Raw genomic sequence first — 57,671 nt, forward strand, 5'->3', positions numbered from 1 at the left:
TCGAGCCGGTGCAGTCTTCATTGTTTCCTGAAAGCAAATATTACGCGTTTTTCTATCCACCGCATTATTTGATCTATTTACTGCCGCTTGGCCTCTTGCCTTACTACGCCGCGTTGGCGCTGTGGATGGTTGCCACTTTCGCGCTGGCTTACTTGGTGCTGATACAAATTATCAGTTGCAAAAAAGTGGTTTTCTTTCTCGCCCTTGCGTTTCCGGCAACATTTCTCACTGTGTCGCATGGTCAAAACGCTTTTTTATCCGCTGCTCTTTTTGGCGGCGGTTTATTAATGCTGGACCGCCGTCCGCTGATCGCGGGTGTATGTTTTGGATTGCTGACTTTCAAACCGCAACTGGGTTTGCTTATTCCGCTTGTTTTGCTGGCGGGTGGCTATTGGCGCGTCATTTTTACGGCTGGATTTACAATGTTCTTTCTCATTGTTCTTTCTGCGGCAATGTTTGGCATTGATGTCTGGGCCGTGTTTTTTGCCCAAAGTGATTATGCGGTCGAAACAATGCGTGAAGGGCTGGTTAGCTGGCAGAAAATGATTTCATTGTATGCCGGATTGCGTGTTTTAGGACTGACTTACGAGCTCGCCGCAATAATACACTGGACTATTGCGGCAGGTGTTGGAGCCATTACAGTTTGGGCATGGCTACCACACAACAGATTTGATGGCGAATTGAAGAACGCATTGGTGCTCACTGCTGCGTTAGTTGTGACGCCCTTCGGGCTGAATTACGACATGTTTTTGCTTGCGCCGACAATCGCATTTATTGCCGCACATGGCATGAAAAAAGGCCTTCTGCCCTATGAGAAGTCCGTGCTTGCGCTTGCCTATTTCTCGCCCGTGTTCGTGTTGCTGTCTATGGCGCAAGGTTTTTCTTTAGCGCCTGCATTCACCGTAATGATGTTTTATTTGATTATAAGACGCCTGCGCCACGGCATATACAGTAAAGCCGCATAGGCAATTTATTTGGCGCAAACAAAAAAGGCGCCGCAATCGCGACGCCTGATCTGTATTCTAAACTGTAGATTATTGTGGAAGTTTATCGTCCACGCCTTCAACATAGAAGTTCATGCCGAGCATTGTGCCGTTATCTGCTTTTTCGCCTTCGGCAAGCCAGTCAGAACCATCTTGTTTCTTGATCGGACCTGTGAACGGCTCAAGTTCGCCGGACTTGATCTTCTCTTCTGTTTCTTTGGCCATAGCGGCAACATCATCAGGCATGTTTGAATATTCTGCCATTGCAACATTGCCTTCCGCCAGGCCGTGCCAGACATCATGTGATTCCCATGTACCATCGAGTACAGCGCCTACACGCTCTACGTAGTATGGTGCCCAGTCATCAATGATCGCTGTAAGCTGCGTTTTTTTACCGAATTCAATCATGTCAGACGCCTGACCGAAAGCCTTGATGCCACGCTCTTCTGCGACCTGCATTGGTGCTGTGGAATCAGTGTGCTGTGTTAGAATATCAACGCCTTGGTCGATCAATGATTTTGCAGCATCGGCTTCTTTACCCGGGTCAAACCAAGTGTTGGCCCAGACCACTTTGACTTTGAAATCTGGGTTTATAGATTGTGCGCCGAGCATGAATGAGTTGATGCCGCGAACAACTTCCGGAATCGGGAATGAAGCGATGTAACCGGCAACGCCTTTTTCAGACATTTTTGCAGCAATCTGACCCTGAATATAACGGCCCTGATAGAATTTTGACGAATATGTAGCAACATTTTCGCTTTCACGCTTATAGCCTGTAGCGTGCTCGAATTTCACATCCGGAAATTTCGCGGCGACTTTGTTGGTCGGGTCCATATAACCGAATGATGTTGTGAAAATGATGTTACAGCCTGAGCGGGCGAAACGTTCGATGGCGCGTTCAGCATCCGCGCCTTCCGGCACGCTTTCAAGATACGCTGTCTCAACCTTATCGCCATATGCTTCCTCTACAGCCAGAAGTCCCTGATGGTGCTGGTAGCTCCAGCCGAAATCGCCGATTGGTCCAACATAGATAAAGCAGGCTTTGGCATCAGCGGCCATCGCGCTTCCTGCAAGCAGCGAAAACGCTGCTGCGCCGAGAATTGTTTTTGTGAATTTTTTCATTTCAAACCCCTGTGGTATTATTTCGTTTGTTTATCAATGCCTTCTGGTGGCGGCTTTTGCCTTGCCCCGCTTATATCCTACCTGTCAGGCACAAATGGTTTGCCCAGCGATGCTGGAGTGTTTTTCATCGTCATGCGCTTGTTCGTTGAAATCAAGACCAGAACGATAATTGTTGCGATATATGGCAAGGATGAGAGCAATTGTGAAGGAATTGCAACACCTTGCGCCTGCGCGTGGAACTGCGCAATCGTGACCGCGCCAAACAAATAAGCCCCGGCAACAATGCGGAGCGGGCGCCATGAGGCGAACACGACGAGGGCCAGCGCAATCCAGCCGCGCCCCGCGGTCATGTTCTCTGTCCATTGCGGTGTGTAAACGAGTGACAAATGCGCACCGGCAAGTCCGGCACATGCGCCGCCAAACATGACCGCCAAATAGCGTACTTTTAAAACGTTGATACCCAGCGCGTGCGCAGAGGTATGGTTGTCGCCAACCGACCTTAATGTCAGCCCTGCCCGCGTTCTGAACACGAAATACCAAATGGCAATGGTGAGCAGGATAGAAATATAGAAAATCAGATCCTGCGAAAACAGCACTTTACCGATTACTGGAATATCGGACAGAAGCGGAATCTCTATGGCTTTTAGTTTAACGCCCGGCAGCCCGATAAAATTTTCACCGATCATGCCTGATGCGCCAAGCCCCAGCAATGTAAGTGACAGGCCTGTTGCAACCTGATTGGTTGCCAGCGACAAGGTTAGGATGCCAAACAGCAGAGAAAAAAGCGCGCCGCATATGATTGCAGCGACGATGCCGAGATAGGCGGAGCCGGTAATCTGCGCTGCGCCAAAGCCGGTCACCGCGCCCATGACCATCATACCCTCAACCCCAAGATTGAGGACGCCGGAGCGTTCGACAACGAGTTCACCAAGCGCGGCGATCAAAAGCGGGGTTGCCGCTGTTGCGATTGTTAGAAAAATGGCTGTCGCGATTTCAGGGGTCATAATGCCGCCTTTCCGCGAGCGCTTTTAACAACTTTGATGCTGTAATGGATGAGTGTGTCACAAGCCAGAACTGAAAAGAGTAATAGCCCTTGGAATACCGCAGATACTTTGTTCGATACGCCAATCGAGATTTGCGCGGCTTCTCCGCCAAGATAGGACAGAGCAAGAATAAGCCCTGCTGCGATAATGCCGAGCGGATTGAGCCTACCTAAAAAGGCAACAATGATTGCTGTAAAACCGTAGCCGGGAGAGATAACAGGCCGCAATTGGCCAATAGCGCCGGATACCTCGCTGATGCCGGCCAAACCGGCAAGGCCACCTGCAATGATAAAGGCCGTGAAAATCATTTTATTGCTTGAAAATCCGGCAAATCGCCCTGCCCGCGGGCTTAAACCAAGGACGCGAACTTCAAAACCTTTGAGTGTTTTGTTCAAGACAAACCACATTAAAACTGCGATCAAAATGGCAAAGACAAATCCCCAATGGGCACGGCCGGACGCAAACCATATTTCCGGTAAAACCGCATCGGCATGAAATGTTCTTGATTCCGGGAAATTATAGCCTTCCGGATTGCGCCACGGACCGCGCACCAGCCAGTCAAGAAACAATTGGGCAACATATACGAGCATAAGGCTCGACAGGATTTCATTGGTGCTGAAACGTGCCTTTAGAAATGCCGGTATTGTTGCGTAAGCAGCGCCGCCGACTATGCCCATCAAGAGCATCAATGGAAGCACCATCGGGCCGGTGAACTCCGGATACATTATTGGCAAGGCAGAGCCGAAAATGCCGCCCAATATGAACTGCCCTTCAGCGCCAATATTCCAATTATTGGATAAAAAACAAACAGATAGGCCTGTGGCGATTAAAATCAGCGGTGCTGCTTTAATCATCAGCTCATGGATTGACCACATTTCGGTCAATGGTTCTATGAAATAGGAGTAAAGCGCTGCCGTCGGCGATTTGCCAAGCATCAGGAACATGATCGCGCCAAGCACAGCTGTGATAACAAGCGCTATCAAGGGTGATGTGAGGCTGAAGATAGCCGAGTGCTGAGCCCGCTTTTCAAGTTCAATACGGATCATGCTGCCTGCCCCGCATTTGCGCCGCCCATCAAAAGCCCCAATGTTTCGCGCGTCACAGTGGACGCTTGCTGCGGCTCAGACATTTCGCCTTCCGACATCACCGCAATACGGTCACACATCTCCAGTAATTCGTCCAGATCCTGGCTGATAACCACCACTGCAGAACCTGACTTTGACAAATCAATCAACGACTGCCGGATGCGAGCTGCAGCGCCTGCATCAACGCCCCATGTTGGCTGGTCAACAATCAACAATGATGGTTGCCGGTCAAACTCCCGTCCGAGAATAAGCTTTTGCAAATTGCCGCCTGACAATGTGCCTGCATCCGGATTATCGCCGGATTTGCGGACATCCATCGTCTTAACAATGCGCGCGAGAGTTGATTTTAGAGCACTTGGTTTGGCAATTCTTAAAAGACCGCCTGACAAATAGGCTTTGGCGTCGCTGGCATGACGCGACAACAAAACATTATCGGCCAGCGACAAGGTGGCTACAGCGGCATGGCCGAAACGTTCTTCAGGCGAAAAAGCAGCACCGGCCATTCTTCGCTCATTGATTGTTTTGTTGCCGATTGCTTCACCGCGCAGCAAAATCATGGATGCATCTTTTTGCAGACGTTCGCCGGACAGAGCTTCAAAAAGCTCAAACTGTCCATTGCCTGCAACACCGGCAATGCCAAAAACCTCACCTGCCGGAACATCAAATGTGATGTCTTTCAATGCTGTTGAAAACGGACCGGTCGGCGGCTGGGAGAGCTTATTGACCGAAAAGACTGTTTCACGCGCACCAGCCGCTTCATCGGCAACTTTCCGTATTGTGTGAATGTTTTCGCCCACCATCATTGCCGCAAGGCTTGAGGGTGTTTCTTCCGAAGGAATGCAATGCCCCACCACTTTTCCGTGCCGTAAAACTGTCGCGCGGTCACAAAGGCGTTTCACCTCATCAAGCTTGTGCGAAATATAAAGGATGGATTTTCCCTCACGGCGCAATAATTCCAAAGTTTCGAAAAGCCGTTCTGATTCCTGCGGTGTTAGTACCGATGTCGGCTCATCCAGAATAATCAGATCAGGCTGCTGCAAAAGGCATCGGATAATTTCGACGCGCTGGCGCTCACCCACCGAAAGATCGCCAACCATTGCTTCCGCATTGATCGAAAGGCCATATTTGTCCGCGACACGTTCCGCTTCAGCTGAAACTTTTGAAAGCGGTGTTGCTGCATCAAGCGATAAAGCAATATTTTCGGCAACACTAAGTGAGTCAAACAACGAAAAGTGTTGGAAAACCATGCCGATACCAAGTTGTCTGGCAAAAGAGGGCTTGGTAATAATTTGAGGGTTGCCGCGCCATAGGATTTGACCGCCATCGGGTTGCAGCGTGCCGAAAAGCATTTTGACGAGTGTCGATTTACCGGCGCCGTTTTCACCTAAGAGTGCGTGAATTTCACCTTCGTCAATATCAAAATCAACGCCGTCATTCGCCTTTAGTGTGCCAAAAACCTTTGTCAGGCTTTCAACTGCCAAGAGTTGTTTTCTTTGCGCAATTTCTGATGCGGCCACACTTTTACTCCCTAAACCCCGCTTCACTTTACCCAAGTCTTTCGCGGGTGCAATATGCTTATGTACTCAATTGGTTTTATCCAAAGCTCGATTTTATCTATTAAGAGTTCTCATGTGCGGCATCATGCCGGTGGACATAGCGCCGGGTGTGCACCATCTTGAGTTATAGCCAAATAATGATGGAAGTTGAATTTATGTCCGGTTCAGATGCAGATATCGTTGTTGTCGGCGGTGGTCCTACAGGGCTTGCTGCCGCGCTTGAATGTGCCAGCTATGGACGCAGCGTCATACTTCTTGCACCGAGCGGATCACATGTAGACACCGATGCCCGTACAACAGCGCTCATGGTGCCAAGCATCAATCTGATCAAAACTATGGGCGTGTGGGATGACTGTGCTGCGCATGCTGCGCCGCTGCGCACCTTGCGTATTGTCGATGATACCGGCCGCCTGCTTCATGCGCCGACGACCGATTTTCAGGCGGAGGAAATAAGCGAGAGTGAATTTGGCTATAATATTCCGAACCGGATTTTAAATGCCGCCTTGCAAAAGGCGATTGATGGCACGCCGACTATACGCCAAATAGATGTGCAGCTTAGCGCTGTAAAATATGGTGCTGATCATGCCGAATTGACATTGTCAAATGGCGAACAGATTACAGCGCAGCTTGTTGTCGGTGCAGACGGCGCGCAATCCATTGTGCGCCAGTCAGCCAATATTGATGTGCGGCGCTGGGATTACCCGCAAACCGCATGTGTGATGGCTTTTGATCATGCCCGAAACCATAATTTCGTTTCGGCTGAATTTCATACGGTTGAAGGTCCATTCACGCAGGTTCCCCTGCCCGGCAAACGTTCAAGTCTGGTCTGGGTCCGCAAACCTGAAGCAATTCAAGCACTCCTTGCTGTGGATGAAGATGCGTTATGTCTTGCGGTTGAAAAGCAGATGCACTCGATGCTTGGAAAGATCAGCAACCCGACGAAAATTCAGACATGGCCACTATCGGGTTCGCTGGCGCACCAGTTTGCAAAGCACCGCTGCGTTCTCGTTGGTCAGGCCGCTCATGCTTTCCCGCCGATTGGCGCTCAAGGGTTAAATCTTGGCTTCCGCGATGTTGAAGATTTAGGTGCGGCTTTGGCAAAAGCATCTGAAGATGCGGGCGCAAGTACTGTTTCAAACACTTATGACCGCAAACGCCGCGCAGACATCTATTTGCGCACGGGTGCTGTCGATCTGCTCAACCGATCATTGCTCAGCGGCTTTGTTCCGCTTCATATGGCTCGCGCATTAGGGATGGGCGCGTTGAAATATGGCGGGCCGCTTCGCAGCATCTTTATGCGGGAGGGAATTAAGCCGGGCAGTAGTTTCTCAAACTTGTTCAGCCGTTTGACCGATAAGCGAAAAGCGGCCACCAGTTCCAGCTAGTTACAAAGGTATCAGGTCGTTTTTCGCCAGATAAAGCAGCGCTGTGACGGTGAAAACGGACAAGACAGTGGTGATAAGAACCATTGCGGAAGCGCGTTCCACCCAGACATTATATTGCTGCGCGATCACGAAAACATTGGTTGCGCTTGGCAATGCTGCCAGTAGCATTGCGCAATAGACCCAAATTGGCGGAAAATCACCAATTGCCGTTACAAGCAGATATGCAATTGCCGGTTGTATGATCAGTTTCATCGGAGCTATGAATACCGCTTCTTGCGGCACACGCTTTAACGGTCTCAGCGCCAATGAAACGCCCATGGCGAATAATGCGCAAGGTGCGGCAGCATTGGCCAGATAGTCGATTAATGTGCCTATCGCCTTGGGCGGTTGCACTTCAAATATCGCTGCCAACACGCCAACAATTGTTGCCAGAATAAACGGGTGCAATAGAATTCGTTTTGCCACCTGCCCCGCGAGCTGCAGTTTGGAGACGTTCTGATCTCCATTGCCGGACAGTGCCATTAGCAATGGGGCCATAACAAAATGCAGGGTGTTATCGAAACAAAAGATCAATGCGACCGGCACAACGGCCGCTTCGCCAAATGCAAGCAACGCCAGTCCCGGTGCCATGTAACCGATATTGCCATAGGCTCCGGCAAAACCCATGATGGCGCTTTCGGCCACATTGCCTTTGCTGCGCCATATGCCGAGCGCAAAAATCACCGAAAAAGCAATATAGGTGGAAAATGTTGTCGCCAGAATATAACGCCACTGCGTCAATTCTTCGATCGGCGTTTGGGACAACAGTTTGAAAAAGAGTGCCGGCAGCGCAATATATATGATAAAGGTGTTCATCCACCCAAGCGCTTCAAGCGGCTGCTTGGTAATGCGTGCTGCCCCAAAACCCAGCGCTATCAGGCCAAAAAACGGCAGTACAAGCGCGATAATGCCTGCCATTTTCTCTCCTCACACAAGGGCAAATTAGCATGATAAAGGCTTAAAACGCCCACACTTTGATGGTCAAGCCCTTGAAATGCCCTATTGAACGCGTCATTTAATCTATATGCAGAAAAGAAGTACAAAAATTGTTGAAACACGTTTCGGTATCGGACAAGTCGTCAAGCACAGACTGTTTCCGTTCCGCGGCGTTGTGTTCGATATTGATCCGGAATTCGATAATACTGACGAATGGTACGAAGCCATTCCCGAAGATGTACGTCCTGCAAAAGAGCAGCCTTACTATCATTTGCTCGCCGAGAACGATGATACGGAATATGTTGCCTATGTATCAGAGCAAAATCTTTTGCTGGATGATTCAGGCAAACCGGTTCGGCACCCGCAGGTTGAAGAGATATTTGACTGGAATTCGGAAAACCGCAGTTACACAACGCGTGACAATTTCGGGCATTAATCTAGGTAGAGGGCTTTTATAGCCCCTCACCGTTTGCAATCTTGCCAATGGCCATTGCCAAGGTTTCAGGAGCCTGCGCGCCTGATACGCCATATTTTCCATCAAAAATGAAGCACGGTACGCCATTCACACCGATCTGGTGCGCGTGGTCAACAGCTTGCCGCGTTTCAATCAGACCGTCGTCAGATTTCAACCTGCCTGAAACCTGTTGTGCATCCATTCCGCCCTCCGCAGCGATTTTGGCCAGCACAGCATGATCGCCGATGTTTTTGCCGTCCTGAAAATAGGCTTTAAACAGCAACTCGACGATACGATCCTGCTGTTCGTCTCCCTGTTGCCCTGCCCACGCAATCAGCCGGTGGGCGTCCATCGTATTGGGTGAGACCTCAATCGCGTCAAAATCGAAATCGATACCTTCATCGTCGCCAGCCTGCTTGATCGTCTGGTAGAATTTTTCAGCATTTTCTTTCCCGCCGAACTTTTCAGACAGATAAAGCTGACGGTCCTTGCCTTCGGGCGGCAAAGTGGCGTCAAGCTGGAATGGTAACCATTTTATCTCAACATCAATTTCCTGATCGATGTTTTTGAGCGCTTTTTCCAAGCGCCTTTTCCCGACAAAGCACCACGGGCACATGACGTCGGAGACGATGTCCAGTTTTACTTTCTTTTCGGCTGTACTCATTCTTCGATCCACCATGTTGGTAGCTGATAACCATATAGAGGGCTGTAATCGGGCTGTTTTATTCGTGCTCTATGGGCCACGCGTTTTTCACTTAAGTGATAAAGCGGTACGATATAATGACCTGAGATGAGAAGACGGTCATAAGCGCGAACTGCTGCGGCAAAATCCTCGCGGTCGCGCGCATTCACCAAGGCATCAATCATAGCATCAATGGCTTCAGATGAACCGCCGGAATAATTAAATGTTCCTTCCGGCTCGACCGATTCTGAACCCCAGCGCCAGATTTGTTCTGCGCCCGGAGATAAAGATGCCGATAAACTACCGGCAACCATGTCGTAGTCCCATGTTTGCCGGCGTTTTTGAAATTGTGCGTCATCGACAGCGCGGATTCCGATGTCAACGCCGATTGCCTCAGCAGTGCGCTTATAGGCAAGTACCATGCGCTCTATTTCGCTTTGTGATGCGCCGATAACGCCGCCGATGAGCACTTCAAATGACAATTGCTTGCCATCTTTCATCATTTTGCCGCCGTCAATTTTATATCCGGCTTCGCCCAGTTTTTTAACGGCATCACGCAGTACTTTGCGGTCCCGTCCCGACCCGTCCGTTTTGGCAGGTGCATAAGTTCCATCCATAACTTCGGGAAGAACGTCGTCCATATAAGGCGCAAGCAGCTCTTTTTCCTTATCAGTCGCAGGCTTTCCAAGCGCCGAAAGCTCTTCAGAATTTTGCCAATAGGAACCGGTACGTGTGAAACGATCATTAAACAGATTCTTATTGACCCATTCAAAGTCAAACAACATGGCAAGCGCTTCGCGCACCTTACGGTCCTTGAAAACGTCACGGCGCGTATTGAAGAAAAATCCGATCATGCGTTCAGGCTCGCCGGAGGTGAATGTGGATTTGACCACTTCTCCTTCTGTTACAGCAGGAAAATCATATGAATTTTCCCACTTGCCCGGATCGCTTTCAGGATAAATATCGAAAACACCTTTTTTGAATGCTTCGAATTGAGCCGTTGCATCGCGGAAATATTCGATTTTTATTTCGTCATAATTATCAAAACCGACTTTCGACGGGAAATCTTTTCCCCAATAATCCGGATTGCGCTTATATGTAATGCTGGTGCCCGGATTTACATCTTCGACCAAATACGGGCCGCTGCCGACCGGCGCTTCTAGCGTAGACTGATCAAAGGTTTCAGGATCAATTGCGTGTTTTGGCAATACGGGTGTCAGGCCAATAATCAACGGATATTCACGGTTGGATTTATCATTGAATGTGAATTTGACTTTACGGTCGCCGGTTTTCTCGATTTTTTCAATGCGCGCCATTCTGCCATTATAAGGCGGACGGCCTTTTTCCGTGAGAAGCTCATAGGTGAAGATGACATCTTCCGGTGTGACGGCAACGCCATCCGACCATTTGGCATCGCTATTCAGCGTAAATTCAATCCAGGTACGTTCGTCGTCGGTTTCAACCTTTTCAGCCAGTAAGCCGTACATTGTAAACGGCTCATCGCGATTTCGTTGCAGGAGCGATTCATAAACGAGATTGCCAAACTCGGGATCCCATATTCCCCGTGCGGTTGTACGCATACTTTTCAAAACGAATGGGTTGAGGCTGTCGAATGTGCCGACGACGCCATAGGCCATTGATCCGCCTTTCGGCGCATCGGGATTAACATATTGAAAATGCGTGTAATCGGCAGGCAATTGTGGCTCGCCATGCATCGCGATGCCGTGTTTTGGCTCCGCCGATACCAATGTTGTTGTAACCAGCAACAAGGTGCCAGCCGCCAGGCAGCTTTGAAATTTCGTAAGCAATACGTCTCTCCCAAGGCAGATATTAATGAGTCGTCACACTACCATGCGCAACGCTGCCGTCCAATCAAACTGATAAATTCTCTCAAGTCAGCTTGTGGGGCTGGCAATCCCGCCTTTATTTATGCTAGTGCGCATGCCAATTGACATTTTGCGGCCTTATTTCAAGCCCAGAGCGTCGGCAAATAGAATTTGAAGTATCTAAAAGGACAAGCTCGCTTATGCGTTCACTTATGAATAAAACAGTTTTCGGTTTTGCTGCCCTCGCAGCTACTTCCATTTTTACGCCTGCGTCTGCACAGCAAGCCGCCGGTCAACAGCAACCGCAAGGTTGGTTTAAAGTTTGTACGCAGCAGGGTGAAAACAACATCTGTAATGTGCAAAACATCCGTCAGGCCAATACAGGCCAGCTTTTGACAGCAGTGAACCTGATCCAGATCAGCGGCAAAACAAACCGCGCCCTCTTTCAGGTAGCAGTACCAACAGGCCGTGTTATTCCTGCCGGTGTTGGCATGCAGATCGATGGCGGCTCAGCTAAAAAGATTAACTATTCGATCTGCTTGCCGGATCGCTGTGTTGCTGAAGCGCCGCTGACACCGGAGCTGGTGTCATCATTGAAGCGTGGCGGTGAACTGACTTTGACAACAGTCAATTTCCAAAATCAGCCAAACCCGATCAAGGTAACTCTTGAAGGCTTTACTGCTGCATTTGACGGTGAACCACTCAAACAGTCTGAACTTCAGGACCGTCAGGAAGAGCTTCAGGCCGAAATTCAAAAACGTCGTGAAGAATTTCAGAAGAAGCTTAAAGAAGAACAGGAAAAGGCGAAGACCGCTCAATAAACCCGTTCTATCTTACTCAAAGAATAAAGCCGCTGGATTTTCCGGCGGCTTTTTTTATGTGGTTAGTTTTTGGAAGCTTCGGCAATTTTGGCCAGCTTATTGATAATAACCGCCGAGCCTTTGAGACGCTTTTCCGCACTTGGCCAATCACGTGCAAAGACGATGGATTGATCAGGCCGTATACGGGCCAAAGTACCCTGCTCGCCAATCCATTTTACAAGCCCTGCCGGATCAGCAAAAGTCTTGTCACGGAAGGAAACAACCGCTCCTTTCGGACCGGCGTCAATTTTCTCGACATTGGCCTTGCGGCAGAGCGCTTTGATATAGACAATTTTGAGCAGATGCTCGACTTCACTTGGGAGCGGACCAAAGCGGTCAACCATTTCCGCGCCAAATGCATCAATTTCCTGCAATTCTTCAAAGTCACCAAGGCGTCTGTATAGCGACAGTCGAAGTGAAAGATCGGCTACATAGCTTTCTGGTATCATGACAGGTGTGCCGATTGTAATTTGCGGCGACCATTCAGATGTTTGAGCGCTGTTATCGCCTTTAAGTTCGGCAACAGCCTCTTCCAGCATTTGCTGGTATAGTTCAAAACCGACTTCCTTGATATGGCCGGATTGTTCATCGCCAAGCAGATTGCCCGCACCGCGAATATCCAGATCGTGGCTCGCCAATTGAAAGCCTGCGCCAAGCGTATCGAGTGATTGCAGAACTTTGAGGCGGCGCTCGGCGTTTTTCGTCAGTGTTTTATTGACCGGCAATGTAAACAGCGCATGGGCGCGCAATTTGGAACGACCGACACGGCCGCGAAGCTGATACAATTGAGCCAAACCAAACATATCAGCACGGTGAACGATCAGCGTGTTTGCTGATGGAATATCCAGCCCCGATTCGACAATAGTTGTCGCCAAAAGCACATCATAAGAGCCGTCATAAAACGCGTTCATGACATCTTCCAATTCGCCTGAAGCCATTTGTCCATGGGCAATAGCAACCTTTAATTCCGGCACATCGCTGTCGAGAAATGCTTTGACATCAGCAATATCTGACACACGCGGACAGACATAGAAGCTTTGCCCGCCGCGGTATTTTTCGCGCAATAATGTTTCACGGATAATCAGGGAATCAAACGGCGACACGAAGGTTCGCACAGCCAACCGGTCGACGGGAGCAGTTGTAATCAGCGACAGTTCACGTACACCGGTTAGCGCAAGCTGCATGGTGCGCGGTATCGGCGTTGCTGATAGCGTAAGCACATGAATATCGGATTTCAGCTCTTTAAGACGTTCTTTGTGCTTCACGCCAAAGCGTTGTTCTTCATCAATGATAAGAACGCCAAGATTTTTAAAACTGATGCTTTTTGCCAATAGTGCGTGGGTTCCAACCACAATATCGACGGTTCCATCGGCAATGCCTTTTTTGGCATCTGATAAAGCTTTGGAGCCTGCTAAGCGCGATGCGTGTGCAACATTGATCGGCAGGCCCGCGAAACGCTCGGAGATTGCTTTGTAGTGCTGGCGGGCAAGCAGCGTCGTCGGCACTACCACCGCGACCTGAACGCCGTTCATCGCGCCGAGGAATGCCGCGCGCTGCGCAACTTCTGTTTTGCCGAAGCCCACATCGCCGCACACAAGGCGATCCATTGGCTTGCCAGCGCTTAGATCATCAATAACCGCATCAATGGCATTTTGCTGATCTTCTGTTTCATCATACGGAAAGCGCGCTGCGAATTCGTCATAAAGGCCTTCAGGTGAGCGCAATATCGGCGCGTCACGCATCTGGCGCTCGGCAGCAATGGCAATAAGATCGCCTGCCATTTCAAGTAGTTGTTTTTTAAGCTTGGCTTTTCGCGATTGCCACGCGCCGCCGCCAAGACGGTCAAGCTGCGCTTCAGCGCTGTCAGAGCCATAACGCGATAATAGCTCAATATTTTCAACGGGTAAAAACAGCCTGTCATCGCCGTGATAGCGAATTTCCAGACAGTCATGCGGTGCGCCGGTTACATCAATGGTTTTAAGGCCCGCAAAGCGGCCAATGCCGTGGTCGACATGCACAACGAGATCATCGACATTAAGCGAGGCAACTTCGGAGATAAAATCAGAAGCCCGTTTCTTGCGTCGTCTGCGCACCAGCCGGTCGCCCAGAATATCCTGTTCGGCCAGTACAACCGTGCTTGGCGTTTCAAAGCCGTGCTCGATATTCAGTACGGCAATGGCCGTCACGCCATTGGGTACCTTTGCAATATCCGCACTTTGCTCAACGGGTTGAAAACCGCCCAGACCATGCTCCTCCAAAATCTGGCGCAGGCGACCGAGCGACCCTTCCGACCAGCCGGTCAGCAATGTGCGCTTATTGTCCGCGCGGCGGTCTGCGATATATCGTGCGGCAATTTCAAAGACGTTCAGATTGGGTGTTGCACGTTCTGCAGAGAAGTTGCGGCCTGTTTTCGATGCCAGTGATACAATTGACCGCGTGTCACTTTCCGGTTCATCAAATGGCGTTATGTTGATGCGGGTGCGCGCGGTAAGGCTGGCTTCAAATTCACTTTTGCCGATGTAAAGCAGATCAGGGGCGAGCGGTTTATAGGGTGTACCCTGCCCATTTTTCGCATTTTCAAGCGATGTTCTGCGCGAATCATAATGATCTTCGATTTGCGCGCGCCGCTCAGCAATGGAGTCCTTGGCCAAATGCTCAAAGATAATGGGTGCGCCTTCTAAAATGAGTAACGGCTCATCCAACTCTTCATAAAACAGCGGTAACCAGTGTTCCATGCCGGCAAAGCGGCTTTGTGAGGTAATGGCCTCATAAAGTGCGTCACCGCGCTGTGTCGCGCCAAATGTTTCCAGATAGCCGGAGCGAAACCGCGCAATCGTCTGTGCGTTAAGGGTGACTTCGCTCATCGGCTGGAGGGAGAATGATTTTAGCTGTGTGATCGTGCGCTGTGTTGCCGGATCGAACGAGCGAATTGTCTCCAGCGTGTCACCAAAAAAGTCCAGCCGCACGGGCGCATCGCTGCCGGGCGCAAAAAGATCAAGAATGCCGCCGCGTATTGCAAATTCTCCAACTTCGCGCACGGTACTGACACGCTCAAAGCCATTACCTGAAAGCTTGCGCGTGATTTCATCCATAGCAATCACAGAGCCGGGCTTGGCGGAAAACATTTGCTGTGTGACAAGGTCAAGCTTGGGTATGCGCTGCAAGACAGCATTGGCCGAGGTGATAATAACAGCCGCTTCCGGTATTTCTTTCAGATCGCCAATTGCCGCCAGCGCCATCATGCGCTGTGCGGAGATTTCCGCGCTTGGTGAAACCCGGTCATAAGGCAGGCAATCCCACGCTGGAAACGTGATCGTTTTAATATCCGGTGCTTCAAATTCAATGATCTGCGCCAGTTCAGCCATATGTGTGCCATCACGCGCAACGTAATATACGGGCGATTTCAGCGATTTCGCATAGCGCGCCGCAAAAAGCGCTTCTGTTCCATCAACAGCATTGGCGAGCGTGACGTCACCCGCATCTTCGGGGATGTGGGGAAGATCAAAAAGAATGGATTTATCGCTCATGTCAGATCTATTTTATGAAAAGTACAAATATTGCGAAACAGTGGTGTGTCGAATTTAGCCGGTACCGGCCCCTCGCCTGTAAACCACTTGAAAAGGTCGCGGTCGAGGTTCTCCATTAAATCCTCAAAGAGCGTCAGATCCGATTCTGCCATATCGTGAATATGCGCATCGGCATAGCCGCCCAAAATCATATCCATCTCTTTCATGCCGCGGTGCCAAGAGCGAAATCGCGCGCGTTTTCGCCGTGCATCAAGTGATATTGATTCGGTCATGCTTTGCCTTTAATCCGCATTGATATGCTTTTTTCAATCTTTGCTTAGACTGGGCGGTATAACCGTACACTTATGGTTTGTCAGCCTTGATCTGTCAGCAATTTCGAAACAAAGATACGCCATGCGCCCTTCCATTCTCGATCCACTGTTTGCACCCGTTACAACGCTTGAAGGCATAGGCGCGAAAGTCGCGGTGCTTTTGGGTAATTTGCTGGGTAACAGCGGCGATTTAACCGTGCCCCGCGTCAGCGCTTTGGCGTTTCATTTGCCTTACTCTTTGATCGATCGCCGTTCGCGTCCGGGTGTGGCGTTTGCGGGCGCTGGTATTGTTACGCTTGAGCTTCATATCGACCGTCACCAGCCGACACCGCGCGGCCAGCCACGAGTGCCTTATCGGGTATTCGGGCATGACGCGACCGGCGAGATCAGCCTTACTTTTTTTCGCGCGAAAAATAACTGGCTGGAAAGAGCGTTGCCGGTCGGTGAAAAGGTCATCGTTTCAGGGCGTGTTGAGTGGTTCAACGGACGCGCATCAATGGTTCATCCGGATTATATGGTGCTTGAAAGCAAATCTCATGAATTGCCATTAGTTGAACCAATTTATAGCCTTACGGCAGGTCTTTCATCTAAAATATTACGCAAAGCGGTATTGCAGGCGGTGGCGCGGGTGCCTGATTTGCCCGAATGGATCGATCAAAATCTTTTGGTGCGCGAGCAGTTTCCAGCGTTCAAAGATGCTGTCGAACATTTGCATAACCCCGACAGTGAAGCTGATCTTTCGCTCGATACTTTGCCGCGCCAGCGTTTGGCATATGATGAATTGCTGGCCGGACAGCTTGCCTTGGCTTTGGTCCGTAAAACGATGAAGCGCAGTACCGGCAGAAAACTGGTCGGTACCGGCGTCATCAAAGACCGCATATTGGACGCATTCCACTATCCGTTGACCGGTGCCCAGACACGTTCAATCAATGAAATTCAAAAGGATATGGCGTCTAATGAGCGTATGCTGCGCTTGCTGCAAGGTGATGTCGGCAGCGGCAAGACGATTGTCGCCCTCTGCGCGCTTAGCACGGCTGTCGAAGCGGGCGCGCAAGGCGCGTTAATGGCACCAACCGAAGTGCTTGCACGCCAGCATTTCGCTACTATTAAGCCGATTGCACAAAGCGCAGGTTTGCGCGTTGATCTGCTTACTGGCCGGGAAAAAGGTGCCGTGCGCCGCGATATGCTGGCAGCATTGGCGGCTGGCGATATTGATATTCTCATTGGAACACATGCGATCTTTCAAGAAGGCGTTGTATTCAAAGATTTGGGGCTTGCCGTTGTCGACGAGCAGCATCGTTTCGGCGTGCATCAGCGTCTGCTTCTGGCTTCAAAAGGTCAGGCCACGGACATGCTGGTGATGACAGCAACTCCGATACCGCGCACATTGGTGCTTACCCATTATGGCGACATGGATGTGTCGCGGCTTGATGAAAAGCCGGTTGGCCGCAAGCCGATCAAGACGGTTGCCCTGCCCCTTGGGCGCATCGAAGAAATCATCGCCCGTATGGGTAATGCCATCAAGGAAGAGCAGAAAATTTACTGGATTTGCCCTCTTGTGGAAGAAAATGACGATCTGGAGCTCACATCGGTTGAGCAACGCCACAAGGATCTCGCCAGCCGTTTTGGCACTGATGTCGGACTTGTCCACGGGCAAATGAAAGGCGCTGAAAAAGATGCTGCAATGGCCGCTTTCAAGTCCGGTGAAACACGCATACTGGTTGCGACAACAGTGATTGAAGTCGGCGTGGATGTGCCTGATGCCACGATCATTGTTATTGAACATGCCGAACGTTTCGGGCTTTCACAGCTGCATCAGCTGCGCGGCCGTGTTGGGCGTGGCGACAGGGAATCCAGTTGTTTGCTGCTTTATAAGGACCCGCTTGGCGAAACCTCACGCGCCAGACTGGATGTCATGCGCCAAACCGAAGACGGGTTTCGTATTGCCGAAGAGGATTTGCGGCTTCGCGGCGAAGGCGAAGTCTTGGGAACGCGGCAATCCGGCATGGCCGGTTTTCGCCTGGCACGCATGGAAGCGCACGGCCATCTGCTGGAAATCGCGCGTGATGATGCGCGGCTGATTATCCATAATGATCCGAAACTGGAAACAGAACGTGGCCAAGCACTTCGCACCCTGCTCTATCTGTTTGAGCGCGATAGCGCGATCCGCCTTTTACAGGCCGGCTAGACCTTCTTTGAGGCTTCTTTGATTGCCTTAATCCGTGCGCGTAATTTCACCGCCAGGCCCGGCTTGGTTTCCTGACGTGCACGGCCAAAGCCCACGGCATCTTTGGGCACATCATTGGTGATCACCGAACCGGAAGCGATATAGGCATTGTCGTTGATTGTAACAGGCGCAACGAGGGACGAATTGGAGCCAATGAAAGCCCCCTCGCCAATCGTCGTTTTGAACTTGTTCATGCCGTCATAATTGCAGGTGATTGTGCCTGCACCGATATTGGCACCCGCGCCAATGGAAGCATCGCCGATATAGGTCAAATGATTGACCTTTGCTCCTTGTGCGATGTCTGCATTTTTCACTTCGCAAAAATTGCCGACTTTTGATTTTTCGCTCAAATTTGCGCCCGGACGCAAACGGGCAAATGGCCCGACTTCGGCATTAGCACCAACACTTGCCCCCTCAAGATGGCTGAAAGCCCTGATTTTTGCGCCCTTTTCGACACTGACATTGGGGCCGAAAAATACATTCGGCTCAATAATAACGCCTGCCTCAATTTTGGTATCGTGATGGAAGAAAACCGTGTGCGGCGCTGTCATGGTAACGCCGTCCAAAAGATGTTTCTCACGAACACGCTGCTGCCAAATTTGCTCAACATTGGCTAGTTCCGCGCGATTGTTCACGCCAAGCACATCTTCTTCGGAGGCGACCATGGCTTCGACCTGCAAGCCTTGCGTGTTGGCTACGGCCACGGCATCGGTCAGGTAAAACTCGCCTTTGGCATTATTATTGTCGATTTTGTCGAGTAAACCGCCCAGTGTGCGGCCGTTAAAAGCCATCAAACCGCCATTGCAGAACGTTATGGCACGTTCTTCCTCATTGGCTTCTTTTTCCTCGACAATAGCGGTGAGTTGTCCGTCTTTAACGACCAAGCGGCCATAGCCGAACGGATTTTCTGTTTCAAAACCAATCACGACAACATCGACGCCGGCTTCAAGCTTGGCGCGCGCTTCGATAAGTGTTTCAGGTCTGACCAAGGGTGTGTCGCCGAACATGACAATGACATCATCAAAGCCTTCATTGATGACGCTACGTGCTGCATCTACGGCATTGGCCGTTCCCAATTGTTCTTTCTGGATACATGTCTGCGCATCGATGCCATTTGCTTTTAGTGCGTCATCAAGCAATTCGGAGCCATGACCCGTTACAATTGCCAATTTGTCGGTACCTGCTGTTTTGGCGGCATTGATTGCGTGCATGACCATTGGCAGGCCGCCAACCGGATGAAGCACTTTGGGCAGATCAGATTTCATGCGAGTGCCTTTGCCTGCGGCAAGAATAATGGTGAGGCATGTTCGCGTCATAGGGACGGCTCCCGTTTTGGACAGTCAATTTCAACCGTCAATTATGTTCGCGCCTTGATTTCACGAGAGAACACATAGCGCAAGATATGCGCTTGAAGAATATCGCGTGGCGTGAGATTTCGCTAGGATGAGCACACAGTCTTCCCCAAATTGGTTGCCGGTTCTGGTTATGATTGCCTCACCGGCGTTTTTCTCGACAAATCTGATCTTCGGGCGCTATGTCGCGCCGGAAACAGATCCCTTTATTCTGGCTTTTATACGCTGGGCGTGTGTCGCAATCATCCTGTTGCCATTTGCTGTGAAAAACGGCGGTGCGCAAATGATGCAGTTGATGCGCAGCCAATGGCCGTTCTTTTTGTTTTTGAGTTTTTTGGGCATGGGGATTTCCGGCAGCGGTGTTTATCTCGGCCTGAAATCAACCACGGCGACCAATGCAACGCTGATTTATTCCACTGCCCCGATTCTCATTATCCTATTGGAGCGGATGTTTGCAGCGCGCCGTTCAAAACCGCGTGAGGGATTGGGAATCATCGTCGCATTTGTCGGTGTAGTGATTATCGTTGCCAAGGGAAGCTTGGATACAATTGCCCAATTTGCGTTCAACCCCGGCGATTTGTTGATTGCTTTGGCGGCTTTATCTTGGGCCGGATATTCCATTCTTTACCGCTCAAGCCGTCTCAGCGCGCTTTCGAGCGTAACATTGTTCGGGATCATTGCGATCTTCGGCGCATTGATCAACCTGCCGGTTGCCGCCTACGCTTTTTATACGGGGGCGGACCTGCCGCATTCACCCTCGGCGTGGAGCGCCGTTGCGGGGATTATCCTTATTTCTTCGCTGATAGCATTTTCAGCCTATCAATATGGAGTACGCAGGCTTGGTGCTTCTATCGCCGGTTTGTTCATGTATCTGATGACGCCTTATGGCGTGTTAATGGCCGTTCTCTTTCTTGGTGAGGAGCTGCAGCCATTTCATATTATCGGCATCATATGCGTTATGGTTGGCGTGACAGTGGCTACATTCCCAAAATCTGTGTTGGAGAAATTCAAGCGCCAGACGGTTTAACCAAGCTGTCCGAGCGCCGGAAAGTTTTCGAGTAACCAAAAAGCCATGCTTTGCATACCGCCGGTCAGGAACAGCACACCTGCAATGACCAGCAATACGCCCATTGTCTTTTCAACCAGCCCCATTTTACTGCGGAAGCGGCTCAGGAACCGCATGAAAGCGCCTGAGAACAGCGCCGCAACAAGAAACGGTATGCCAAGACCCGCAGAATAAACGGCCAGCAATATTGCGCCATCTGCAACACTGTCTTTTGCGCCTGCCAGTGTGAGTATCGGCCCTAGAACGGGTCCAATGCATGGAGTCCAGCCAAATGCGAAGGCAAGTCCCATGATATAAGACATGAACGGGCTTGCCGGTTTGCCTTGAGCCTGAAAGCGCGCCTCGCGCGATAAGAACGACAGGCGGAACACGCCCAGAAAGTTCAAGCCCATAATAATGATGACGATACCGGCGGCGATTGCCAATTCCTGCTGATAGGCACGCAAAAACCCGCCGATCGTGCTGGCTCCCGCGCCGAGCGCCACAAATACGGTGGTGAAACCCAAAACGAAGGCAAGCGAAGCTATTATCAGCGCGCCTCTGACCGCGCCTGTTTTCTTTTCAGCAGTATCGCCGCGAAATTCATCGACCGTTACACCTGCCATGTAGCACAGATAAGGCGGCACCAGCGGCAAAACGCAGGGCGACAGGAAAGACAGAGCGCCCGCGCCCAGTGCCGTTGCGTAAGAAATATCCAGTGCCATGCCGTTGATCCGTGTGATTCTGTGTTTTGATGGTTAAGCGGCTTATCCAGCGTGTTTACAAGGTGGTCAAACCGCGCACCCGGTGCAATTTAGCGGCACAAATAGGCTTTAAAACGATCACAAGCCAATCACCATTTCGCGGGGATAGCAAAATACTGAATTTTTCTACAAAGCAACGCAAAAACGCGGTTGACCGCGCGAGAATGTATCCCTATACCTCGCGCCGACCAGAAGGATATATTCTGATTTATCCCTTCAAAATTGGTTTCCCTTTGGGAGCGCGTAGCTCAGTTGGTAGAGCAACTGACTTTTAATCAGTAGGTCCAGGGTTCGAATCCCTGCGCGCTCACCAAAATTTCACTCCGATGAATTTTTAGATTTTGCTACGCTCTATTTTTAATTTTGGAGCGTGGTTCCTCAAGACGTTAAAATTAGTATTTTTACCGATTTTCTTGTCACATTATATTTGCAGTTTAGAGGACTTATTTAGAACTAGAATTTCCATCTTTTAATTCGGGAGATACGCCATGTCAGACGCCACTGTAGAATCAAAAAAAGTAGCTATAGCTTCCTACATTGCTGCGGGGGTGGTACGTGGAATCGATGATATTTTAGACCATGAAGTCTTGATTCGAGACAAAATGAGCGAAGAAAATATTGCTGGTGAACATTATATAAGTATCCGCTTGATGATGGATACACTTATAACATTTGCAAACGCAGTTCGAGCAGCTGAACGCAAAGATAGACCGCTTGTAGCTTATTTGGACGAAAATCTACCAAAATCTCTATATTCTAAGTAACGGTAAAGCAAATTTTGCAGGTCAAGTCGGACTAATTCGATGCGCTATTTATCTTTTTTAGCCGCAGTTTTAAGCGTCCTATATGTCTCCGTCTTGACCCAATGATTCTTATTTAGAAGCAACCGTTTCACATCAAATAATATCCCCAACCTGTGAATTAGGGGGATAATCTGCCCATATGTAGTCTTTTTGCTATTTGCTCAATCGATCGCTAGCAATCAACATAATACATGAGCTATTTTAAGAGTGTGGGCGACAGCATTAACTTTGACGCGCTGTCGCTCCACTGGCGCTATACCCGCAACCCCGATCTGTTTCCGCAGATCGGGGTAATCTCAACTTTATAGGTTTTTTGGTAATAGCTCAAATAAAAACATACATATGTATGCTGTTGCTGTTGTCGTTGCCTGTGGATGAAATTATAGATTTCTTTATTAGGTGTCGCATTAAAAAGTATGAGAATACCTAGTGTACATTTTCAAACAATAAGCTTTGATTACAAAGCGCAGATAAATCTGCACTTCATTTTTAAGGCCTGTTATAATGCGATCATACGATGTAGGTTCGACCATCGGTCGTTTTTCAATCTACGTCATGTAAATTAGATTTTTAAAGTAATCCTCTAAATCGCCAGATACTCATTCCGAAGCTGCTCGTTTTCGAGCACTTCTTTGGCTGATCCGTCATAGACAAGCGTGCCTGTATCCAGAATAAGAGCGCGGTCAGCGAGTTTAAGCGCAGCGACGGCATTTTGCTCAACAAGTATCGTTGTCATGCCTTGATCACGGATAACATTGAGCGTTTTCTCGATTTCCTGCACGATAACGGGTGCCAGACCTTCATATGGCTCGTCCAGCAATAAGACTTTGATGTCGCGCGCCAGCGCGCGTGCAATCGCCAGCATTTGCTGTTCACCGCCGGAAAGCGTCACACCTTCCTGCTTGCGGCGTTCCCCCAGACGCGGGAAAAGGTCGTAGAGACGGTCGATAGACCAGCCGACAGGTTCGACAATCTGCGCCAGCTGCAAATTTTCCTCGACCGTTAGGCCCGGAATAATGCGCCGGTCTTCCGGCACCAGACCGATACCGGCCACAGAAGCCTGATGGCTTTTCATTTGATGCAAGGGCTTGTGATCAAGCCAGATTTCGCCCCGCCGCGCTTCGGGTGAATCAAGTCTTGCAATTGCTCTGAGCGTGGAGGTCTTGCCCGCGCCGTTACGCCCTAAAAGCGCAACGATTTCCCCTTCATGAACATTGAAGCTCACGCCCTGAACAATGTAACTTTCGCCGTAATAGGCATGCAGCTCGTGAACAGACAGATAGGCTGGCGCCGTAGCAGCATGGTTGGCGTTTTTATCAAATTCCGGCATCGCGTTCATTACCTATAACCTTATTGTCAAATTGAGTGCGTCCGGTTTTAAGCGGCTGCTTCACCCAGATATGCTTCTTTCACTTTCGGATGGCCTTTAATTTTTTCAGGCGTATCCTCAACCAGCGGCGTTCCCTGTGCGAGAACTGTAATGCGCTGCGCGAGCGAGAAAACCACGTGCATATCATGCTCGATAATTACCATAGTTATGTCGCGACTGGCTTTAATTTCTTTTAGAAGCTCGATTGTGTTGTTTGTATCGGCACGCGCCATGCCTGCGGTCGGCTCGTCAAGCAGCAAGAGTTTTGGCTCCTGAACAAGGCACATAGCCATTTCCAGGCGGCGTTTGTCTCCACGCGATAATGCACCCGAATGAACATCCTTTTTGGCAAGCATGTTCACATCCGAAAGCATTTTCTCAGCGGTTTCCATGACATCTGATTCAGAAGCCACGGAACCGACTGCGTGCATTCGAAACGCGCCATCGCGTTTTGCAAAACACGGGATCAGAACATTTTCCATAACCGTCAGATCGTTAAATATCTCCGGTGTCTGGAACACACGGCTAATGCCCATCTGATTGATTTCATGCGGCTTTCTTCCAAGAACCGGCTGTCCGTCAAATGTCACCGATCCGGTGTCCGGTTCCAGCTTTCCGATCAGGCAATTAAGCAGTGTTGATTTGCCCGCGCCATTGGGCCCGATAATCGCGTGAACGGTGTTTTCCTGAATGTCCAGATTAACATCGCCCAAAGCCTGTAGGCCACCAAAACGCTTGTTGACGTTTTTAACTTCGAGAATACCCATTTTATCCCCCTACTCGGCTGGCGTTGCTTGCGCGGACATGCCGCCATCATTGTCTTTTGGCTTGCGACGGAACAGTGCGGCAATGCGCTGTCCACCTTCGACAAGTCCACCAGGTAAAAAGATCACAACGAGCATGAACAAAAGTCCCAGCGTCAAATGCCAGCCTTTACCGATAAACGGATAGATGACTGCCACCATGAAATCTGACAAACCGTCCGGCAGCGCCGCAAACCAGCCTTGTAGAATGCTCTCATTGATCTTTGAGACAATGTTTTCGAAGTATTTAATGAAGCCTGCGCCAAGAACCGGCCCGATCAATGTGCCTGCACCGCCCAAAATGGCCATGAGGACGACTTCACCGGATGCGGTCCAGAACATGCGTTCCGCACCAACTTGTGTGTCCATCGCCACAAGCAGTCCGCCTGCAAGACCGGCATACATGCCTGAGATTACGAATGCTGCCAGCGTATAGGGCCGTGAATTAAGGCCGGTATAGTTCATGCGCTGCTGGTTAGACTTAACGGCACGCAGCATCAGTCCGAAAGGTGAGCGGAAAATCCGGATGGAAAGGTAGAACGCGGCGATCATCAATATGGCGGCCACATAATATCCGGTGTTAAAAACAAAGCTCCAATCACCAACCGACCAGAAATAGCTGTCGCGCATGTCCAGTCCGAAAAAATTCGCACGGCCACCCGCACCGCCGCCGCCAAACAAAGTGTCCAAAATGCGCGGATCGGTGTTTTTCGGCTGCAATCCGGTTTCACCGCCTGTGATAGGCGTAAGCACGGAGTATGCCAAAGAGTAAGACATTTGTGCGAATGCCAGTGTTAAAATGGAAAAGTAAATGCCGGAACGCCGCAGGGAAATGTAGCCCACTACCAGCGAAAACAGTCCGGCAACAATAACAGAGATGATAATTGCAGGAATGACATTCATCGTCAGCAGCTTCATCATCCATATGGCAGCATAACTGCCCACACCTAGAAACGCCGCATGGCCAAAGCTGAGATATCCGGTTAGTCCGAAAAGAATATTGAAGCCGATAGCGAAAATTCCAAATATAACAAAGCGTTGCATCAGGTCAGGATAACCGCCATTGAATTGCGCCATTGCAGAATTGGTTGGAAACGGGTTCAAAATGAACGGCGCTAGAATGGTTATTGCAACCACAAAGAGCAGAAGCGTTGCATCGCTTTTTCTAAGCCCTAACATTGTTATTCCTCCATGACGCCCTTACGACCCATGAGGCCGCGCGGACGTGTCAATAGAATGAGAATGGCGACCATATAAATGATGACCTGATTGATACCTGGAATAAGGTCGATAACCGCTGACATAGAGGCAAGACTTTCCAGAATACCCAAAACGAAACCGGCAAGCACCGCGCCCGGCAATGAGCCCATGCCGCCCACCACAACAACCACGAAGCTTAAGACAAGGAAGTCCATGCCCATATGGTAATTCGGTGAATTGATCGGGGTGTACATCACACCGGCAACACCGGCGACTGCCGCAGCAATGCCGAACATAATCGTAAAGCGTTTGTCGATGTTAATGCCTAACAGGCCAACCGTTTCGCGGTCTGCCATTCCGGCACGTACAACCATACCGAATGTGGTAAAGCGCAGGAATGCAAAGACAGCACCAATGATTACTGTCGCGAATGCGAAATAAATCAAACGCCAATACGGGTAGATGATCACATTCGGATCCATGCCGACAGCGGCACCGAAATCAAAAGATCCGCGGAAAACATCAGGCGCCGGCGTTGGAATCGGGTTTGCACCGAAATAGTATTTCACGATTTCCTGCAAGACGATCGCCAAGCCGAATGTCACAAGAATTTGGTCGGCATGCGGCCGCTTGTAAAAATGCTTTATAAGCCCGCGCTCCATGATCACACCGATTAGAATCATCACAGGAATGGCAAATAAAATAGATAAGGGCACCGACCAGTCTATGATCGTACTGCCGATTTCAGGCCCGAAAATATCATTGACATAAGGCATATCCACCTTAAGCGGATTGCCCAGAAAATCGGTTTTGGTTTCATCAATGACTGTATGGCTGAGGGTCAGCAGTCTGGATAAGGTCACTGCGCAAAAGGCACCGAGCATAAACAATGCACCATGTGCAAAATTGACAACGCCCAATGTTCCGAAAATCAGTGTCAGTCCGAGCGCTATCAACGCATAGGCACTGCCCTTATCAAGACCGTTGAGTATTTGTAGAATGATTGCGTCCATGAGTCTGTCCAACGCATAGCTGACGCTTCCGAACGGGAAGCGAAATTGAATTTTTGTTTATTATGGTCGTGCCGCGCCAAATATCAGCGCGGCACTCATCAAGGCTGATTATGCGCCCGGGTTACACTGACCCAAATTGCCGCCGGCAAATTGTGGGTGATCCGGAGCATATGTCACTTGGTCTACAGGTGTGACTTCAACAACTTCCAGCAAGTCGAACTCTGATGTCGGGTTTTCTTTACCCTTCACAACGAGAACGTCTTTAAAGCACTGGTGGTCTTCGGCACGGTATAGAGTTTTACCATTGCCCAAGCCGTCGAACTCATAGCCTTCAAGCGCTTCAACAATGCCGCACGGGTTAAATGTACCGGCACGCTCGGCAGCATCAGCATAAAGCAATGTCTGACAATATACTGTGTGGGCTGCCTGTGATGGCGGGAAGCCGTATTTTTCACCGAATGATTTAACGAAAGCTTTTGAGCCTTCGTCTGTCAGTGACCAGTGCCAGTTTGTAGAACCGAAGATACCTTTAACGTTAGCGCCGGCACCTTTCGCCATCAGGCGAGAATAGAGCGGAACGACGATTTCAAAGTTCTTGCCGTTAACCTGCTTTTCACGCAGACCAAACTGAACCGCATTGGTGAGTGAGTTCACCATGTTGCCGCCATAGTGGTTCAGAACCAGCACGTCAGCACCGGACTGTAGAACTGGTGCGATGTAAGAGGAGAAGTCTGTCTGCGTAAGCGGTGTTTTAACAGTGTTGACTGTTTCCCAGCCGATCGCCTCTGTAGAAGACTTGATAGCCTCTTCTGTTGTATAACCCCAGTTATAGTCGGCAGTTAGGTGATAGGCTTTACGGTCACTGCCATACATTTTTTCAAGCACAGGCGCGAGCGCTGCACCGGACATGTATGAGTTGAAGAAGTGACGGAAACCATTGGCGCGCTTGTCTTTACCAGTCGTGTCGTTTGAGTGCGTCAAACCGGCCATAAAGATAACGCCTGCATCCTGACACAATGCCTGAACGGCAACCGCAACACCTGACGACGAACCACCGGTGATCATGATGGCACCGTCTTTTTCAATCATAGATTTGGCAGAAGCGCGTGCCGCATCAGATTTTGTCTGCGTATCGCCGGTTACGAATTCTACTTTCTTGCCAAGAATACCGTTACCTTTGAGAGCTTTTGATGAGAATGTGTTCATCATGCCGCCATCGCCGCCACCGTTCAGGTGTTCAACGGCCAGTTCGTAGGCGCGCAGTTCGTCAGCACCCTCATCGGCATATGGGCCTGATTGCGGTACGTTAAAGCCGAGCGTTACTGTGCCGCCGGCTGGCGCGTTTGTGTAACCTGCCTGATTTTGAGCAAAAGCAGGTGAAATAATCGTTGGCATAGCCAAGCCAGCGCCTGTCGCAGCCGCTGCTTTGATCAACCCACGACGTGTAAATTGGAAATTGGACATATAGTTCCTCCCTATGTTCCGGCTGCAACCCCTCCCGAGTTACAGCAGGCTAGATTCGTAGCCTTGAATAGAGAAAACCGCATTTCCAAAATAAAATCTATGCGACTTACGTTGATGATCCACTGTTTTTAGCCGCAAAAACAACTGCGATGGCTAAATTTACATCGAAAACTATGGCTGTTTATACGAGCCTGCTTTGTTTCAGTGCAGCTTCAATAAAACTGGAGAAAAGCGGATGCGGTTCAAATGGCCGCGATTTCAGCTCAGGATGATACTGAACGCCAATAAACCACGGGTGAACATCTTGCGGATACTCAACAGTTTCCGGCAGCAGTCCGTCAGGAGACATGCCTGAGAAGACCAGACCCGCCTCTTCCAGCTGATCTTTATAGTCCAGATTAACCTCATATCGATGGCGGTGACGTTCGCTGACATCATTTTTACCATATATTTCAGCTATGTGGCTGCCTTCTTTCAAAGGATGCGGATAAGCACCAAGGCGCATCGTGCCGCCAAGATCACCAGCCGCTTCACGCTTTTCAAGCCGGTTGCCTTTAAGCCATTCGGTCATGATGCCGACAACATTGGTGCCGTTTTCATTAGTATCAAATTCACTGGAGCGCGCGTCTTCTATACCTGCCAGATTACGTGCAGCTTCCAGTACGGCCATTTGCATGCCGTAGCAAATGCCGAAATAAGGCACTTTGTGCTCGCGGGCAAACTGTGCGGCTTTGATTTTACCTTCTGCACCGCGTTCACCAAAGCCGCCCGGTACAAGAATACCATGTACGTGCTCGAGATGTGGTGACGGATCTTCTGATTCGAATACTTCTGATTCGATCCATTCGAGTTTTACGCGTGCGCGATTCGCGATGCCGCCATGCGTCAACGCTTCCATTAGTGATTTATAGGCGTCTTTCAGGCCTGTATATTTACCGACAATGGCAATCGTGACTTCCGCATCAGGGTTGTGGATACGGTCGGAAATATCGTTCCATACAGCCATGCGTGGTTGAGGCGCAGGTTCAATGCCAAAAGCGGACAGAACTTCCTGATCAAGCCCCTCTTCATGATAGGCTTTTGGCACATCATAGATCGACTTTACGTCGAGTGCCTGAATAACGGCTGATTCACGCACATTACAGAACAATGATAGTTTACGCCGTTCGGATTGCGGGATTTCGCGGTCGGCACGCACGAGCAAAACGTCGGGCGCGATACCGATTGAACGCAATTCTTTTACAGAGTGCTGTGTCGGCTTGGTTTTCAACTCGCCTGCCGCTGCAATCCATGGCATAAGCGTCAAATGCACATAGACAGCGTTGCCGCGCGGTAAATCATTGCCGAGCTGGCGGATGGCTTCCATGAACGGCATTGCCTCAATATCACCGGCTGTGCCGCCAACTTCACACAGGACAAAGTCGTAGCCGTCATTGCCTTCGAGCACGAAGTCTTTGATTTCATTGGTCACATGCGGAATGACCTGAACTGTGGCGCCAAGATAGTCGCCGCGCCGTTCCTTGGTAATGATATCCTGATAGATACGGCCTGTCGTGATATTATCTTTCTGGTTGGCGGAGCGACCAGTGAAACGCTCGTAATGGCCCAGATCAAGGTCAGTCTCAGCGCCATCGTCAGTAACAAACACTTCGCCGTGTTGATACGGCGACATCGTGCCCGGGTCGACATTCAGATAGGGATCAAGTTTCTTCAGACGAACGGAATAACCGCGCGCTTGCAAGAGTGCGCCCAAAGCTGCAGCTGCAATACCTTTTCCAAGGGAAGAAACCACGCCACCAGTAATAAAAACATATCGTGCCATGGGAATTTACGCTTAAAATGGTTTGTGTTGTTTGGCAAAGAAAAAATCACATCTCAAAAAAATTGCCGGTGGAAAACCGGCAATTTTAGAGACGTATTTTGTCTGGTTTACTCGGTCGGTACCGCGGTACCGCCTGCGGGCGCGGACTGTTCCCCGCCAAGCTGATCAAGAACGCCGCCTTCTGTTGGCACGCCCTGCTGTGTTTCAACCGGTGTGTTACCAATGCGGTCAAGAATATCTGTCGGGTTTGAGCCGTAACGGCCCACAACGCCCAGCGCCACAGAGGTGAAGAAAAACGCCGCGCCAAGTATCGCTGTTGTGCGGGTAAGCGTATCGGCTTTTCCGCGCGCGCTCATCATGCCGCCGCCACCGCCGCCGCCAATGCCCAGACCACCGCCTTCAGAACGCTGAAGCAATACGACGATTACCAATGCGATAACGACGATCAGGTGAATGACTATGAGAACGTTTTCCATAAACTTTTTCCGTTAGATTTCCGGCGCGTCCATACATGCTATATCCTTGAATGCCAAGGTGTAGCGGCAAGATTTATCGTGACAAACGGTGCCTTAATTGCCCGGCACTGCTGCGCATATGGCGAGAAAGTCCTCGGATTTCAAGCTTGCGCCGCCAATTAGACCGCCATTGACGTTCTTTGTGCGCAAGATTTCTTCCGCATTTGAAGGCTTTAGCGAACCGCCATACAAAATGCGCATACTTTCGCCTTCCACGCCAAATCGTTCCGAAAGAACCTGGCGAATATGACCGTGCATAGCCTCAATATCATGGTTGGACGGGACCAAGCCGGTACCGATCGCCCAAACAGGCTCATAAGCAATAACCGTGTTCTGGCTGTTGGCATCCTTGGACATGGACCCTTCCAGTTGATTGCTGACGATCTCCATCGCGCGGCCTTCTTCGCGCTCGGCGCGTGTTTCGCCAACACAAATTATTGCGGTTAAACCTGTTTCATAAGCGGCGAGTGATTTCTTCAATACATCCGTATTGGTTTCATCGTGATCGGCGCGGCGCTCGGAATGGCCCAGAATCACATAGCTTGCCCCTGCATCCTGCAACATATCGGCAGATATATCGCCTGTATGCGCACCTGATTGCTCAAAATGACAATCCTGACCACCAAGCAACAATGCTGTGCCGTTACATAAGCGTGTGCCGCGTTCAATCATAGTTGCCGGTAGGCAGATCAGGCCGTCAAATGTGTCGGTATGCTGGCTTACGCCCTCGGCAATTGTTCGTAGCGCTGTCAGTCCGCTAGTCACGCCGTTCATCTTCCAGTTTCCGGCAATCAGTGGTTTTGGGGTTGTCGTCATCGTTATTTCTATCCAATTATGGGCGTTAATGAGCTTGAGAAGTGCATTTTATTGATAGCTAGCGCGTTTGTGAGCGGCTTTAAAGCCCGAACCTCCTTGCTTCTGGCGCAAAGCATTCATAAAAGCATGTAACCAAATCAATTCGCTAGAGGTTTAAATGTTAAGTACGCTGCGTGATGCGTCCAAGGGCTGGGTTGCCAAGATTTTATTGTTGTTGTTGGTGCTCAGCTTTGCTGTCTGGGGCATAGCCGACCAGTTGAATGGTAATATTGGCGGCACAACTGTGATTGAAGCCGGCGACACCAAGGTGACCGCACTCGAGTACCGCCTCGCCTATGACCGACAGATTTCGATTTTGTCGCAGCGTTTGGGGCAACGGATTTCAAACGAGCAAGCGCGTATGTTCGGCATAGACGGACAGGTTGTCGGCCGTTTGGTCGGCGGTGCGGTTCTGGATGAACAGGCTCGGGTCATGAAGCTTGGTCTGTCCGAAGACCGTCTGGCCAGCTTGATTGCAGAGGATGAAGCGTTCCAAGGCTTGAACGGTCAGTTTGACCGCGGCCAGTTTCGCGCTGTCCTGCGTAATGTTGGTATGCGCGAGCAGGATTACATTATCAGCCGCCAGCAAGCTGCAACACGTCAGCAAGTTGCCGAAGCTGTTTCAGACGGTATGGCAGCGCCGAAAACATTTCTTGATGCGCTATTTCAATTTCAAGGCCAAACCCGCGATGTTCAATATATCAGTATAGATGAGCAAAGCCTCGGCGAGATTGAAATGGCCGATGAGGCAACGCTGAAAACCTTTTTCGAAGAAAATAAAGCGGATTACCGCGCGCCCGAATATCGCACGTTCAAGCTTGTAACTTTGACAGCACAAACACTTGCCAATCCCGAAGCAATTGCCATGGATGACGTACGCGCTGAATATGAAAACAATCCGGAGCGCTATTCTTCCCCTGAAAAACGCACAATCCAGCAGCTTGTCTTTGATGATAAAGCTGCTGCCAATGTTGCACGCGAGCGTATTCTTGCCGGTGAAACATTTGAGGAAGCTGTCGAAGCCGCAGGCCGGACAATGGATGATGTGACACTCGGCTCTTTTTCAAAAGCCGATGCGCCAAGCACTGAAATTGGTGATGCGGCATTCGAACTTGCCTCAACGACTGATATCAGCCCTGTGATTGATGGCCTATTTGGCCCTATTCTCATTCGTGTTTCAGAAATTGAAGAAGAAGATGTCCAGCCGTTCGCCGCTGTCAGTGATGAAATACGGCGCGAGTTGGCGCTCGTTGAAGCCCAAGATATCCTGCTTAATGTTCATGACGGTTATGAGGATTCCCGGGCTGGCGGTGACACTATAGATGAAGCAGCAGCCAAGCAAAAACTTGACGTCAGAACCGTTGAATCGGTTGACAGTCAAGGTCTGGATGCCAGTGGTCAGCCTGTTGATCTGGGCGAGGAAAAGCCGGAAATCATTGAAGCGGTTTTCGAAGCCGAAGAAGGTCTAGAGAATCAGCCGCTTAACGCCGGACGTGATGGATTTATCTGGTATGAAGTGACAAATATCGAGGAATCGCGTGACCGCAGCTTCGATGAGGTCCAAGACCGCGTTAAGGCTGACTGGTTGGCTGCCGAAAAGTCAAAGCAGTTGGATGCGGAAGCAGAACGTTTGGTTGCTGCGCTCAACAATGGTGGTGACCTATCTGCACTCGCTGGCGAGAAATCATATCCGATAGACAGCAAATTTGGCCTTGCACGCAATGCTGATGATGCCGATTTCGGCAGTTCCGGTGTGGGTGAGATTTTCTCTGTTGGGCCGGATGGTGTTGCTTATACAGAGGCTGCAACGGGCAACCGCCGCCTGGTGTTTAAAGTGCAGTCGATAAACACGCCACTTGGAAGCGGCGAAACATTGTCCGATCAGGACGCCGTAGCCGTGAACACAGCAGTCAGCAATGATTTGCTCGACCAGCTTGTTGGCCGCCTGCAACAGGAATTTCCGGTTTCCATCAATCAATCAGCAATACAGGCCGCGCTGCTGCAATAAGCGGCGCAGGCTTCAAACAGATATTTGAGAAGAATATGAGCGGTCTAAAACCTATCATCGCAAAAGTGGCTGACGGTGCTTCCTTAAGTGTTGAAGAGGCCCGTGAAGCATTTGGTATCATGATGTCTGGCGATGCCACACCATCGCAAATTGCCGGTTTTTTAATGGCATTGCGGGTTCGCGGCGAAACCGTCGAGGAAATCAACGGTGCGGTATCCACCATGCGCTCTAAAATGCTGAAAGTAGATGCGCCTGAAGGTGCTGTTGATATTGTCGGCACAGGCGGCGATAATTCCGGCAGTTATAACATTTCCACCTGCGCCGCGATCATCGCTGCCGGTGCAGGTGTCAAAATCGCCAAACACGGAAACAGGTCCCTCTCCTCGAAATCAGGCACAGCAGATGCGTTATCGCACCTTGGTGTGAATATTGATGCGGATGCGGGCACCATCGGACGCTGCATAGCCGAAGCCGGTTTGGGATTTATGTTTGCGCCGATGCATCATGCCGCCATGCGCCATGTCGGCCCAAGCCGCGTTGAGCTTGGGACACGCACAATCTTCAATCTGCTCGGACCTTTATCAAATCCGGCCGGTGTGACGCGCCAGCTTGTCGGTGTGTTTGACCCCAAATGGTTGATGCCTATCGCTAACGCCCTTAGCCAGCTAGGCTCAAAACATGTTTGGGTTGTCTATGGTGACGGGCTTGATGAATTGACGACAGCCGGTACCACGCAAATTGTTGAACTTAAAGACGGTCAGATCACCGAATTTGAGATTATGCCCGAAGATGTGGGCCTATCACGTGTTTCCATGGATGATCTTAAAGGCGGTGAGCCAGCCTATAATGCGGCCGCGCTCATGGAAGTGCTTAAAGGTGAAAAGAACGCATATCGCGACATTGCCTGTTTGAATGCTGGCGCCGGTATGGTTGTCGCCGGTCTTGCGGCTGAATTGAAAGACGGTATTGCCCGGGCACAACAGGCACTTGATAGCGGTGCAGCCTTGAAAATTCTTAACAATGTGGTTTCTATTTCCAATGGAAAGGCCGTGAACTGATGGTCGATATTTTAAGCAAAATTGAAGCCTATAAGCTTGAAGAAATCGCTGCGGCTAAAGCTGTGCTTCCGCTTAATGAGCTCAAAGCCAAAGTTTCCGATATCGAAGCGCCGCGGGGTTTCTTGAAAGCCCTTCATGCCAAGCGTGAAGCCGGCGACTATGGTCTGATTGCGGAAATAAAAAAGGCAAGCCCCTCCAAAGGCCTGATCCGTGAGGATTTCGATCCGCCTGCGCTGGCAAAAGCCTATGAAACAGGCGGTGCGGCCTGTCTTTCTGTGCTGACTGATAAGCCTTCTTTCCAAGGTGCGCCTGAATTTTTGACCAATGCGCGGGCAGCGGTTTCTATTCCGGCTCTGCGCAAAGACTTTATGCACGATATTTATCAGGTCTATGAAGCGCGTTATTGGGGTGCGGATGCCATTTTGATCATCATGGCGAGCGTCAGCGATGATCTTGCAAAATCGCTTGAAGAGACAGCGTTTGCGCTTGGCATGGACGCGCTGATTGAGGTCCACGACGAAGCGGAAATGGAACGCGCGTTAAAGCTGGACTCCAAGCTATTGGGCATTAACAACCGCAATTTACGCACGTTTGAAGTTTCCTTGGAGACAAGTGAAAACTTGTCAAAAATGGTTCCTGATGATCGTCTGCTGGTTGGCGAAAGCGGTATCTTCACACCGGCAGACTGCGCGCGTCTCAAAATGTCTGGCATCAGTACATTCCTTGTTGGCGAGAGCCTTATGCGTCAAGCCGATGTTACCGAGGCAACACGCACATTGCTGACCCGAACACGCGAGACAGTTTGATTATGGCGGGCGGCGATAAGCTCACGCATATCAGCGGTGACGGTTCAGCGCATATGGTCGATGTGGCCGATAAATCAGTCACAAACCGTGAGGCTGTCGCCAGTGGCAGAGTTCTCATGAGCGCAGAAACCTTAGCGGCGATTCTGGCCGGTGACGCTAAAAAAGGTGATGTGATTGGCACAGCGCGTATTGCCGGCATTATGGCCGCCAAAAAGACACATGAACTAATTCCCCTTTGCCATCCTTTGATGCTGTCCAAAATCACCGTTGATATTGAACAGGGTGTTGATTTTACGGGTCTGTCAGTGACTGCAACCGTCAGTTTGTCAGGCAAGACAGGTGTCGAGATGGAAGCGTTAACGGCTGTTTCCGTTGTCTGTCTTACCATTTACGACATGGCAAAAGCGCTTGAAAAAGATATGGAAATCTCAGAGATCAAGCTGGTTTCCAAAACAGGCGGCAAGTCCGGCAATTGGAGCCGTGACGCATAATGGCCGATAACCGCAAACCGCTTTTGCCCGTTAATGAAGCGCTTGCACGGCTTTTAAAAGGCGCCAGCCCGCTTGGTGTTGAGACGGTTTCACTCGAACAGGCGCATAACCGAATTCTTGCTTCCGAACTAATTGCCAAACGCACACAGCCTCCCTTTGCCGCCTCTGCCATGGATGGCTATGCCGTGCGTGCAAGCGATGCTGCCAATGCAGGCGCAGCGCTCAAAGTTATTGGCGAAGTGGCTGCCGGATATGTGTTTGACGGTATGATCGATGCCGGTGAATGTGTGCGTATTTTTACAGGCGCGCCTCTTCCAGAGGGTGCTGATGCAATCCTGATACAGGAAGATGCGGAACCTGCCGGTGAAAATCTGATCAAAGTGTCTGAAGGTGTTGCCAAAGGGACTCATGTGCGCCCTGCGGGTTTGGACTTCTTGGAAGGTGATGTTTTGCTCACCGAAGGCCGGTTACTGGACGCGGGCGCTTTATGTCTGGCTGCTTCAGGTAATTATGCTTCCCTGCCCGTCCTTAAAAAACCGCGCATCGGCATTTTGGCAACCGGTGATGAATTGCGCACACCCGGCTCAAAACTGGAGCCAGGACAAATTATTGCCTCCAATAGTTATGGAGTCGGCGCAATCGCGAAAGAACATGGTGCGGACATTGTTGATTTTGGTATTGCGCGGGACGATGAACAATCGCTCAAACAGGCTTTACAGGCGGCAATTGATGCAAAATGCGATGTGTTGATTACACTTGGCGGTGCTTCCGTCGGTGAGCACGATCTGGTGCGTTCGGTTTTTACCGCCGCCGGAATGAAACTTGATTTTTGGAAGATCGCCATGCGACCGGGCAAGCCGCTTATGTTCGGCACACTCGGCAATATGCGTATTCTTGGTCTCCCCGGAAATCCGGTTTCCAGTCTCGTTTGTACGCAACTCTTTGGTGTGCCGCTTATTTGTGCTCTTGGCGGGCGCAGCTATAGCCAGATTCGCCAAAAGGCCAAGCTTACCGCCCCTATCAAAGCCAATGGCAATCGCGAGCAATATGCGCGTGCCACGATCAGCCGCACACCGCATGGTTTTGAAGCAACTGTCTTTGAGAATCAGGATTCTTCGATTATCTCTTTTTATGCGAATGCGAACGGGCTTGTTGTGCGCCCGATTGATACGCCGGCTGCAAATAAAGACGATGAAGTTGAGTTTATTGCACTCACATCCATAGACTGAACTATAATTAACCGAATCTTATAGGTTGCAGAACACAAATAGAACGTGTAATAATGTTCACGATTTGTTTTGTTGATTCTGGAAACCGCCATGCTGACACGCAAGCAACTTGATCTGCTCGTCTTCATCAATGAACGTTTGAAAGAGACCGGTGTTCCCCCGTCCTTTGACGAAATGAAGGAAGCTTTGGATCTGGCTTCGAAGTCCGGTATTCACCGTTTGATTACCGCTCTTGAAGAGCGTGGTTTTATTCGCCGCTTGCCAAACCGTGCGCGTGCGATGGAAGTGATCAAGCTGCCGGATGCCATGATGCCGGGAAATGGTGCGCGGCAAGCGTTTTCTCCGAGTGTTATTGAGGGCAGCAAGGGTAAAGCACCCGCGCCGGTCAAATCCTCAGCTGCACAATTTAACAGTGCGGATAATGATGATGGCGTCGGCATTCCGATGATGGGTAAAATCGCGGCGGGTGTTCCTATTTCGGCTATTCAACATCAAACGCGTTCTATTCAGATGCCACCGGACATGATTGGCAAGGGTGAACATTACGCCCTTGAGGTTGAAGGCGATTCCATGATCAACGCCGGTATTCTGGATGGTGATACGGTTATCATTCGCCGTACGGATGTTGCCAATATGGGCGATATTGTCGTGGCTCTGGTCGATGATGAAGAAGCAACTTTGAAGCGCTTCAGGCGCAAAGGTGCATCAATTGCGCTGGAAGCGGCGAACCCTGCCTACGAAACCCGTATTTTCGGGCCTGACCGTGTTCAGGTACAAGGCCGTCTGGTTGGATTGGTCCGTAATTACTGATTTTAGAGCATGTTTCGCTTAAATGGAACCGGATTGATGGCAAGGATTTTCCGTTTCAGCAAGGAAAAGACCGCAGCGCGATGTGAACATCGTGCGAGGATTTTGACGCAGAAGAAGTGGAAAAGACTGCCAAGCCAGAGATGTTTAAAACATTGAATGAAAATGATAAATCAAGATCGTCTGAACGTGTTCTTTTGCGCCTCGGACGTTGTCGCGAAAAGCTAACGGTGCGCGCACCGCGTCGCTTTGCGCTCCTAACCGAAACACAAAATCCCAGCGTTCAAGCGATTCCATTTAAACGAAATATGCTCTAGTCGCGTTTGTAAGGCCCGAGATTTCGCGCCGAACGTGAATATTTGCGATGCGACTGCCACGGTCGCGCCGCCTTCCCTTGGGCGAACACTGTTTTATAATTTGGTGTGGTTGCGCCGAATTGACTTTCTGTTTGCACATATATCTCCGCGCTGCCGTATAGAGCCAATTGCTGCGCTGTAATTATGATGTTTTGCTTGTTTTGGCATGCGGATGTAAACGGAGCGAATGCAGCGATGATGATACCGGACTTGGCACATATACCCTTCCATTGAGGTGGATTTGGCATTTCGGTCAGATAGACAACTGAATATTCCTGATCTTGGTATAGGCCGTTATAGTCGCATCTTTGTTTGCTATAACATTGAAATCCGGCCGCGCTTTTGCCCGGTAAGATCACTTCTTTTGTTTTATAAGCCGCCTGCCATTGCTCAAGAATAAACGCGCTCGGACGCTTGCGGTTAACGCTCAAAGCACCTTGTTTTGGGTCAATGACTGCGATCTGTCGGGCATCTTCAGAAATAACCAGTTGCGGTACTTGCAGCGTTGATTGTGCCAGATAAGCGGGTATCAGACATAGCAGTCCGAGATATCTCAAGTTTGACCGCATCAGGCACAGGATCAAAAGCGAAGCGCTCAACCATATAAATGCTTTCGGTGACAGCATACCTGTCGAACCATCCGGCGTAATCTGCGATACACGGCGCGCCACCTCAATGACGACGCTCACAGACCAGTTCATCAACGAATAGGCATAGCTGTCCAAGCCAAACGGAATAAGCAAAGTTGCTATGATTGCCAGCGGCATAGTCATTAAGGAGACGATGGGCATGGCCAGCAAATTGCCAAGCAGTCCGAAAACAGCAACACGTTGGAAATGATAAGCGGCATAAATGCCGGTCGCAGTACCGGCGACCAGTGATGTCACGGATAGACCGATGAGAAAGCCCAGCGATTTGCGTGTTATTTCCGCTCCGGCACTGGTATTTTGAACATATTCCCGCCCAGCCTGCCGCCGCGACCACCACCCGTAAACACCGATAAGTGCCAGCGTTGCAGCAAATGACATTTGAAAGCTTGGCCCCAATACAGCTTCCGGCGCAATGAGAATGACAATAATCGCGGCGATTGCCAGATTGCGCATTGTCAGCGCCGATCTGTCCAGCAGCAGTGCGCCTAGCATAACCGCCAGCATGATGAACGAACGCTGCGTTGCGACACTCGCTCCGGCTAGAAACAGATAGATAATAATCGCGCTGAACCCGGCTATCGCCGCATATTTCTTGGTTGAGCGCCGTGCAGCCCAATCCGGTGAAAATGCGAATGCTGCGCGCAAGGCGAACATCACTGTTCCGGCCACCAGCGCCATATGCAGGCCCGATATTGAAAGAATATGCGCCAAGCCGGCAATGCGTAAAACCTCATTGGTTTCTTCCGGTATTGCGGCTTTATCGCCTGTGATAAGCGCTGCTGATACCGCGCTGGCGGCACTGTCACTATCTGCCCTTATGCGGTTGGCTAACCAGTAACGGGCGCGTTCTACCAATAAAGCGGGACTGCTTTTACTATATTGCAGGCCCAGTTCGCTGGTTTCCGGCTGGCCAAGGAAAAAGCCATTGGCGCCAATTCCGCTGAAATAATTATAAAATGAGAAATCATAACCCAGCGGCCTTACCGCGCCGGATGGCGGGCGTAACCGCGCATAACCGTGAATACCTTCGCCAATCTGTGCGTTTTCCAGCGGCTTTCGCGCCGTCAAACGAATCCGGTCAGGCGCATAGCGCAGTTTCGGGCGCTCGGTTCTTGTTAAATCTATCGTATAACGTGCCGAACCATTCGCGCGAATTTCAATCGACCTGATCTGGCCGGTTATACGTGTTGAAATTTCCGAACCAAGCATAGGTGTTGCAAGCAGCTGTGTGCGCAATTGCATTAATCCCATTGCGCAAAGAACGATTAACAGCGCATTCGTCACATAGCGCAACAAAAACGCAGCAGAACGAAATACAATCCGCAAAACTGCAAAAACAAGAACCGCCAACGGTATGTTATGGCGTGCCGGTTCGACGGGTAGTGCCAGATAGAGCGCAACGCCGATAATCATAAAAACGGGAATGAAAAGAAATGCCGTGCCCTGCCCGACTTCAATCATCAATTGGCGATGAACCCAGATTTGCACTGATTTGAAAAATGGCTTGTCGCCATAAATGCGCTTGGCTGGTTTGCCTAAAGGTGCTTTTTTGAGCGTCGCGGGGTTTTGGGCGCGAATATCAGCGTCTGGCAGATGATTAAAATGGTCCAATTCATCCAGCGAGAAAAACCGGCGTTCATCCGGTTCGACGGTCTTTTGCTGTTTCAAGTCCCCACCCATGGCGCATGTTTCCTGCACCGGCCATCACCCTGTTTACGGCCGCATTTAATAACCTAGCGTCACTTTGGGTTCAGGCGCAAATCTTGTCTGATCTTGATGTTGTTTTGCCGCCTGCGCTTGCACGACAAGGCGTCTGTGCTACATCACACACATCAAAGTGCACGATGATGCGCTCACCCGAATTTGGAGACTTTCTATGACAGCAGGTGTTGTAACCCGCTTTGCCCCTTCGCCGACCGGTTTTTTGCATATTGGCGGGGCGCGGACAGCGCTTTTCAACTGGCTTTACGCAAAACATACCGGTGGCAAAATGCTGCTGCGTATCGAGGATACCGACCGCGCTCGTTCCACCGATGCCGCCGTGGAGGCGATAAAAGACGGCTTGAGCTGGCTCGGTCTTGATTGGGACGGCGATGTCGTTTCCCAATTCGAACGTGCTGACCGTCACCGTGAAGTGGCAGAGCAATTGGTTGCCGAAGGCAAGGCTTATTACTGCTATGCAACGCCTGAAGAATTGACACAAATGCGCGAAGAGCAACGAGCCGCGAAAAAACCGCCGCGTTATGACGGTCGCTGGCGGGATCGTGACCCGAACGAAGCGCCTGAAGGCGTGAAGCCTTCAATCCGTATAAAAGCACCGCAAACCGGCGAAACGCTCGTGGCGGACGCGGTACAGGGCGATGTGCGCTTCCCCAATGCAGACCTTGATGATCTGGTTATTTTGCGCTCCGACGGCACGCCGACATATATGTTGGCGGTTGTGGTCGACGACCATGATATGGGTGTTACCGATATTATCCGCGGTGATGACCATCTGACCAATTCTGCCCGCCAGCAAATCATCTACGATGCGCTCGGCTGGCCTGTGCCGAAAATGGCGCATATTCCGCTTATCCATGGCCCGGATGGGGCAAAATTATCCAAAAGGCACGGCGCATTGGGCGCTGAAGCCTACCGCGAAATGGGTTTTCTGCCGGAAGCTTTGCGAAATTACCTTGCGCGTTTGGGCTGGAGCCACGGCGATGATGAAATCATGTCTACCGAAGATATGATTTCCTGGTTTGAAGTGGGCGATATCAACAAGGGCGCTGCGCGTTTTGACATTCAAAAACTTGAAGCGCTCAACGGTCACTATATTCGCGAAGCCGACGATATGTATCTGGTGTCTTCCATTGAAAAACTGTTGCCATATCTTGAAGGAGGCGCAGAATTATCAGAGCGCTTGTTTGGGCAGCATAAAGAGCGGTTGACCGCTGCCATGCCAGGTTTGAAAAGCCGCGCGAAAACATTAGTGCAACTGATTGAAAATACGTATTATATACATGCGGAACGACCGCTGAATTTTGATGAAAAGGCCGCTTCAATTCTTGATTCGGATGCGCGTAAGTTATTGACGGACGCCCATGAAGCGCTTGAGAAAGTGGAAGACTGGAGTGTCGAATCTCTTGATCAGGCTGTGCGGGCTTTTGCCGACAGAAAAGAGCTTAAACTTGGCAGGGTTGCGCAGCCTATTCGTGCAGCTTTGACGGGCCGCGCGACATCACCCGGGGTTTTCGATGTCCTGTTTGTTTTGGGCAAACAAGAAGCGCTGGCGCGTATTTCCGATCAAGCATCAGACTAAGGTATGAGAACTTGCTGCAACGCAGCAAATAACCCTTTGGGCTAGCTTGGCAGCGTGAATGAAATGTTCTAGCTAATGTCCAAGAGGATAACGGGCCTTTGCGATTTGCGCATTTTCGCAAATCTGCGGATGTCCATCACGACGAGGAGTATGAAAATAATGGCTGACAATACGTCTAAGCTGAATGTCAATTCAAAGGACTATGAGTACGAAGTTAAAAGCGGCACAATTGGTCCCGATGTAATCGACATCAGCAAGCTTTATGCCCAAACCGGCATGTTCACGCTGGATCCCGGGTTTACATCCACAGCTTCATGCGAATCGCAAATTACCTATATCGACGGTGATGAAGGTGTATTGCTGCACCGTGGTTACCCGATTGATCAATTGGCCGAACAGGGTGATTTTCTAGAGGTTTGCTATCTTCTTCTTTATGGCGAGCTGCCAACGAAAGCACAGAAGAAAGACTTTGATTACCGCGTAACGCACCACACCATGGTGCATGAGCAGATGCAGCGCTTTTTCACCGGTTTCCGCCGTGACGCGCACCCTATGGCTATTATGTGTGGTGTTGTGGGCGCTCTATCGGCGTTTTATCACGATTCGACTGATATTGCCGATGAGCACCAGCGTATGGTCGCATCGTTGCGCTTGATTGCCAAAATGCCGACAATTGCGGCGATGGCCTATAAATACCATGTAGGACAGCCTTTCATTTATCCGCAGAATGATCTTGATTATTCCGCAAACTTCCTGCGCATGTGCTTTGCTGTTCCTTGTGAAGAGTACAAAGGAAATCCTGTTCTTGCCAAAGCAATGGACAAGATTTTCATTCTTCATGCCGATCACGAGCAAAACGCCTCAACATCTACGGTGCGCCTTGCCGGTTCTTCAGGTGCTAATCCGTTTGCCTGTATCGCGGCAGGTATTGCATGTCTTTGGGGCCCTGCTCATGGCGGCGCGAACGAAGCTGCATTGAACATGCTGGCAGAAATCGGTCATGTCGACCGGATTCCTGAATTCATTGCCCGCGCGAAAGACAAGAACGATCCGTTCCGTTTGATGGGATTCGGTCACCGCGTTTATAAAAACTATGACCCGCGCGCCAAGATCATGCAGAAAACCTGCCATGAAGTATTAAACGAACTTGGCATCAAAGATGATCCGTTGCTCGACGTTGCGATGGAACTGGAAAAAATTGCGCTGACAGACCCATACTTCATCGAGAAGAAGCTTTATCCGAATATCGATTTCTACTCAGGCATCACGCTAAAAGCGCTCGGTTTCCCGACAACAATGTTCACAGTGCTGTTTGCATTGGCGCGTACTGTTGGCTGGATTGCTCAGTGGAAAGAGATGATCGAAGATCCGGGCCAGCGTATAGGTCGTCCGCGCCAGCTTTATACAGGCTCGGCACAGCGCGATTATACACCTGTCGACAAGCGATAACCGCAATCACATATAATAATAAAGCCCGGCAGTGACCGGGCTTTTTTTATGGTTTTGCATGATTGAGCAAGCTAGCAATAATTTCTGCTGAATGATGGCTGGCATCTTTATCAACGGCCATTTTTTCCCGTACTTTGCGGTAGCCATCCATCACATATTGCCGCGCGCCAATATCGGGCGTTGCCAATTCTTCTATTGACCGCGCCAAGGCACCTGCGCGCACAAACTCCTCGTAGAATTCTTTGATAATCGGCCGGTCGACAATGATATTGGGCAAAGCTGCCGACCACGTTGTGATCAGTGATTTGGCAAGCTTCATAATGGGGTCGATACGGTAGCAACTAATTGCCGGCACGCCTGCCAAAGCAAGCTCCAATGTCACTGTGCCGGAAGCCGCCAGCGCCACATCTGACTGCTTATAAGCCTCTATCTGGCTCTGGCGGTCTGTGGTGATAATCGGCGATACGGGCCAAGCGGCTGTATAGCGATGCACATGCTGCTCTAGCCTCGGCAAAGTCGGCAAATAGATTTTAAGCTTATTGCCACGCTCATGGAGCAGTTGTACCGTATTGCCGAACTCATCCATTAATGCGTTGATTTCACCATTGCGCGAACCGGGCAACACCAACAGATTTACCGTTCCATCACCAGCCAGTGTTTTTTCGCTGTTATGTTCCCACACCGCATTAAGATCGCTGTCAGACATCAGGCGGTGGCCGACATAATGTGTTTTTGGTCCACCAAGCTTTTGCATGGTTTCCGGCTCAAACGGCAAAATGGCCAATATTTCATCAATGTAAGCGGCCATTTTGGCGGCTCGTTCCGGTCTCCAAGCCCAAACCGTGGGCGCCACATATTTCACGATTGGCAGATCCGGCATCGCGGCCTTGACTCTTTTAGCCACACGCAGTGAAAAATCGGGGCTATCAATGAGCAGAAGGCAATCTGGTTTTTCATTGATGATCGTTTCTGCGGTTTGACGGATACGGATGATCAGTTTGGGCAGTGTTTTGACCACGGCAGAAACGCCGGTAAGCGCAATTTCTGCGGGGTCGAATATTGATTTCAAGCCCATGGCCTCGAGCTTTTCACCGCCAACGCCAATGAGTGTTACAGGCTGGCCGACAAGGCCATTCAATGCCTGGATAAGCTCTGTAGCCAATAGCTGACCGGATTCCTCACCGGCGACGATGCCAATCTTGAAGGCGCGGTTTTCAACCATTGCGACCGCCTCCATAAGTGTCGTCTATACCGATTATGAACATTTCTGCTTTGTCGGCCTTTTCTATAACATCCTCAATATCGACAATCATGGCATTGCCACCGTGAATGGCAATACCATCCAGATTAGCAAGCACAGCATTGGCAACCGTTGATTGACCAATCGTTGGCAGATCAACGCGTTTATCCTGTTGCGGTTTGCACATTTTAACAAGCACACCGCCGCGTGTATTGGAAAGCCGTCCATGCTGTTTCTGGTCCGCTACGCGCTGCAACATCGCATCGGTGCCTTCAACGCCCTCTAGCGCGACAATATTGCGGCCAATAACCACGCAGCATTGTCCTGCATCTATTGCGCCCAACGCCAAGGCGGCTTCCACGCCTCTGGCTATGGATGCCTTTTGAGCGGCTGAGGGTATTGATCCGGCAATCTGTCCGACGGGCGCGAGAAGCTGCGGCATGACTTCGTGTGCGCCGACAACTTTTACACCTGTCTCCTCAATCGTTTTGACGATTTTGGAAAGCAACTCATTATCGCCGCTTACCAGGCCGGAGATGAAGCGGCCGAGAAATTTCAAAGTGCCTAGATCAGGTCTTAAATCCGTTATTTTTGGCCGCCTGCGGACGCTGCCAATAATAACGACACGTTGTATATGCTCTTTTTTAAAAAGGGAAATCAGTTTGCCAAGTGCCGTAACACTTAGTTCTTCATGGTCGAATTCACGAAGTGCGTTATCGGCTTCTCCAGCCAGCATTATTACAAAAGGGTTTTGCCCGTTTTGGCGCAGGTGTTTCGCAATCTGCATCGGTACTGTGCCGCCGCCTGCAATGATGGCAATGCGGCCGTTATTGCCCACATCGCTTTTCAGGTCGCTGATTTTTGTATCGCGACCTGTCATCGCCTAGATGCCTTCATGTTCACGGGCTTTGCGCCCGGTGATCGGCGTGATAAATTTGCGTTTGCTGTCGGCCAAAATAAAGCCAAGCATATCTTTTACAGCTTCACTCTCGCTATATTCTGCCAATAAAGCTGTGGCATTTTCCCGCAAAGTGCCTGTGCCTTCCGCGAATAGTTTTTTATACGCGCCGCGCACGGCATTGATTTCGTCACGCGCCATGCCGCTGCGTTTCATACCAACAAGGTTTAAACCGGCAAGAAAAGCCCGGCTGCCGACAACCATCCCATATGGAATAACATCATTCACGACTGCAGAGACGCCGCCGATAAAGGCGTGGTGACCGACTGTGCAGAACTGATGGACCCCTGCTCCGCCGCCAATAATCACGCGATCACCGATCGTACAATGACCACCGATCATCACATTGTTTGCAAAGGTCACATGCTCACCCAAAATCGAATCGTGGGCGACATGGGAATAGGCAAGAAACATACAGTTATCGCCGACAATCGTTGTGCCGCGTGAATCGCCGGTACCACGGTTCATGGTCACGCCTTCACGAATGACAACGTTTTTGCCAACAACCAGCGTTGTTTCTTCACCCTTATAGGCCGTATTCTGCGCATCGGAGCCGATGACAGCCTGCGGAAAGATTTTTGTACCTGCGCCAATTGTCGTGTGGCCGATCACACTCACATGGCTTATCAGCGCTACATTTTCGTGCAGCTTTGCGTCGGCACCGATATGGCAAAACGGCCCGACCTTCACACCTGCGGCAAGTTCAGCGCCGTCTTCTACAAAAGCGGTTGGATGGATTTCTACGGCAGTATTATTCATTATTTTCCCCGCGACTTCGCATCTGACGGGGAAAGCATGGCTTGAACCTCGGCTTCAGCCACTTTTTCACCGCCAACAATACCCGTACATTCGTACTTGCAGATGCTGCCGCGCTGTTTGATGAGTTTAACGTGATATTCCAAAATATCGCCCGGTACGACCGGTTTTCTGAATTTGACATTGTCGATCGTCATAAAGAAAACCAGTGCCGGTTTGTCCAGTTTGAGATCGCGGATACCAATCGCGCCCGATGTTTGGGCCATGCCCTCGACAATCAACACGCCCGGCATAATCGGTTCGCCCGGGAAATGTCCCTGAAAATGTGGCTCGTTAAATGTGACGTTTTTAATGCCCACAGCAGAGCGGTTACCGTCAATATTGATGATGCTGTCGACCAGCAGCAAAGGATAGCGATGTGGCAAAAGCTTCATGATCTCGTGCAGATCGGCTTTTTCCAGCGCATTATCATGCGTTGTAACCTGTTTTGTCATAGCAGGATGTTCCCGGTATCGTTATTTTGGATTTTCAGCTTTATTTGGTTTAGCCAAGCGGCGCAATGTTGCTTGCTCTCTAAAGAACGCTTTAAACGGCTGCGCAGGCGTTCCTGCCCATTTTTCGCCATCTGGAATGTCGTTCATCACACTGGATGTGGCGGCGAGTTGAACGCCATTGCCAAGTGTAATGTGGTCAGAAATGCCGACACGCCCGCCAATAAGGCATCCGTCACCGATTTTTGCTGATCCGGAAATCCCGACAAACCCTGCAATCGCGCAATTCCGACCGATAACAACATTATGCCCGATCTGAACCAGATTATCGATCTTTGTTCCTTCGCCGATAACAGTGTCATCCAGAGCGCCGCGGTCAATAGTGGTATTGGCGCCAATCTCGACATTGTCCTGAATGATAACGCGGCCAAGTTGCGGCATTTTTTCCAAACCATTTTGGCCCGGAATAAAACCGAAACCATCCTGCCCGATGCGTACACCTGAATGTATCGAGACATCATCGCCAATCATGGCATATTGAACACTGGCATTGGGACCAATCGAAGCATTGCGTCCAATCTGGCAGTTCTCACCAATGGTAGCGTTTGCGCCAATAAACGATCCGGCCCCTATCGAGACACCGGCGCTGATAACAGCACCCGCACAAATGATCACATCGCCTTCAATTGTCGCCATCGGATCGATGATTGCAAATTCCGAGATGCCGGTTTCCGTGCGCCGGTTGCCAAGACTGGTTGGATAAAGCTCTCTGGCTAAAGCAGCAAAGGACTGTTGCGGGTTTTCAACGATGATCAGCTGCGGCCCTTCGGGCATTTGAGCAACCAGCTTTTCTTGACATATGACTGCGGCGCAAATAGACAGTGCGTTCAGTGTCAGACCTTTCGGCGACTGAACAAAAGTAAGCATATCAGGCTTGGGATTGTTCGCCGCGCACATGCCTTGAACGGCTTTATTATCTCCGTCTGTGTTTTCCCCTTCCACACCTAAGAATGTTTTTATCCAAGATAATGATGCTTTTTGCGTATCAATTTTATGGAAGACTGGTGCGGAATGGGTCAATAGAAACTCTCAACGAGCAGACACGAGATACATGTGGAAAGTCCGGCACTTAGCCGGACTTTTTAATTTAGAATGCTGACGATACAGAGAAGTTGAACTGTTGTACTTCATCCGTATCTTCTTTTGATATCGGGAAGGCATAATCGATGCGCAGAGGCGCAAACGGTGACTGCCAGATCAAGCTGATACCCGCAGAAGTACGGAATTTCATATCCGTTGAAGCGGCTGTCGCATCGGCCAAATCACTACCGAACAATGTTGCAGCATCGGCAAAGATAGCACCTTTAAAGCCGAGGTCACGCGGGACCGCCGGCAGCGGAAACTGCGCTTCTGCAGTAAAGTTAAGGTAGCTGGTACCACCCAAATGGTTACCTGCAGCATCGACCGGACCAATACCATTGGTTTCAAAACCACGGATACGTGATGGTCCCAAGCGAAGATTGTCAAACACGCGGACATCTTCACCTAAGCCTGTGATGTTACCGCCGCCTGCACGCAAGAACCCGACAATGTCAGCTTCTTCAGACAGCGTATGGTAGTAACGTCCGTCTGCCGTTGTCTTGATGTACTTGGCATCGCCACCCAAACCGGCCACCTGCTGCTGCACAGAGACATATACGCCTTCATGCGGGTCATTACGGTCATCAATCGAGTTATATACAAAACCGTAGTTGATTGCAGAGCGGATATAAGGGTTCCGACCCGAATTAATCTCTGTATCGATCGCTGACGGAAGCAGTGCTGCATCCGTGACAGTGTATTCATCCTGTGAATAAGAGTAACCGAAATTGGCACTGAAATTATCTGTGATAGGCAAGCCAAAGCTTACTGAGCCGCCACTTGTCGCGCTATCGTAACCGTCATCGTCATAGCTGTTTGTGCTTCTGAACGCACGGAATGTCGCTGACATGCGGTAGCCAAGGAAATAAGGTTCGGTAAACGATACATTGTAAGTACGTGAATCAACACCGCCACCTACAGCAAGGCGGATTGCCTGACCACGGCCTTGAAAGTTGCGCTGGGAAATAGAACCCTCAAAGTTCACACCCTTGTCAGATGTATCCGTGCTGCCGGTTGAATAACCCACACCGACACCAAATTCACCTGTTGGCTTGTCTGCAACCTGAACAACAATGATAACACGGTCAGGCTGAGAGCCCGGACGTGTCGTAATCTCTACGCGCTGGAAGAAATCAAGTGCTTCCAGACGCTTTTGCGCGCGGCGAATGAGGATCTGGTTGAAAGCATCGCCTTCGGACAGATCGAACTCACGGCGGATAACATAGTCGCGCGTTGTTGTATTGCCGACGATTTCAATACGTTCGACATAAGCGCGCTGGCCCTGATCAACGATATAAGAAACGTCAATCGTGTTATTTTCAAAATTACGGTTACCGACAGGCGTCACTTCCGCAAACGGGAAGCCTTTTGCCGCCAACTTTTCAGACATCGCGATAAGCGTGTCTTCAACATCTTTTGCGCTGTATGTTTTACCATCACGGGTTTCAACGGAACGTTTCAGTTCTTCAGGATCAACGCCGGAAACTGTGCTGTCGATGTCAATATTGCCGAAAGCATAGCGCTCGCCTTCATCCACTTCAAAAGTGATGGCAATATTGCCTGTTTCAGGATCAACATTGGCAGAGGAAGAAATAACGCGGAAATCGGCATAACCACGGTTGAAGTAGAAGCGGCGAAGCTGCTCTTCATCAGCGGCAAGACGCTGGTCGTCATAAACGTCCGTGCGTGTGAACCAAGACAGCAGATTTGTTTTCTTGATCGAGATAATGCCCTGAAGGCGGCGATCACCAAATGCGTTGTTACCCACAAAATTGATCTGTGAGATTTTGGTTTTTCCACCCTCGGCGATCTGGAAAATCACGTTGACGCGGTTTTCACCCAAATCAACCACGCTGGCATTAACCTGCACGTCGGAGCGACCAGTGCGGCTGTAAGCCTCAACGATGGCATCAACATCGGCATCAAGTGCTTGCTGATCAAAACGTTCACGTGAGCGCAGACGGACAACGGCTTCAAGGCGATCGTCCTTCAATTTGCGGTTACCCTGGAATAGAACCTGATTGACCGTTGCGTATTCAACAACATTGATAACCAGTGTTGAACCGGATGTATTTACAGACACATCAGAGAACAGCCCTGTGCGGAACAGTGCTTTAACAGCATTATCAACTTCAGCGCTGGTAAAATTCTTACCTGATTGATATCCGACAAAATCGGCAATCGTCGCATCAGCAACGCGCTGGTTACCGCTTACGGATATCGAACGTACAACCGCTGCGTCTGCAGTAGAAACACTTACTGCCTGAAGAATAACAGCGCCGCCAACAGCTGGCGTGACGGATAGGGCAAATATCGATGCCGCGTTTAGTAATTTACGAGCCGCTCTCATGCGGTTACTTCCCCACTATTGTCTGTTTGTGTGCACGCATAAGCGCACCTTCTTACAGTGATACTAAGTCGTATTGCAGGCTTTTCCCCTACACGCAAGCTTTAGGGTTAAAAAGCCTTTACCTTGTGCCGTTGCGTGACGTTTTAGCCACTAAATTCCATAGCTTATGGTTAAAAATCTCTTTTTTTAACTCAACTTGCACCAAAAATGCGAGTCACATCATTCCACGTTGCAAAAACCATTAAACCAAGAATCAGCGCGAATCCAACCCGATATCCATACTCCATTGTCCGCTCGGAAAGCGGCTTACCCAAAATTGCCTCACATAGGTAAAACAATAGATGGCCGCCATCAAGTACCGGAACGGGCAGAAGGTTCAAAAGTCCGATTGATACAGATAAAATTGCCGCCAGATTGAGCAATGCGGCAAAACCAAGTGTCGCAACTTGACCGGAAACCTGAGCCACGCGGATCGGCCCGCCAATTTGGTCAGCTTTTTCACGGCCGGTCACAACGCCGGCCAAATAACCGCCGGTGCGCGCAATCACCCAGCCGGTTTCCCTAACGCCTATCCAAAGAGATTCGCCAATACCGTATTCCTGTGTGCGGTAATTGCCGACTTCAGCATTGTTGACCACGCCGATGACGCCCTGCTCTATCTTGTTGCCAAAGCGGTCCTCGATTTCCAGACGCTCGGGCGTAACGGTCAGATCAAGCTCCTGATCTCCGCGGCGCATACGCATCACAATCGGCGTTTCGGCGCGTGGTGTCACATAGCGCTGAACATCGGAAAATGTCTCGACAGACACGCCGTCAACAGAAACAAAAATATCGCCCACTTCGATGCCAGCGGCTTCTGCGGCGCTTTGCTCACGCACTTCAGCAACAATTGGGTCGGCAACCATGCGGCCATATGTTGCTGTAATCACGGCGAATATTATGATTGCCAGTATAAAATTGGCAATTGGACCGGCTGCAACTGTTGCTGCGCGGCGCCATACAGATTTGTTATGAAAGGCGCGCGCCTGATCTGCTTCAGACAGATTGCTATCAGGATCATGCTCGCGGCTTGTCGTTGAGGCGGCATTCATGTCCCCGACAAACTTCACATAACCGCCAAGCGGGATCAGCGAAAGCCGCCAGCGTGTGCCCCGCCTGTCATTAATACCGATAATTTCAGGACCAAAGCCGACAGAAAAAGTTGTTGCGCCGATGCCGCAAAGGCGCCCTACCCAATAATGTCCGAGCTCATGGATAAACACCACGATTGTCAGCACGAAAAGAAAAGGCAAAAGCGTGCCGAGTAAAAACCCGTCTGTTGATATCAGGCTGGAGATAAATTCCATGCAAATTACCTATATAAATATCGCGCACACGCGCTAAACAAAAAATGCTGATGCCGGTGCGGCAAGACCGCCAACGATAGCACCTAACATCCACAATACAATTGCAGCGAAAAGTAGACCATCAATACGGTCCATTAAACCGCCATGGCCCGGAATAATATAACCGGAATCTTTAACGCCAGCGCGCCGTTTAATGCCAGATTCGAAAAGATCGCCCATTTGGGAAACCGCAGATAACACAATAGCTAGCAGTAGCAGGCCGCCTTGATTGTGCAGTCCTGCCAGAATGATGATGATCCATGCGCCAAAAGCTGCGGCAAGCACGCCGCCTATTGCGCCGGACATTGTTTTGTTCGGGGAGATCGCCGGGGCAAGCTTTGGTCCGCCAACAGCTCTACCCACAAAATAAGCGCCAATGTCGGTAAACCAAACCGTGACGCATAGATAAAGAATCGCAATCAGGCCGACTGTGTATTCAAATGCGCCGCGCAAACTGACCATCGCAATCAGGAAGCCGCAAGCGTATAAAAGGCCGATAACGCTCCGCGTGCCCCCTACCCAAGACAGCAATAAGCCGCTTGCAATACCGAATATTGCAATAACCGCTAAAAACAAAAGCGTTCCTGAAAAGAATAAAAATGCCAAAGTCATGCCTGCAACACAGGCAAAACCGACAAACTTCGCACGGTCATCGCTGTCCGGTAGCATGATATTCGCCCACTCAGACCAAACAACGGCTGACATAAGGCCAATCAGAAGCGCAAAAATCCATCCGCCGACAAAGACGGCAAACAAAAAGACGACCGCCATGATGATGCCGGAGATGACACGTAAGCGAAGCTCGCTCATTGTGCTGCGCCTTTGACCGCTTCCACACCGCCAAAACGGCGGTCACGGCGTGTAAATATCTCTATGGCCTCTGCCAGATGATGCTCGTCAAAGTCGGGCCACATACAATCAAGAAAGACCATTTCAGCATAGGCAACCTGCCACAGCAGAAAATTGGACAGGCGCACTTCGCCGCTTGTGCGAAGAATCAAATCAGGATCTGGGCTGGCAACTGTGTCGAGCGCTGCCGATATATGCTGTTCGGTCACACGCTCGCCCTTAGCTACCGGTCCGGACGGATCATCAATAACAGTTTGCATGGCGCGGACGATTTCATCGCGCCCACCGTAATTGAAAGCGATGTTCAAATTAAGCTCGGTATTGTGCGCGGTTTTTTCTTCGGCAGATTCAATCAGTGCCAGAATATCAGGGCGCAAGCCCTCCCGCCGGCCAATGATACGCACACGCACACCGTTTGCAGCCAATTCCGCCAGATCGCGCCGGATATAGAGTTTTAAAAGGCTGAGAAGATCTTTGATTTCATCGGCGGGACGCGACCAGTTTTCTGATGAAAATGCATATAGGGTCAGATGTTTGATGCCAAACTTCGGGACCGACTTCACAGTACGGCGCAAAGCTTCCACACCGGCTTTATGGCCGTATGTACGGGGCATTCCCCGCGCCGCAGCCCAACGCCCGTTGCCATCCATGATGATGGCAAGGTGATTGACCGGCTGTGTCAATTTGGCGGGCGTTTCATTCAGCAATTCTGCAAAGCTCCTCTTTCATTCGGGTTTACGGCTCTAGCCAAGCCGTAAATCATCAAACTTGCAAAATTTCCTGTTCTTTTTCAGCAAGCAATTTATCAATACGCTCAATAAAGCCGTCAGTCTGCTTTTGGACCGCCTCGGATTCAGCGCGCGCTTCATCCTTGCCAAAATCACCGTCTTTTTCCAGCTTCTTTAGGGTGTCCATGCCATCACGGCGCACGTGACGCACAGCAATACGCGCATTTTCGGCATATTGGTTGGCAACTTTCACAAGATCGCGGCGGCGCTCTTCGTTCAGTTCCGGCAATGGAACGCGTACAGTTGTACCGTCAGTCATCGGATTAAGACCAAGCGTTGAATCTCGAATGGCTTTTTCAACGGCAGATACCATTCCCTTATCCCAGACATTCACCGCAAGCATGCGCGGTTCCGGAATGGTAACGTTGGCAACCTGTGTAATCGGCATCTGACTGCCATAGGCATCAATCATAATCGGATCCAGCAAGCTGGCTGATGCGCGCCCTGTGCGCAAACCGGCCAAATCGCCTGCAAATGCATTGATTGCGCCTTCCATACGGCGTTTTAAATCCGCCAAATCATATTCATTACTCATCTGGCTAAACCCCTATCGTTCTGCTTTGGCCTCGTGCAGATAGTCTGACATTGACAAGCTATGTGCACAAATGTTGATCAAAATGAGGATTAAACCTCTGTTACAAGTGTGGAGCGTCCCCGACCACTTAAAATTTCGGCAAACCCGCCTTTTTCATGGATTGAAAACACAATAATCGGGATATGATTTTCCCGCGTCAATGCAACCGCAGCCACATCCATAACATTCAAGCCTTTGTCCAATACATCTTTGTGCGTCAGTTTTTCATAGCGCATCGCATCCGGGTTCTTTTTCGGATCGGCGGAATAGATACCGTCGACTTGTGTTCCTTTGAACAAAGCGTCGGCGCCGATTTCTGCTGCACGCAATGCTGACGCTGAATCTGTTGTGAAAAACGGATTGCCGGTGCCGCCGGCAAATATCACCACACGCCCCGCATTAATGTAGGCCATTGCCTTTCGCTGCGAAAAACTCTCGCAGATTTCAGGCATGGCAATGGCTGACAACACCACCGCATCAATACCGTGTTTTTGTAGTGATGTACGCAGCGCGACTGAGTTAATGACCGTTGCCAACATCCCCATATGGTCACCGCTGACACGGTCGCCGCCGCGCGATGCCACAGCCACGCCGCGGAAGATATTGCCGCCGCCAATGACAATGGCAATTTCAACATCAAGATCACGGGCTTGCTTAATGTCGCCGGCGATACGGTCCGCGACAGAAACATCTATGCCAAACCCCTGATCCCCCATCAGCGCCTCTCCGGAGACCTTAATCAAAACGCGTTTGTAAAGGGGTGTGTCCGTCATCGTTCTTCAATACTTTCAATGTGGCATATGGATTCGTGCATTTCGATACAACAAGGGCACCGCGTTGTCACGCGATGCCCTGTAATTGTTCTACTCAAACCAAAGGTTTTCGTACTTAGCCTTTTGCGGCCGCTGCAACTTCAGCAGCGAAATCGCTTTCTTCTTTTTCAACGCCTTCGCCAAGAGCGAAACGAACCATGGTTGTGATTTTAGCCGGTGCACCGATTTCTTTTTCAGCTTCTTTAAGCGCTGCTTCAACAGTCAGGTCAGGGTTGATAACGAATGCCTGTTTGAGCAAGCAAACCTCACCGTAGAACTTGTTGATGCGGCCTTCGACCATTTTCTCAATAATGTTGGCTGGCTTGCCTGAAGCGGCTGCCTGCTCTGAGAAAATTGCGCGCTCACGCTCAACCACATCCTGATCAAGATCGTCCGGGCTGATTGAAAGCGGGTTGGTCGCAGCGATGTGCATTGCGATCTGACGGCCGATTGCCTGTGCAGCAGCAGCGTCGCCTGTTGTTTCAATACCAACAAGCACACCAAGCTTACCGAGATCGGTTGCAACAGCATTGTGAACATAAGATGCAACAACACCTGAACCCACGCTCAATTTTGCCGAGCGGCGCAGGTTCATGTTCTCACCGATTGTGCCGATAGCGTCTTTGATCGCGCCGTCAACTGTTTTATCGCCAAGGTCAGCAGCAAGAACAGCATCAACGGAACCGTCTGTACCCATAGCTGCACCGGCAACACCAGTTACCAATGATTGGAAATCATCGTTGCGCGCAACAAAGTCCGTTTCGGAGTTCAACTCGACAACAACGCCTTCATTGCCTTCGCTTTTCACGCTGATCAGGCCTTCAGCAGCTGTACGGCCAGCTTTCTTGTCTGCTTTCGCAATACCTTTTGTGCGAAGCCAGTCCATCGCAGCTTCAACATTGCCGTCGTTTTCCTGAAGTGCTTTTTTACAGTCCATCATGCCTGCGCCGGATGCTTCGCGCAGTTCTTTTACCAATGCTGCAGTAATAGTAGCCATTTTCATTACCTCTTGTGCCGACTTGTCATTTAGGTGCGGCTTCATTTTCGATCAGACCTTAAATAGGTTCTGTGACCGTGATTTTCATCAGTTTTATGAAAGTGCATGTGCGGAAGCTGTTTTGCTGCCGCACATGTATAAGATTCAAGCGCTTGAACGCTTATTCAGCAGATGCTGCTTCTTCGGCCAGAGCTTCTTCAACAGGCGCTTCTTCCATTGCGCCGACATCAATGCCTGATGCGCCAGCCTGGCGGGCAATGCCGTCAAGCGCTGATTTCGCGATCAAATCGCAGTAAAGCGAGATTGCGCGTGCCGCATCGTCGTTGCCCGGGATCGGGAAATCAACAACATCCGGATTACAGTTTGAGTCAACAATCGCGATAACCGGAATGTTCAAACGGTGCGCTTCCTGAATAGCGATCGCTTCTTTGTTGGTATCAACAACAAACATAAGGTCCGGCACGCCGCCCATGTCTTTGATGCCGCCAAGTGCACGGTCAAGCTTTTCACGCTCGCGTGTCAGGTTCAAAAGCTCTTTCTTGGTAAAGCCCTGACCTTCGCCAGCAAGCAATTCGTCAAGTTTGCGAAGACGCTGAATTGAGTTGGAAATTGTTTTCCAGTTTGTCAGCATACCGCCGAGCCAGCGCGCATTAACATAGTACTGCGCTGAACGCTGGGCTGCGTCTGCAACGATCTCCGAAGCCTGACGCTTTGTGCCGACGAAAAGAACGCGGCCCCCGCCTGCAACGGTGTCAGACACCATTTTAAGCGCATTTGAAAGAAGCGGAACAGTCTGTGAAAGATCGAGAATGTGAACGTTGTTACGGTCACCAAAAATGTACTTCGCCATTTTTGGGTTCCAGCGATGTGTCTGGTGACCAAAGTGTACGCCTGCTTCGAGGAGCTGACGCATTGAGAAATCTGGCAATGCCATCGTATTTTCCTTTCCGGTTTAGCCTCCACGGAGAGAAGCAACACTATGTTGCAACCGGTGGTGCTTTGGGATTTCTCCCCAAAACACACAGACTCCGTGTGTGGAATGGCGCTGCCTTACCTCACAGCCCCTTTAATTGCAATAGATGACTGGATAAAACTAGCCTTCGCAGCTTTCGGCGTCGAACAGTTCCAGATCAGTCATTTTGCCTGTCAGTGAAAAGTCACCGTAATCCATCTCTAGATCGCGGGTTATGCCGCTGTCATATAGTTTGAAGGCGATTGTATATTCAGGCAGCGCTTCCTGCTTATCTTCCTTATCGAAATAGGAAATTGTCACTTTGCGGTATTCGGCATCGGCCAGATCACCGATCACATCCCTGTTTTCTTCCCCATCGGTTTTTTCCGGACCGACGATGATTGTCGTAGACATGACACGGTCGCCGCCATCCGAACCGTCAAAAATCGGCAATTGAAAAAATGTCTCGCCTGCATCCGCCCGATTGAGCAATTCAACAATATGGGCGGTTGGGAACATGGCTGTCGGCAATTCCAGATTGACTTCATCCGGTTTGTCGAGCGCCACAGATGTTTTATCTTTTCCGGTGCTGGCTTTGCCTTCAATTTCCCGATCTTTATTGTCGTTGACATAAGTCTGCGTGACAAAGCGGAAATTTTCGCCCTCAGCATCTTCATAGGTTGATGTGCGCTGATCGGTTACATTTGATTCGCCGCGCGCTGTTACACGGTTCACGAAACGAAAACTTGTCGTATACCCTTCGCAAGGCGAGCCGCGAAACTCATAAACAATGCGTCCGTTCATTCCATTTATGCCGCTGCGCTCTGACGCTTCGTTCAGATTCACATCATAAACAGCACGATGCGGTGCCAAGCTCACTTCGGCAGAAGCGCTGTTGACTGTGAAAAATATGCCTGTTGCCGCTGCACACGATAAGGCAATTTGATAGTTGGTAAAAATTGGACGCATAGTTTTCCTCTAAGATTTGACTTGAATATAGAAATTCTCGTGGCAGAAGCGAGGCAGAAGATTTTTATTTACAATCAATTTTTCCTTCCAATTAACAGGAGCATTTTATGACGGGCACAATTTCAGAACGTTTGGACGCGATGGGCGTTACTATTCCGGAAGCCGCGGCTCCTGCCGCAAACTATTTGCCGTGGATACGTTCAGGAGAACTCCT

General features: G+C 50.2%; 50 protein-coding genes, 1 tRNA gene and 1 pseudogene (2 of these 52 running past the window's edge). 17 read left to right on the plus strand and 35 right to left on the minus strand.

Annotated elements, in window-relative coordinates; translation table 11 throughout:
- Positions 1 to 965: the 3' portion of a glycosyltransferase family 87 protein gene (locus SU32_RS09010; protein ID WP_053999021.1), read on the plus strand. It extends 226 nt beyond the left edge of the window; only the last 965 of its 1,191 coding nucleotides appear in the window; the start codon falls outside the window, past its left edge; its stop codon occupies positions 963 to 965.
- Positions 966 to 1,034: 69 nt separating this feature from the next.
- On the opposite strand, the gene SU32_RS09015 is transcribed toward SU32_RS09010, so the two are convergent.
- The 4 genes from SU32_RS09015 to SU32_RS09030 form a co-directional block, all read right to left on the minus strand.
- Positions 1,035 to 2,105 (minus strand): BMP family ABC transporter substrate-binding protein, encoded by a 1,071-nt coding sequence (locus tag SU32_RS09015; RefSeq protein WP_053999022.1) that lies wholly within the window; start codon positions 2,103 to 2,105, stop codon positions 1,035 to 1,037.
- A 77-nt stretch (positions 2,106 to 2,182) separates the two neighbouring features.
- Positions 2,183 to 3,109: an ABC transporter permease gene (locus SU32_RS09020; protein WP_053999023.1), complete on the minus strand. Its 927-nt coding sequence runs from the start codon at positions 3,107 to 3,109 to the stop codon at positions 2,183 to 2,185.
- Positions 3,106 to 4,194 (minus strand): ABC transporter permease, encoded by a 1,089-nt coding sequence (locus tag SU32_RS09025; RefSeq protein ID WP_053999024.1) that lies wholly within the window; start codon positions 4,192 to 4,194, stop codon positions 3,106 to 3,108. Before SU32_RS09025 ends, SU32_RS09020 begins: the two co-directional genes overlap by 4 nt.
- Positions 4,191 to 5,750: an ABC transporter ATP-binding protein gene (locus SU32_RS09030; RefSeq protein ID WP_082376594.1), complete on the minus strand. Its 1,560-nt coding sequence runs from the start codon at positions 5,748 to 5,750 to the stop codon at positions 4,191 to 4,193. Before SU32_RS09030 ends, SU32_RS09025 begins: the two co-directional genes overlap by 4 nt.
- Before the next feature lie 194 nt (positions 5,751 to 5,944).
- Here SU32_RS09030 and SU32_RS09035 point away from each other — a divergent pair, with 194 nt between their 5' ends.
- The gene (locus tag SU32_RS09035; protein ID WP_053999077.1) at positions 5,945 to 7,174 is read left to right on the plus strand and encodes a UbiH/UbiF family hydroxylase; all 1,230 of its coding nucleotides are present in this window, start codon (positions 5,945 to 5,947) and stop codon (positions 7,172 to 7,174) included.
- Here the strand turns inward: SU32_RS09035 and SU32_RS09040 are convergent, their stop codons facing one another.
- Positions 7,175 to 8,131 carry an AEC family transporter gene (locus SU32_RS09040; protein WP_053999025.1) on the minus strand — a complete coding sequence of 319 codons (957 nt, stop codon included), beginning with the start codon at positions 8,129 to 8,131 and terminating at the stop codon, positions 7,175 to 7,177.
- Positions 8,132 to 8,237: 106 nt separating this feature from the next.
- Between SU32_RS09040 and hspQ the strand changes: the two genes are divergently transcribed.
- Positions 8,238 to 8,585: a heat shock protein HspQ gene (hspQ, locus tag SU32_RS09045; protein ID WP_053999026.1), complete on the plus strand. Its 348-nt coding sequence runs from the start codon at positions 8,238 to 8,240 to the stop codon at positions 8,583 to 8,585.
- 16 nt (positions 8,586 to 8,601) lie between these two features.
- Here the strand turns inward: hspQ and SU32_RS09050 are convergent, their stop codons facing one another.
- A complete protein-coding gene (locus tag SU32_RS09050; protein WP_053999027.1) occupies positions 8,602 to 9,267 on the minus strand; it encodes a DsbA family oxidoreductase in 666 nt (221 codons plus the stop codon).
- Complete coding sequence (locus tag SU32_RS09055) at positions 9,264 to 11,069, minus strand: extracellular solute-binding protein (protein ID WP_053999078.1); 1,806 nt, start codon at positions 11,067 to 11,069, stop codon at positions 9,264 to 9,266. Before SU32_RS09055 ends, SU32_RS09050 begins: the two co-directional genes overlap by 4 nt.
- Before the next feature lie 254 nt (positions 11,070 to 11,323).
- Here SU32_RS09055 and SU32_RS09060 point away from each other — a divergent pair, with 254 nt between their 5' ends.
- Positions 11,324 to 11,932 (plus strand): invasion associated locus B family protein, encoded by a 609-nt coding sequence (locus SU32_RS09060; protein WP_053999079.1) that lies wholly within the window; start codon positions 11,324 to 11,326, stop codon positions 11,930 to 11,932.
- Positions 11,933 to 11,994: 62 nt separating this feature from the next.
- On the opposite strand, the gene mfd is transcribed toward SU32_RS09060, so the two are convergent.
- Both mfd and SU32_RS09070 read right to left on the minus strand, forming a co-directional pair.
- Positions 11,995 to 15,498, minus strand: coding sequence for a transcription-repair coupling factor (gene mfd / locus SU32_RS09065; protein WP_053999028.1), 3,504 nt, complete (start codon positions 15,496 to 15,498; stop codon positions 11,995 to 11,997).
- The gene (locus SU32_RS09070) at positions 15,495 to 15,770 is read right to left on the minus strand and encodes an FAD assembly factor SdhE (protein ID WP_053999029.1); all 276 of its coding nucleotides are present in this window, start codon (positions 15,768 to 15,770) and stop codon (positions 15,495 to 15,497) included. The genes mfd and SU32_RS09070 overlap by 4 nt, the downstream gene beginning before the upstream one ends.
- A 121-nt stretch (positions 15,771 to 15,891) precedes the next feature.
- Here SU32_RS09070 and recG point away from each other — a divergent pair, with 121 nt between their 5' ends.
- The gene (gene recG, locus SU32_RS09075) at positions 15,892 to 17,997 is read left to right on the plus strand and encodes an ATP-dependent DNA helicase RecG (protein ID WP_053999030.1); all 2,106 of its coding nucleotides are present in this window, start codon (positions 15,892 to 15,894) and stop codon (positions 17,995 to 17,997) included.
- Here the strand turns inward: recG and glmU are convergent.
- A complete protein-coding gene (gene glmU, locus SU32_RS09080; protein WP_053999031.1) occupies positions 17,994 to 19,352 on the minus strand; it encodes a bifunctional UDP-N-acetylglucosamine diphosphorylase/glucosamine-1-phosphate N-acetyltransferase GlmU in 1,359 nt (452 codons plus the stop codon). The two genes, recG and glmU, sit on opposite strands and share 4 nt — an antisense overlap.
- Before the next feature lie 127 nt (positions 19,353 to 19,479).
- Here glmU and SU32_RS09085 point away from each other — a divergent pair, with 127 nt between their 5' ends.
- A complete protein-coding gene (locus tag SU32_RS09085; protein WP_053999032.1) occupies positions 19,480 to 20,415 on the plus strand; it encodes a DMT family transporter in 936 nt (311 codons plus the stop codon).
- Here SU32_RS09085 and SU32_RS09090 read toward each other — a convergent pair.
- Complete coding sequence (locus tag SU32_RS09090) at positions 20,412 to 21,158, minus strand: cytochrome c biogenesis CcdA family protein (protein ID WP_053999033.1); 747 nt, start codon at positions 21,156 to 21,158, stop codon at positions 20,412 to 20,414. The two genes, SU32_RS09085 and SU32_RS09090, sit on opposite strands and share 4 nt — an antisense overlap.
- Positions 21,159 to 21,434: 276 nt before the next feature.
- Between SU32_RS09090 and SU32_RS09095 the strand changes: the two genes are divergently transcribed.
- Positions 21,435 to 21,510, plus strand: a tRNA-Lys gene (locus tag SU32_RS09095).
- A 175-nt stretch (positions 21,511 to 21,685) separates the two neighbouring features.
- Positions 21,686 to 21,961 (plus strand): hypothetical protein, encoded by a 276-nt coding sequence (locus SU32_RS09100; RefSeq protein WP_053999034.1) that lies wholly within the window; start codon positions 21,686 to 21,688, stop codon positions 21,959 to 21,961.
- 622 nt (positions 21,962 to 22,583) lie between these two features.
- On the opposite strand, the gene SU32_RS09105 is transcribed toward SU32_RS09100, so the two are convergent.
- From SU32_RS09105 to tpiA, 9 genes and pseudogenes are all read right to left on the minus strand, one after another.
- Positions 22,584 to 23,339, minus strand: a complete 756-nt coding sequence (locus SU32_RS09105) for an ABC transporter ATP-binding protein (RefSeq protein ID WP_053999035.1) — start codon at positions 23,337 to 23,339, stop codon at positions 22,584 to 22,586.
- A gap of 38 nt (positions 23,340 to 23,377) precedes the next feature.
- A complete protein-coding gene (locus SU32_RS17650; RefSeq protein ID WP_425394267.1) occupies positions 23,378 to 23,602 on the minus strand; it encodes an ABC transporter ATP-binding protein C-terminal domain-containing protein in 225 nt (74 codons plus the stop codon).
- Between the two features lie 15 nt (positions 23,603 to 23,617).
- Positions 23,618 to 24,136, minus strand: a pseudogene (locus tag SU32_RS09110) (ABC transporter ATP-binding protein); the annotation flags it as partial.
- Positions 24,137 to 24,145: 9 nt separating this feature from the next.
- Entirely contained in the window at positions 24,146 to 25,351 is a 1,206-nt protein-coding gene (locus SU32_RS09115) for a branched-chain amino acid ABC transporter permease (RefSeq protein ID WP_053999037.1), read from the minus strand.
- A gap of 2 nt (positions 25,352 to 25,353) precedes the next feature.
- On the minus strand, positions 25,354 to 26,385 hold the full coding sequence (locus SU32_RS09120; protein ID WP_053999038.1) for a branched-chain amino acid ABC transporter permease: 1,032 nt from the start codon (positions 26,383 to 26,385) through the stop codon (positions 25,354 to 25,356).
- A 108-nt stretch (positions 26,386 to 26,493) separates the two neighbouring features.
- Positions 26,494 to 27,849, minus strand: a complete 1,356-nt coding sequence (locus tag SU32_RS09125; RefSeq protein WP_053999039.1) for a substrate-binding protein — start codon at positions 27,847 to 27,849, stop codon at positions 26,494 to 26,496.
- Positions 27,850 to 28,030: 181 nt separating this feature from the next.
- The gene (locus SU32_RS09130; protein WP_053999040.1) at positions 28,031 to 29,671 is read right to left on the minus strand and encodes a CTP synthase; all 1,641 of its coding nucleotides are present in this window, start codon (positions 29,669 to 29,671) and stop codon (positions 28,031 to 28,033) included.
- Positions 29,672 to 29,778: 107 nt separating this feature from the next.
- Positions 29,779 to 30,147 (minus strand): preprotein translocase subunit SecG, encoded by a 369-nt coding sequence (secG, locus tag SU32_RS09135; RefSeq protein ID WP_053999041.1) that lies wholly within the window; start codon positions 30,145 to 30,147, stop codon positions 29,779 to 29,781.
- A gap of 93 nt (positions 30,148 to 30,240) precedes the next feature.
- Positions 30,241 to 31,002, minus strand: coding sequence for a triose-phosphate isomerase (gene tpiA / locus SU32_RS09140; RefSeq protein WP_053999042.1), 762 nt, complete (start codon positions 31,000 to 31,002; stop codon positions 30,241 to 30,243).
- A 157-nt stretch (positions 31,003 to 31,159) separates the two neighbouring features.
- On the opposite strand from tpiA, the gene SU32_RS09145 reads away from it, so the two are divergent.
- From SU32_RS09145 to lexA, 6 genes are all read left to right on the plus strand, one after another.
- Positions 31,160 to 33,049, plus strand: coding sequence for a peptidylprolyl isomerase (locus tag SU32_RS09145; RefSeq protein WP_053999043.1), 1,890 nt, complete (start codon positions 31,160 to 31,162; stop codon positions 33,047 to 33,049).
- Positions 33,050 to 33,084: 35 nt separating this feature from the next.
- Complete coding sequence (gene trpD / locus SU32_RS09150) at positions 33,085 to 34,107, plus strand: anthranilate phosphoribosyltransferase (RefSeq protein WP_053999044.1); 1,023 nt, start codon at positions 33,085 to 33,087, stop codon at positions 34,105 to 34,107.
- On the plus strand, positions 34,104 to 34,913 hold the full coding sequence (gene trpC / locus SU32_RS09155) for an indole-3-glycerol phosphate synthase TrpC (RefSeq protein ID WP_144421087.1): 810 nt from the start codon (positions 34,104 to 34,106) through the stop codon (positions 34,911 to 34,913). The genes trpD and trpC overlap by 4 nt, the downstream gene beginning before the upstream one ends.
- A 2-nt stretch (positions 34,914 to 34,915) precedes the next feature.
- Complete coding sequence (moaC, locus tag SU32_RS09160) at positions 34,916 to 35,404, plus strand: cyclic pyranopterin monophosphate synthase MoaC (protein ID WP_053999080.1); 489 nt, start codon at positions 34,916 to 34,918, stop codon at positions 35,402 to 35,404.
- Positions 35,404 to 36,633, plus strand: coding sequence for a molybdopterin molybdotransferase MoeA (locus tag SU32_RS09165; RefSeq protein ID WP_053999046.1), 1,230 nt, complete (start codon positions 35,404 to 35,406; stop codon positions 36,631 to 36,633). Before moaC ends, SU32_RS09165 begins: the two co-directional genes overlap by 1 nt.
- 90 nt (positions 36,634 to 36,723) lie before the next feature.
- The gene (gene lexA / locus SU32_RS09170; protein ID WP_053999047.1) at positions 36,724 to 37,443 is read left to right on the plus strand and encodes a transcriptional repressor LexA; all 720 of its coding nucleotides are present in this window, start codon (positions 36,724 to 36,726) and stop codon (positions 37,441 to 37,443) included.
- Positions 37,444 to 37,753: 310 nt separating this feature from the next.
- Here the strand turns inward: lexA and SU32_RS09175 are convergent, their stop codons facing one another.
- Positions 37,754 to 40,126, minus strand: coding sequence for a ComEC/Rec2 family competence protein (locus SU32_RS09175; RefSeq protein ID WP_053999048.1), 2,373 nt, complete (start codon positions 40,124 to 40,126; stop codon positions 37,754 to 37,756).
- A 196-nt stretch (positions 40,127 to 40,322) separates the two neighbouring features.
- On the opposite strand from SU32_RS09175, the gene gltX reads away from it, so the two are divergent.
- Complete coding sequence (gltX, locus tag SU32_RS09185; protein ID WP_053999050.1) at positions 40,323 to 41,747, plus strand: glutamate--tRNA ligase; 1,425 nt, start codon at positions 40,323 to 40,325, stop codon at positions 41,745 to 41,747.
- 159 nt (positions 41,748 to 41,906) lie between these two features.
- A complete protein-coding gene (gltA, locus tag SU32_RS09190; RefSeq protein WP_053999051.1) occupies positions 41,907 to 43,196 on the plus strand; it encodes a citrate synthase in 1,290 nt (429 codons plus the stop codon).
- Between the two features lie 46 nt (positions 43,197 to 43,242).
- Here the strand turns inward: gltA and lpxB are convergent, their stop codons facing one another.
- The 14 genes from lpxB to SU32_RS09260 form a co-directional block, all read right to left on the minus strand.
- Positions 43,243 to 44,418 carry a lipid-A-disaccharide synthase gene (lpxB, locus tag SU32_RS09195; protein ID WP_053999081.1) on the minus strand — a complete coding sequence of 392 codons (1,176 nt, stop codon included), beginning with the start codon at positions 44,416 to 44,418 and terminating at the stop codon, positions 43,243 to 43,245.
- On the minus strand, positions 44,411 to 45,316 hold the full coding sequence (locus SU32_RS09200) for an LpxI family protein (protein ID WP_053999052.1): 906 nt from the start codon (positions 45,314 to 45,316) through the stop codon (positions 44,411 to 44,413). The genes lpxB and SU32_RS09200 overlap by 8 nt, the downstream gene beginning before the upstream one ends.
- Before the next feature lie 3 nt (positions 45,317 to 45,319).
- Entirely contained in the window at positions 45,320 to 46,153 is an 834-nt protein-coding gene (gene lpxA, locus SU32_RS09205; protein ID WP_053999053.1) for an acyl-ACP--UDP-N-acetylglucosamine O-acyltransferase, read from the minus strand.
- On the minus strand, positions 46,153 to 46,644 hold the full coding sequence (gene fabZ, locus SU32_RS09210; RefSeq protein WP_053999054.1) for a 3-hydroxyacyl-ACP dehydratase FabZ: 492 nt from the start codon (positions 46,642 to 46,644) through the stop codon (positions 46,153 to 46,155). Before fabZ ends, lpxA begins: the two co-directional genes overlap by 1 nt.
- 21 nt (positions 46,645 to 46,665) lie before the next feature.
- Complete coding sequence (lpxD, locus tag SU32_RS09215; protein ID WP_053999055.1) at positions 46,666 to 47,721, minus strand: UDP-3-O-(3-hydroxymyristoyl)glucosamine N-acyltransferase; 1,056 nt, start codon at positions 47,719 to 47,721, stop codon at positions 46,666 to 46,668.
- Between the two features lie 67 nt (positions 47,722 to 47,788).
- Positions 47,789 to 50,131: an outer membrane protein assembly factor BamA gene (gene bamA, locus SU32_RS09220; RefSeq protein ID WP_053999056.1), complete on the minus strand. Its 2,343-nt coding sequence runs from the start codon at positions 50,129 to 50,131 to the stop codon at positions 47,789 to 47,791.
- Between the two features lie 191 nt (positions 50,132 to 50,322).
- On the minus strand, positions 50,323 to 51,477 hold the full coding sequence (gene rseP, locus SU32_RS09225) for an RIP metalloprotease RseP (protein ID WP_053999057.1): 1,155 nt from the start codon (positions 51,475 to 51,477) through the stop codon (positions 50,323 to 50,325).
- A 33-nt stretch (positions 51,478 to 51,510) separates the two neighbouring features.
- On the minus strand, positions 51,511 to 52,326 hold the full coding sequence (locus SU32_RS09230; RefSeq protein ID WP_053999058.1) for a phosphatidate cytidylyltransferase: 816 nt from the start codon (positions 52,324 to 52,326) through the stop codon (positions 51,511 to 51,513).
- Positions 52,323 to 53,048: an undecaprenyl pyrophosphate synthase gene (locus SU32_RS09235; RefSeq protein ID WP_053999082.1), complete on the minus strand. Its 726-nt coding sequence runs from the start codon at positions 53,046 to 53,048 to the stop codon at positions 52,323 to 52,325. Before SU32_RS09235 ends, SU32_RS09230 begins: the two co-directional genes overlap by 4 nt.
- 79 nt (positions 53,049 to 53,127) lie before the next feature.
- Positions 53,128 to 53,688, minus strand: coding sequence for a ribosome recycling factor (gene frr, locus SU32_RS09240; RefSeq protein WP_053999059.1), 561 nt, complete (start codon positions 53,686 to 53,688; stop codon positions 53,128 to 53,130).
- An 89-nt stretch (positions 53,689 to 53,777) separates the two neighbouring features.
- Positions 53,778 to 54,500, minus strand: a complete 723-nt coding sequence (gene pyrH / locus SU32_RS09245) for a UMP kinase (RefSeq protein WP_053999060.1) — start codon at positions 54,498 to 54,500, stop codon at positions 53,778 to 53,780.
- Positions 54,501 to 54,615: 115 nt separating this feature from the next.
- Positions 54,616 to 55,536 (minus strand): translation elongation factor Ts, encoded by a 921-nt coding sequence (tsf, locus tag SU32_RS09250; RefSeq protein WP_425394265.1) that lies wholly within the window; start codon positions 55,534 to 55,536, stop codon positions 54,616 to 54,618.
- 160 nt (positions 55,537 to 55,696) lie between these two features.
- The gene (gene rpsB, locus SU32_RS09255; RefSeq protein ID WP_053999062.1) at positions 55,697 to 56,470 is read right to left on the minus strand and encodes a 30S ribosomal protein S2; all 774 of its coding nucleotides are present in this window, start codon (positions 56,468 to 56,470) and stop codon (positions 55,697 to 55,699) included.
- A gap of 159 nt (positions 56,471 to 56,629) precedes the next feature.
- A complete protein-coding gene (locus SU32_RS09260; protein WP_053999063.1) occupies positions 56,630 to 57,457 on the minus strand; it encodes a cell envelope integrity EipB family protein in 828 nt (275 codons plus the stop codon).
- A 107-nt stretch (positions 57,458 to 57,564) separates the two neighbouring features.
- Here SU32_RS09260 and SU32_RS09265 point away from each other — a divergent pair, with 107 nt between their 5' ends.
- Positions 57,565 to 57,671 carry the start of a RidA family protein gene (locus SU32_RS09265; protein WP_053999064.1) on the plus strand. It continues 358 nt past the right edge of the window, so only the first 107 of its 465 coding nucleotides appear in the window; the start codon lies at positions 57,565 to 57,567; its stop codon lies off the right edge, out of view.

It is taken from the genome of Ahrensia marina, from assembly GCF_001293565.1.
GTDB classification, from domain to species: Bacteria; Pseudomonadota; Alphaproteobacteria; order Rhizobiales; family Rhizobiaceae; genus Ahrensia; species Ahrensia marina.

Excerpts from the sequence above, each read along its gene's own strand:
- SU32_RS09015 (WP_053999022.1), bottom strand. The coding sequence starts at position 2,105 with ATGAAAAAATTCACAAAAACAATTCTCGGCGCAGCAGCGTTTTCGCTG.
- SU32_RS09020 (WP_053999023.1), bottom strand. The coding sequence starts at position 3,109 with ATGACCCCTGAAATCGCGACAGCCATTTTTCTAACAATCGCAACAGCG.
- SU32_RS09025 (WP_053999024.1), bottom strand. The coding sequence starts at position 4,194 with ATGATCCGTATTGAACTTGAAAAGCGGGCTCAGCACTCGGCTATCTTC.
- SU32_RS09035 (WP_053999077.1), top strand. The coding sequence starts at position 5,945 with ATGTCCGGTTCAGATGCAGATATCGTTGTTGTCGGCGGTGGTCCTACA.
- SU32_RS09040 (WP_053999025.1), bottom strand. The coding sequence starts at position 8,131 with ATGGCAGGCATTATCGCGCTTGTACTGCCGTTTTTTGGCCTGATAGCG.
- hspQ (WP_053999026.1), top strand. The coding sequence starts at position 8,238 with ATGCAGAAAAGAAGTACAAAAATTGTTGAAACACGTTTCGGTATCGGA.
- SU32_RS09050 (WP_053999027.1), bottom strand. The coding sequence starts at position 9,267 with ATGAGTACAGCCGAAAAGAAAGTAAAACTGGACATCGTCTCCGACGTC.
- SU32_RS09060 (WP_053999079.1), top strand. The coding sequence starts at position 11,324 with ATGAATAAAACAGTTTTCGGTTTTGCTGCCCTCGCAGCTACTTCCATT.
- mfd (WP_053999028.1), bottom strand. The coding sequence starts at position 15,498 with ATGAGCGATAAATCCATTCTTTTTGATCTTCCCCACATCCCCGAAGAT.
- SU32_RS09070 (WP_053999029.1), bottom strand. The coding sequence starts at position 15,770 with ATGACCGAATCAATATCACTTGATGCACGGCGAAAACGCGCGCGATTT.
- recG (WP_053999030.1), top strand. The coding sequence starts at position 15,892 with ATGCGCCCTTCCATTCTCGATCCACTGTTTGCACCCGTTACAACGCTT.
- glmU (WP_053999031.1), bottom strand. The coding sequence starts at position 19,352 with ATGACGCGAACATGCCTCACCATTATTCTTGCCGCAGGCAAAGGCACT.
- SU32_RS09085 (WP_053999032.1), top strand. The coding sequence starts at position 19,480 with ATGAGCACACAGTCTTCCCCAAATTGGTTGCCGGTTCTGGTTATGATT.
- SU32_RS09090 (WP_053999033.1), bottom strand. The coding sequence starts at position 21,158 with ATGGCACTGGATATTTCTTACGCAACGGCACTGGGCGCGGGCGCTCTG.
- SU32_RS09100 (WP_053999034.1), top strand. The coding sequence starts at position 21,686 with ATGTCAGACGCCACTGTAGAATCAAAAAAAGTAGCTATAGCTTCCTAC.
- SU32_RS09105 (WP_053999035.1), bottom strand. The coding sequence starts at position 23,339 with ATGAACGCGATGCCGGAATTTGATAAAAACGCCAACCATGCTGCTACG.
- SU32_RS17650 (WP_425394267.1), bottom strand. The coding sequence starts at position 23,602 with ATGGCGCGTGCCGATACAAACAACACAATCGAGCTTCTAAAAGAAATT.
- SU32_RS09115 (WP_053999037.1), bottom strand. The coding sequence starts at position 25,351 with ATGTTAGGGCTTAGAAAAAGCGATGCAACGCTTCTGCTCTTTGTGGTT.
- SU32_RS09120 (WP_053999038.1), bottom strand. The coding sequence starts at position 26,385 with ATGGACGCAATCATTCTACAAATACTCAACGGTCTTGATAAGGGCAGT.
- SU32_RS09125 (WP_053999039.1), bottom strand. The coding sequence starts at position 27,849 with ATGTCCAATTTCCAATTTACACGTCGTGGGTTGATCAAAGCAGCGGCT.
- SU32_RS09130 (WP_053999040.1), bottom strand. The coding sequence starts at position 29,671 with ATGGCACGATATGTTTTTATTACTGGTGGCGTGGTTTCTTCCCTTGGA.
- secG (WP_053999041.1), bottom strand. The coding sequence starts at position 30,147 with ATGGAAAACGTTCTCATAGTCATTCACCTGATCGTCGTTATCGCATTG.
- tpiA (WP_053999042.1), bottom strand. The coding sequence starts at position 31,002 with ATGACGACAACCCCAAAACCACTGATTGCCGGAAACTGGAAGATGAAC.
- SU32_RS09145 (WP_053999043.1), top strand. The coding sequence starts at position 31,160 with ATGTTAAGTACGCTGCGTGATGCGTCCAAGGGCTGGGTTGCCAAGATT.
- trpD (WP_053999044.1), top strand. The coding sequence starts at position 33,085 with ATGAGCGGTCTAAAACCTATCATCGCAAAAGTGGCTGACGGTGCTTCC.
- moaC (WP_053999080.1), top strand. The coding sequence starts at position 34,916 with ATGGCGGGCGGCGATAAGCTCACGCATATCAGCGGTGACGGTTCAGCG.
- SU32_RS09165 (WP_053999046.1), top strand. The coding sequence starts at position 35,404 with ATGGCCGATAACCGCAAACCGCTTTTGCCCGTTAATGAAGCGCTTGCA.
- lexA (WP_053999047.1), top strand. The coding sequence starts at position 36,724 with ATGCTGACACGCAAGCAACTTGATCTGCTCGTCTTCATCAATGAACGT.
- SU32_RS09175 (WP_053999048.1), bottom strand. The coding sequence starts at position 40,126 with ATGGGTGGGGACTTGAAACAGCAAAAGACCGTCGAACCGGATGAACGC.
- gltX (WP_053999050.1), top strand. The coding sequence starts at position 40,323 with ATGACAGCAGGTGTTGTAACCCGCTTTGCCCCTTCGCCGACCGGTTTT.
- gltA (WP_053999051.1), top strand. The coding sequence starts at position 41,907 with ATGGCTGACAATACGTCTAAGCTGAATGTCAATTCAAAGGACTATGAG.
- lpxB (WP_053999081.1), bottom strand. The coding sequence starts at position 44,418 with ATGGTTGAAAACCGCGCCTTCAAGATTGGCATCGTCGCCGGTGAGGAA.
- SU32_RS09200 (WP_053999052.1), bottom strand. The coding sequence starts at position 45,316 with ATGACAGGTCGCGATACAAAAATCAGCGACCTGAAAAGCGATGTGGGC.
- lpxA (WP_053999053.1), bottom strand. The coding sequence starts at position 46,153 with ATGAATAATACTGCCGTAGAAATCCATCCAACCGCTTTTGTAGAAGAC.
- fabZ (WP_053999054.1), bottom strand. The coding sequence starts at position 46,644 with ATGACAAAACAGGTTACAACGCATGATAATGCGCTGGAAAAAGCCGAT.
- bamA (WP_053999056.1), bottom strand. The coding sequence starts at position 50,131 with ATGAGAGCGGCTCGTAAATTACTAAACGCGGCATCGATATTTGCCCTA.
- rseP (WP_053999057.1), bottom strand. The coding sequence starts at position 51,477 with ATGGAATTTATCTCCAGCCTGATATCAACAGACGGGTTTTTACTCGGC.
- SU32_RS09230 (WP_053999058.1), bottom strand. The coding sequence starts at position 52,326 with ATGAGCGAGCTTCGCTTACGTGTCATCTCCGGCATCATCATGGCGGTC.
- frr (WP_053999059.1), bottom strand. The coding sequence starts at position 53,688 with ATGAGTAATGAATATGATTTGGCGGATTTAAAACGCCGTATGGAAGGC.
- pyrH (WP_053999060.1), bottom strand. The coding sequence starts at position 54,500 with ATGACGGACACACCCCTTTACAAACGCGTTTTGATTAAGGTCTCCGGA.
- tsf (WP_425394265.1), bottom strand. The coding sequence starts at position 55,536 with ATGGCTACTATTACTGCAGCATTGGTAAAAGAACTGCGCGAAGCATCC.
- rpsB (WP_053999062.1), bottom strand. The coding sequence starts at position 56,470 with ATGGCATTGCCAGATTTCTCAATGCGTCAGCTCCTCGAAGCAGGCGTA.
- SU32_RS09260 (WP_053999063.1), bottom strand. The coding sequence starts at position 57,457 with ATGCGTCCAATTTTTACCAACTATCAAATTGCCTTATCGTGTGCAGCG.